This is a genomic window from Microbacterium sp. USHLN186, from assembly GCF_037145155.1.
Taxonomy (GTDB): Bacteria; Actinomycetota; Actinomycetes; order Actinomycetales; family Microbacteriaceae; genus Microbacterium.
The window spans coordinates 1-55,784 of sequence record NZ_JBBCYA010000007.1; the positions used below are offsets into that span (position 1 = coordinate 1).

Consider the following 55,784-nt stretch of genomic DNA (forward strand, 5'->3'; position numbering starts at 1 on the left):
GATAACCCCGCCCAACTCGACGCACACGCCACCATGCACCCCGACACCGCCCGCACCCTCGCCGGACACACCACCGGCTGGACCCGCCTCTTCCTCGACCCCACCGGCCTGGTCACCCACACCGACACCTACACCCCCACCGAACCCATGCGCCGCTTCCTGCGCGCCCGCGACCAGCACTGCCGCTTCCCCGGCTGCCGCACACCCCTGCACCACTGCGACACCGACCACACCCACGACTGGGCCCTCGGCGGACCCACCAGCACCGACAACCTCGCCCACCTCTGCCCCACCCACCACGCCCTCAAACACCCCGACATCCCCACCCGACACCGCTGGCACGCCCGACAACTCCCCGACTGGACCCTCGAATGGACCAGCCCCACCGGACGCACCCACCACGACCGACCACCACGACGCGTCATGTTCACCCCCAGCCCACCGCACCCCGACCGCTGGACCACCCACGGCGAAACACCACCCTGGGAGACCGACGGCGGCTAGTGACTCAGCGGCAAGAGGACCGCAGGCTCACTCCCCCGGCAGGCTCAGCACCGTCTGCACGAAGAGGTCGGCGACGGCATCCGCATGGATGTCGAGTGCCACGTCCGACCGCGACCACTCGTCGTCCAGGCCGTGCAGCCGGTCCTCACCGGCGAACGGGCGGCGATCGACGATGGTCTGTCCCCGTCCGTATCCGCTGAGCTCGACACGCACGGGCAGGTTCTCGAAGCGCACCAGTTCGGGTGCGACGATCGCGCACACCGCGCCGGCGTCGCCGATCAGACCGGTGTACGTCAGCGATTCGTCCTCGCTCAGCGCCACCCGATGCCCCAGCAGCTGTCCGACGATCCGGCCGACGCGGTGCGAACCCGCGGCCAGCTCGTCTGCGCGGGCCTGCTGCACCGTCACGCGATTGAACACATCCAGCCCGTACATCACCGTCGGCGCTCCGGCATCGCGCACGATCGCCGCGGCTTCCGGGTCGTGCCACACGTTGAACTCCGCCACGGCGGTCGCGTTGCCGACGCTCGCCGAACCGCCCATGAACACGATGCGCTCGATGCGCTCGACCACCTCCGGATGCGTGCGCAGCAGCAGCGCGAGGTTGGTCTGCGGCGCCAGCGCGATCAGGGTCACCGGCGTCGGATGCTGCATGATCAACCGGCGCATCAGGGCCACGGCCGACTCGTCGGCCGCATTCCGGCCGCTCTCGGGCAGGACGATGCCGCCCAGCCCGTCTGCGCCGTGCACGTGCGAGGCCGCCCGCGCCGGCGCGATCAGCGGACGCGAGGCGCCGCCGGCGACCGGAACATCCGCTGCTCCCGCGAGATCCAGGACCCGCAGCGTGTTGTCGACGACCTGCTCCAGACCTGCGTTGCCGGCCACGCAGGTGACACCGATCACATCGATCTGCGGATGGGCGACGGCGAAGAGCAGGGCGAGCGCATCGTCAATGCCGGTGTCAACGTCCATGATCACGGGAATGGGCATGCAGAAGAGCATACGCAGGGAACGGCTAAAGGAATCCGCGTTGCGTTGTGCTGAGCGTCCAACAGCCGCGCGCACCCCGGCGCTAGGGTGGAATCCGTGACGGACACGCCTGACCTCTCGACCACGGCCGCCAAGATCGCGGACCTCCGCGCCCGCTTCGCCGACGCGGTCGTCGAGCCCGAGAAGATCGCCCAGCAGAAGCAGCACGCGAAGGGCAAGATGACCGCCCGCGAGCGCATCGAGCTGCTCGTCGACACCGGCAGCTTCGTGGAGTTCGACGAGTACGTGCGCCACCGCACCACCTCCTTCGGCATGGACCGCAACCGCCCGTACGGCGACTCGGTCGTGACGGGCGTCGCGACCATCCACGGACGCACGGTCGCGGTGTACTCGCAGGACTTCACCACGTTCGGCGGTTCGCTCGGCGAGGTCGCCGGCGACAAGATCATCAAGGTCATGCAGTTCGCCCTGCAGGGCGGCATGCCCATCATCGGCATCCTCGACTCCGGCGGCGCCCGCATCCAGGAGGGCGTGCTCGCCCTCAGCAAGTACGGCGAGATCTTCCGCCACAACACCCGCTCCTCGGGCGTCATCCCGCAGATCTCCATCATCATGGGACCCGCCGCCGGCGGCGCGGTATACGGTCCTGCACTGACCGACTTCGTGATCATGGTCGACAAGACCAGCCAGATGTTCGTCACCGGTCCTGATGTGATCAAGACCGTCACCGGCGAAGACGTCGGCATGGAGGAGCTCGGAGGTGCCTACACGCACAACACCCGATCCGGTGTCGCGCACTACCTCGCCGAAGACGAGGACGACGCCCTCGACTACGCGCGCACCCTGCTCAGTTTCCTTCCCGACAACAACATGGCGGAGATCCCCGCGTACGACACGCCGTTCGAGTGGGAGACGACGGATGCCGACCAGACGCTGAACCGCATCATCCCGGACTCCCCCAACCAGCCCTACGACATCCACACCGTCATCGAGCACATCGTCGATGAGGGCGACTTCCTCGAGGTGCAGCCTCTGTTCGCACCGAACATCGTCATCGGCTTCGGGCGCGTCGAGGGTCGCTCTGTCGGCATCATCGCGAACCAGCCGTCCCAGATGGCGGGCACACTGAACATCGAAGCCGGCGAGAAGGCCAGCCGCTTCGTGCGCTTCTGCGACTCGTTCTCGATCCCGATCGTCACCCTCGTCGACGTGCCCGGCTACCTGCCCGGCACCGACCAGGAGTGGACGGGCGTCATCCGCCGGGGCGCGAAGCTCATCTACGCCTACGCCGAGGCGACCGTCCCGCTGGTGACCGTGATCCTGCGCAAGGCCTACGGCGGCGCCTACATCGTGATGGGCTCCAAGCAGCTCGGTGCCGATGTGAACCTCGCCTGGCCGACGGCGGAGATCGCGGTGATGGGCGGACAGGGCGCGGTGAACATCCTCTACCGTGGTGAGATCAAGAAGGCCGAGGAGGCCGGCGAGGACGTCGCCGCGGTGCGCACCCGTCTCGCGAACGAGTACACCTACAGTGTCACCAGCCCGTTCCTCGCCGCTGAACGCGGCGAGATCGACGGCATCATCGAGCCAGCGAACACCCGCGTCGCGATCGCGAAGTCGCTGCGGGCGCTGCGCGGCAAGCGCGCCGAGCTGCCCCCCAAGAAGCATGGGAACATCCCGCTGTGACCGATTCCGACTGCGCCGACCGCACCGACCGCGCTCCCCGCACCGACCGCGCTCCCGAGATGCAGATCCTGCGTGGCGGGCCCACCGAGGAGGAGCTCGCGGCGCTGATCGCGGTCCTCACCGACGCCTATTCGCACGAGGCCGAGGAGGCCGTGGCCGAGGTGGCGCCGGTCTCGGCGTGGCAGCGCACGCAGCGTGGCATCCGCCAGCCCCTGCGTCGTGACATCCCGTGGGGGCGTTACGCGGGTTGATCCGCGAAGAAGCGCGGCGCGCGTGATGCTCGAGGGATGCGATTGCTTGTCCCCCGAAATACCTACAGACAGAGTGCGCGCGGCCCGGGAGACTGAGATCGACGCTTCGCGTTAGGCGGCTGCTCTGTCCCAGGGTAGGCAGACGCAATACCGCCCCCTGCGGACAGTTTTCGGGTAGCTGTTCCGCGCCAGGCGAGGGGCCGGCGACTACGCCGCCCCTCGCCTTTCTCATTGCGCCACGCGCATCATGTATCAGCACGCGGTCTACGCGGGATCTCATGCCACAGCTCCACCGCGTCGTCGTCGTTCGCCCCGCCCGCCGCGCGCCCCACCACTGTGACCGCATTCGTGTCGTCACGCGCGGCGCGGATGATCAGGCGGTGCGAGTGCGCCTCGGCGAGCACCTCGGCGAGCTCATCGCGGATCTCCTTCACTCGCTCCTCGTCGATGCCGTCCAGGCCGCCCTCATCGAACACCGTCACCGACGATCCGGCCCGCCGCGCCTGCGCGATCGCCTCGCGGACCGCGTCACTCATCAGGCTCGCGCCCCGCAGCTCGTCGCGCAGCGTGCCTTCGGCGAGCCGGGCCTCGAGGCGCTCCTGCTCGGTGAGTGCGCCGCGTGCCGCGACGGTGCGGCTGAGCACCGGACCCGCCACCGCGAGCGCTCGCTGCGCCCGCACGCGCCGCTCCCGCTGACGCACGAGCTGGGTGGCGTGCCAGGCCGACACCGCGCGCTGCACATCGGCGAGCCGCTCGGTGTCGCGCACCGCGCGATCCCAGAACAGCACGAGCAGCTGCGCCACGACCACCCAGGTCATCGAACCGACCAGGCCCAGCGTGAACGCCGCGCCCGGACCCATGAAGACCGAGGTGACGACGATGAGCGCGACCAGCATCGCCCAGCCGAACACCTGTCGCCGGCGCACGATGCACACCACCGCCAGCAGGCCGATCGCGCCGATGTACCAGGTGGCGAAGGGCGCGCCGCGCAGCGACGGCTCCAGCGCGACGCTCACCAGCGTGGGCACGATCAGGCTCGTGGCCAGCGCCAGCACCGCCGGCGCCACCCGCATCCGCACCTCCGCCCCGGCTCCCAGCACGGCCGTCAACGTCGCAGCGAGGTACAGCGCGATCGCCCCGACGATGAGCAGCGGTCCGTCCGGCTGCACCGTCCAGGCGATGCCGCGCGCGGCGAAGTACACCGCGAAGCCGAGCGCCAGCGCGGTCATGATGCTGCGCACCGACCGCCTCATGCCGGCTCCCATCCGAGCACGACCGTGGTGCCAGCGGCATCCGAGTAGATTTCGGAGGTACCTGCCACGGCCGCCATTCGAGCGACGATCGAGGCGCGGATGCCGAGGCGGTCCTCGCCGATGGCATCCGGATCGAACCCGGTTCCGGCATCGCGCACCGTCACGGTGAGTCGGTGCGCGTCGGTCGATTCGGCGATCACGTGCAGTCCGCGCCCGCCGGCGTGCGCGAGGGCATTGCCGATCGCCTGCCGCGCGGCGAGCACGATCGCGCGCGCCACCTTGCCGGGCAGTTCGGCGTTGGCCACCCCCCGCTCTTCGACGATGGCATCGACGCCGTGCTCGGAGAGCGTGCGTCGCAGCTCCGAGATGATCTGCGAGCGGGCCACCGGCTCGTCACTGCCCTCCTGAGCGATCGACGCCTCGGTGTTGGCCAGACGGGTGAGCGCTTCGCGTGCCATCGCGACCGCCAGCATCCGCGCCCGCTCGCTGTCGGCCCGCTCCGCGGCGATCAGCGCGGCCAGCACGCTGTCATGCATGAGCGCGGACATGGCCACGCGCTCCTCCTCCGCAGCCGACGCGGCCGCGGCGGAGGCGTAGCCCTCCACCGCTCGCGCGCGTGCCTCGTCCACGCCGGCCGCCACCTGGCGGAACATCCATGCCAACGCGATGATCACCATGCCCAGGATGATCGTGAACGACACGTCGAAGGCCGTGGTGATCCAGTAGCTCTGCTCGAACCCACCCTGCACCAGCCGGACGTAACCGTAGATGACCGGCAGAGCGAGGGCCCACAGGAACTGGGTGAACGGACGGAAGGCGAGCATCGCTGCCACGACGGCGATGTTCACCAGGAAGAAGATCCACGGCTGGTCCGCGGCCTCGCGCACCGTGCGGTCGACCACGATCGGCCACAGCACCAGCGCGATCGCGTAGGCGACCACAAAGGTGCCGGCGCCCTGCTTGATGCCCTTGCCGATCAGGCAGGCGACGATCATCCACAGCAGTGGGCCGAAGACGAGCACCATCATCCCCAGGCGCGCGCCATCGGCGCGGGCGAGTCCGCTCATCGCCGCCAGCAGCGCCTGCACGCCCAGTGCGGCCGATCCGATGGCGGCAACCGTCGACAGGATGCGCTCCATCCGCTGGCCGGTGAAGCGCTCCAGCCCCATCCCCACCTCGCCCTGTGAGGGGATGCTGCTCCACGCGTCGCGGATGCTGCTGGTGTCAGCCGCCACTCGGGACCCCGTCGGGCGCGACGATCCCGTCCTCCATCGCCCGACGCAGCAGGTCGACCTTGGTCGGTGCGGGACGCCCCACCTCGACGTACTTCACACGGATGCGCGTGATGTTCTCCTTGGCCGTCGAGTACGCCACACCCAACCGCTCCGCCACGGCCTTCAGCGGCAGCCCGGCGGCGTACAGGCGCAGCACCTCGCGCTCGCGCGTGGACAGCTGCGCGTCGGCGAACTCGCGGTCGCCTTCGACGGCGCTCGCCCACTCCACGTTGTTCAGCGCCTCGCCGCGCGCCACCGTGTGGATGGCGTCGAGCACGTCGTCGAGAGTCGAGGACTTGCTCACCACGCCGGCAGCACCGGCCACGAGCGCCTCACGGACGGATGCCGGACGATCGGCCACGCTGTGGATGACGACGCTCGCACCGTCGGCGACCAGCGTCTGCACGTTCTCGGTGACGGTGGTGCCGTCGCCGAGCGTGAGATCGAGCACGACCACGTCCACAGGCGGTTCGCCGGACGCGGCGCGCCAGGTCAGGTACTCCTTGACGGTGGCACCCGAGAAGACGACCTGCTGCTCACCCCCGCGCAGGCAGGCGGCTTCCAGGCCGAGACGCACGGATTCGTGGTCGTCGATGAGGGCGACGGTACTCATCCCGCCAGCCTAGCGAGTTCCGCCGCGCAAGCGCGGCCGGACGCGGCATGCGGTCATCGCAGCGTTCAGCGCGTGAGCAGCGCGACCGCCTCGACGTGGTGCGAGTGCGGGAACAGGTCGAACGCGCGCAGCGAGGCGACGTCCCAGCCGCGGGAGCGGAAGGTGCCGAGATCGCGCGCGAGGGCGACCGGATCGCACGCGACGTAGACCACGGCGTCCGGATGCAGTGCGTCGATGGCCTCCACCACCGCTCGCCCCGCGCCGGAGCGCGGCGGATCCAGCACCACCGCACCGGTGCGGGACTTCTGGTCCGCTCCCGCATCCTCGCCTGTTCCGGCGAGGAAGCGGTCCACGCGGGCGGTGACAGCGCGCACGTCCGCATCCGCCAGGTTCTGGCGTGCGTGCTCGGTGGCGCGACGATCCGACTCGACCGTGACGATGTCACGTGCTCCCTGGCCTGCCAGCGTCGCGGCGAACAGGCCGACGCCGCCGTAGAGGTCGAGGTGCACGGCATCCGGATCGACGTGCCCGGACAGCGCATCGCCGACGGCGCGGTGCAGCGTCTCCGCCGCGCGCGGATGCACCTGCCAGAAGCCGCCCGCGTCGAGCTGGAAGCGGCGCCCGGCCACGGTCTCGAACACGCTCTCGGTGCGCTGACGCCCGGCGGCCGGGCTGCGCCGGCCGCGCGCCCCCTCGGGCCGCGGCAGCACGCGAACTCGGCCATCGCCGGGTTCGACGAGATCCACTCGTCCGGGGCGCTGCGCCGGCAGGGCCAGCGCCGCCTCCGCCACGGCAGGGCGCGCCAGCGGCAGCGCGGCGACGTCGATGATGCGGTGGCTGCGGGCGGCGTAGGGACCGACGCGGCCGTCGGCGTCGACGTGCAGCGACACGCGGGTGCGCCATCCGGTGCCGTCGCCGTCGTCCACCGCCGCGACCTCCCCGGCGCGCAGGCCGGGACCGGCGAACTTGTCGAGCGCCTCCTGCAGCACCTGGGCCTTCAGCACGCGCTGATGGCCCAGCTCGATGTGACCCAGGTCCGCGCCGCCGACGCGGTTCTCCGGCACCCTCGAGACATCGGCCTCCGCCCAGACATGCGCACGGCGGTGCGGGGAGGCGTCCAGCACCTCGAGCGTCTCGGCCCGCCAGAAGCGCTTGGAGTCGGCGTCGGCGCTCGCGGGCTCGTCCAGCGCGACGCGCACCCGCTCCCCGGGGATCGCGTCGGGCACGAACACGACGCGCCCCTCGTGTCGGGCGATGAAGGTGCCGCCGTGGGCGATCCCGGTGATGTCGAGGTCGAGGGTGCGCACGGAGGTCATCCCTCCAGGATCCCACACCGGTTAGCGTGGAGGTATGCGCGTGTGCCTGGCATCCACCTCTCCCGCCCGACTGATGCTGCTGCGGCAGGCGGGCATCGAGCCGCTCATCATCGCGCCCGCGGTCGACGAGGACGCCGTCTCGGCCGCCGCCGCCGAGGAGCGCGGCGCCGCGCTCGCCCCCGAGGAGCTGGTGCTGCTGCTCGCGCGGGCGAAAGCCGCGGATGTCGCGGGCCGCATCACCGACGAGCATCCGGGCTTCGACGGGATCGTGATCGGCGGCGACTCCATGTTCGCCATCGGCGGCGAGGTGCACGGCAAGCCGTACACGCCGCACGCCGCCCGCGAGCGCTGGCAGCGGATGCGCGGCGCGACCGGCATCCTGCACTCCGGTCATTCGGTGTTCCGCGTCGCGCCCGGCACCGGGCCGGTGGAGGCGACGGCCGTCGCCGAGGCGGCGGTGAGCTTCGCCGACGACGTGACGGATGCCGAGCTCGAGGCGTACATCGCCAGCGGCGAGCCGCTGCACGTCGCCGGCGCGTTCACGGTCGACAGCCTCGGCGGCGCCTTCATCACGCGCGTGGAGGGCGATCCGTCCACGGTGGTGGGGATGTCGCTGTCGACACTGCGCCGTCTCGCCGGTGAGCTCGGCGTCGTGTGGACGGACTTGTGGTCTCGACCATAACGGTTCCGCCGATTTCTTGTGGAGAGTCGTCAAAACGATCGGCGACGACCTCGCTAGGCTGAAGCTCATGCCTGATATCGCCAAGGTGCTCATCGCGAACCGCGGCGAGATCGCCGTACGCATCGCCCGCGCCGCCCGGGACTCCGGGATCTCCTCCGTCGCCGTGTACGCCGACCAGGACCGTGACGCCCTGCACGCGCGACTCGCCGACGAGGCCTATGCGCTCGACGGCTCGACCAGCGCGACGACGTATCTGCAGATCGACAAGATCCTCTCGATCGCCCGCCGCGCGGGCGCAGACGCCGTGCACCCCGGGTACGGATTCCTCGCCGAGAACGCCGCCTTCGCCCGCGCGGTGATCGACGCCGGGATGACCTGGATCGGCCCCTCCCCCGAGGCCATCGAGGCCCTCGGCGATAAGGTGACCGCCCGTCACGTCGCCGAGAAGGTCGGCGCTCCGCTCGCCCCCGGTACCCCCGGACCGGTGGACGGCGCCGACGAGGTCATCGCCTTCGCGAAGGAGCACGGGCTGCCCATCGCCATCAAGGCCGCCTACGGCGGTGGCGGTCGCGGCCTGAAGGTCGCCCGCGAGCTCGACGAGGTCGCCGAGCAGTTCGAGTCCGCCACCCGCGAGGCCGTCGCGGCCTTCGGCCGGGGCGAGTGCTTCGTAGAGAAGTACCTCGACAAGCCTCGGCACGTCGAGACGCAGTGCCTGGCCGACGCCGAGGGCAACGTCGTCGTCATCTCCACGCGCGACTGCTCACTGCAACGCCGCCACCAGAAGCTCGTCGAGGAGGCCCCCGCACCGTTCCTCACCGACGCGCAGAACGAGCTGCTGTACTCGGCCTCGAAGGCGATCCTGCGCGAGGTCGGCTACGTGGGCGCGGGAACCTGCGAGTTCCTCATCGGCGCCGACGGCACCGTGTCGTTCCTCGAGGTGAACACGCGCCTTCAGGTGGAGCACCCGGTCTCCGAGGAGGTCACCGGCATCGACCTGGTGCGCGAGCAGTTCCGCATCGCCGCCGGCGGCACCCTGGACTACGACGACCCGGCGCCGCAGGGCCACTCGATCGAGTTCCGCATCAACGGCGAGGACCCGGGCCGCGGCTTCCTGCCCCAGCCCGGGCCGATCAACGTCTTCAAGACCTTCGGCGGCCCCGGCATCCGGCTCGACTCCGGCGTGACCGCCGGGGACTCCGTCTCGGGCGCCTTCGACTCGCTGCTGGCGAAGATCATCGTGACCGGCCGCGACCGCGCCGAGGCGCTGGAGCGCTCACGGCGCGCGCTGGAGGAGTTCGAGGTCGCGGGCATGCCCACCGTGCTGCCGTTCCACCGCCGCGTGGTCAACGAGCCCGCGTTCGTCGCGGCGGACGGCGACTTCGCGGTGCACACGCGCTGGATCGAGACGGAGTTCGTCAACGACATCCCGGCCTGGGATGGCGAGCTCGACGAGCCCGCCCCGGCGCCGGGACGGCATACGGTGGTCGTCGAGGTGGGCGGAAAGCGCCTCGAGGTGAGCCTGCCCGACCGGGTCACTGCGCCCGTCGCGGGCACCGCCGGCCGGCCCGCCGCGGTGCCGCCGTCGCGGCGCAGTCACGCCACGACCGCCAACTCCGGTGCGTCCGGTGACGCGGTGAAGTCGCCCATGCAGGCCACGATCGTCAAGGTCGCGGTGGAAGAGGGCCAGCAGGTCGTCAAGGGCGATCTGGTTGTCGTGCTCGAGGCGATGAAGATGGAGCAGCCGCTGCAGGCGCACAAGGACGGCGTGATCGGCAACATCGACGCAGCGCCCGGCAGCACGGTCTCGGCCGGGCATCAGCTGCTGACGATCAGCTGACCTCGCCTCTCCGCCGCCAGCGTACTCGGCCACTCAGCCCCTCCCCACCCCCAGAGAAGTCACCCACCCTCCCAGAGGGGTCAAGAAGTGCGGCATCCGGGCCCCGTCATGCGACGTTTTCCGACCCCTCTCGTCTGAGGAGCGCCTCTTTCCTGGGGGCGCCTCTCGAGAGGGGTCAAGAAGTGCGGCATGCCGCCCCTGCCATGCGACGTTTTCTGACCCCTCTCATCTGGGGAGCGCCGCACGAGCGGGGAGTGCCTCACGCGGGAGGAGCGCCCCACGGGCGAGGGTCAGGAGAGGGAGTGCACGGCGTGCATCGCGCGACTGGCGTCGGTGATGCTCGTCGTCAGCGACGGATACGCCGCGAACACCCGCGAGACCTGATCGACCGTCAGGCGCCGCTCGACCGCGATCGCCAGGGGGTAGATCAGCTCGGACGCGCGCGGCGCCACGATCACGCCGCCGATCACGGTGCCCGACCCGCGACGCGCGATGATCTTCACGAAGCCGTCCTTGATGCCCATCATCTTCGCCCGCGGGTTCGCCGCGAGCGGCAGCTTGTGCGCCACGCCCTGCGCCTCGCCGTTCGCGATGTCGCGCTCTGAGTAGCCGACGGTCGCGATCTCAGGCGCAGTGAAGATGTTCGCGGTGATGCGTCGCTGCTCGAGTGGGATGACGATGTCGCCCAGCGCGTGGAAGATCGCGGTGCGCCCCTGCATGGAGGCGACGGATGCCAACGGGAAGAAGTTCGTGCAGTCGCCGACCGCGTAGATGTTCGGCACTGAAGTGCGCGCCACGCGGTTCACCCGCACATGACCGGATTCGGTCAGCTCGACGCCCGCCTCGCGCAGTCCGATGTCGGCGGTGTTCGGGATCGACCCGACCGCCATCAGGCAGTGGCTTCCTTCGACGGTGCGTCCGTCGGCGAGCGTCACCAGCACGCCGTCCTCGGTGCGCTGCACGCTCTCCGCACGCGCCTTGGACAGCACCTGCATGCCGCCGCGGGTGAACACCTTCTCGAGCACCTTGGCGGCGTCCTCGTCCTCGCCCGGCAGCACCTGGTCGCGGCTGGAGACCAGCGTCACCTTCGCCCCGAGGTTCATGTAGGCCGAGGCGAACTCCGCCCCGGTGACACCGGAGCCGACGACGATGAGATGCTCGGGCAGCGCCTTCATCCCGTACAGCTGCGTCCAGGTGAGGATCCGCTCGCCGTCCGGCTGGGCCGAGGGCAGCTCACGCGGTGACGTGCCGACCGCGACGACGAGCGTGTCGGCCTCCACGCGATCGAAGTCGGTGCCACCGGGCCCGGTGGCCACGACGAGTGCGTTCGGGCCCTCGAGACGGCCGTGACCGGAGAGGATGCGCACCCCGGCCTCCAGCAGCGTGGCGCGCATGTCCTCGGACTGCTGACCGGCCAGCGCGAGCAGGCGCTTGTTGACCGCGGCGAGATTGATCGCCACCTCGGGCTTGAGCGGCCGGTCGTTCTGACCGCGCGCGTAGAACTGCACGCCGAGATCTGTGGCGCCGGCGATCGCGACGGCGGCGTCCGCGGTGGCGATGAGGCTCTTCGATGGCACCACGTCGGTCAGCACAGCCGAGCCGCCCACCCCGACCCGCTCCACGAGGGTCACATCCGCTCCCAGCTGGGCCGCGGCAAGAGCTGCCTCGTATCCGCCGGGGCCGCCACCGAGGACGGCCACACTCTGCCTGTTCGCGAAGGGAGTCTGAGACATGAACTCCATTCTCCCTCAATCCTGGCCGCGACCCCGCCACGTTCCTAGAGTGGAGTCATGCCTGACACCTTCCTGAACCCCCTCGACGACCCGCATGCCGACCCCTTCGCGATCGCCGCGCAGGCCGCCGACGACATCGCGCGCCTGAGCGGGGTCGACCAGCACGACATCGCCCTGACCCTCGGATCGGGCTGGGGCAAGGCGGCGGAGATCATCGGTGAGACCGTTGCGACGATCCCCGCCACCGAGGTCACCGGGTTCTCCCGTCCCGCCCTGGAAGGGCACGTCGGCACGCTGCGCAGCATCCGCACCCCCGCTGGGCGGCGCGTGCTGGTCATCGGCGCCCGCACCCATTACTACGAGAACCACGGCGTGCGTCGCGTGGTGCACTCTGTGCGCACGGCCGCGGCCACGGGGGCGGGCATCATGGTGCTCACCAACGGCGCCGGCGGCGTGCGCGAGTCGTGGCAGCCCGGCCAGCCGGTGCTGATCAGCGACCACATCAACCTCACCGCCGACTCCCCCCTCGAGGGGGCGACGTTCGTCGACCTCACCGACCTTTACTCCCGCCGCCTGCGTGAGATCGCCCGCTCGATCGACCCCACCCTCGACGAGGGCGTGTACACCCAGTTCCGCGGACCGCACTACGAGACACCGGCCGAGGTGCAGATGGCCAAGCGCATCGGCGGCGACATCGTCGGGATGTCCACGGCTCTCGAGGCCATCGCGGCACGGGAGGCGGGGATGGAGATCCTCGGGCTCTCGCTCATCACCAACCTCGCCGCCGGCATCCAGCAGACGCCGCTGAGCCACGCCGAGGTCATCGAAGCCGGCCGTGCCGCCGGACCGGTCATCTCCGCCCTGCTGGCCCGCGTGATCGAGGCGCTGTGAACGAGCGGCTGACCCAGGCCCGCGCCTGGCTGCGACAGGATCCGGATGCCGAGACCCGCGACGAGCTGGCCGGCATCATCACCCGGGCGGCGGGCGGCGACCCCGCGGCGCTCGCCGACCTCGACGACCGGTTCGGGACGCGTCTGGCCTTCGGCACGGCCGGGCTGCGCGGCCGGCTCGGCGCGGGCAGCAACCGGATGAACCGCGTGCTGGTCGCGCAGGCAGCGGCCGGCTTCGCCGGCTACCTGCTGCAGCGCAGCTGGTCGCCGGAACGCGCCGATCGCCGTCCGACGGTCGTGATCGGCTACGACGGACGCCGCAACTCGCGCCGCTTCGCGCTCGACTCCGCCGAGATCCTCGCGGGTGCGGGCCTGCGCGCGGTGCTGCTGCCGCGGCTGCTGCCCACACCCGTGCTGGCCTTCGCGGTGCGCCATCTCGACGCCGACGCCGGGATCATGGTGACCGCCAGCCACAACCCTCCCGACGACAACGGCTACAAGGTGTACCTCGGCGGCGCCGACGGCGGTTCGCAGATCGTCGCGCCGGCGGATGCCGAGATCGCCGCGCACATCGAGCGCGTCGCGGATGCCGGCGACGTGGGCCTGCTGCCGCGCTCGAGCGACTACGAGATCGCCGCAGAAGAGGTCGTGCAGGCGTACATCGCCGCGACAGCCGCGCTCGCACCCGCGCCGTTCGGCGTGCAGGAGATGCGCTGGGTGTACACCGCCATGCACGGCGTGGGCTGGGAGACGTTCTCGCGCGTGGTGAAGGCGGCCGGCTATCCAGCGCCGCGCACGGTCGACGCGCAGCGCGATCCCGACCCGGGCTTCCGCACCGTGTCGTTCCCCAATCCCGAGGAGCCCGGCGCGATGGACCTCGCCTACGCCCGTGCGCGGGAGGCAGACGCGGAGTTCATCCTCGCCAGCGATCCCGACGCCGACCGGCTGGCCGTCGCGATCCCGGATGCCGGCGCCGAGGGCGGCTGGCGCCGCCTCACCGGCAACGAGGTGGGCCTGCTGCTGGGCCGACGGGCGGCGGTCGCCGCGCACGGCACACCGGGCGCGTCGCTCGCGTGCTCGCTGGTGTCCTCACCCGGGCTGGGCGCGGTGGCCGAGAAGCACGGTCTGGACTTTCACGAGACGCTGACCGGCTTCAAGTGGATCTCCCGCGCCCCCGGCATGGTGTTCGGATTCGAGGAGGCGCTGGGCTACCTGGTCAACCCGGAGACGGTGCACGACAAGGACGGCATATCTGCGGCCGTGGCGATGCTGGGCCTGGCCGCCGAGGCCCGCGTGCGCGGCACGGACATCGCCGGGCTGCTCGACGAGCTGGGTGCGGAGATCGGCCACTTCGCCAGCGGCCAGGTGTCCGTGCGCGTGGAGGACCTCTCGCTCATCTCCGACACCATGTCGTCGCTGCGCTCCCAGCCGCCGGCGTCCTTCGGCGCGCGCGCGGTCGCCTCGGCCGAGGATCTCGCACAGGCGGGACAGGGTGCGCCGGCCGGTGACGTGCTGCGCTACCGCCTCGCCGACGGCTCGCGCGTCATCGTGCGGCCCAGCGGAACCGAGCCGAAGCTGAAGGTGTACATCGACGCTCGCGCCGACACCTCCGACGCCGCGGTGGCCGCGGTGTCGGAGCTGGAGGCGGCTGTGCGTGAGCTGCTCGCCGAGCGGCGCTGAGCATGCTGCGCCGCCGGCTCACGGTCGAGGTGCACAACGGCGTGCACGCTCGGCCCGTCGCCGAGCTGGTGCGGCTCGCTCAGGCGCACGGCGCACCCGTGCGCCTGAGCACCGCGGCCGGCGCCACCGTGGAGCTCAGCAGCGTGCTGGCCGTCATGGACCTCGCGATCGAGGCCGGCGAGAGCGTCACGGTCGAGGTCGAGGACGCCCCTGGCGCGGCCGGCCTGCTCGATGCGATCTCGGAGGTGCTGGCGCCGCTCAGCCGTCGATGACGGCGACCAGCTCGTCCAGGAACGCATCGAAGTCGCTGCCGCGGCGCACGATCCGCTGCACGCTGTCGCGCTCGCTGAACACCTCGACGAGCTGCTCGAACACGGTCTGGAAGGCGTCGCGGTCGCTCTCGCTGAACGCGGCGAGCGCGACGACCTGCACCCGCCCGCTCCCCCAGGCGATCGAGCCGTCGGCGATCCCGATCGCGATGGCCGTGCGCACAGCGGTCATCTGCAGTGCGTGCGGCACGGCCAGCGCGTCGGTGAACGCCGTCGACGACATCCGCTCGCGCAGGATCGTGTTCTCGACGTAGTCCTCGTCGATGAGCCCGGATGCCGTCAGCGTCGCCCCCAGCCGTCGGATGATCCGCTCCTCGCCGATGTCGGGCAGCGGGACGACGAACGCCTCCGGCGAGAAGTAGCGCCGCAGCTCCTCGCGCAGGCGGGCGAGCCGACGTGAGCGGCGGATGCGGGCGGCCGCCTGCTGCACCCGCTCCACATCCGCCTCGGCGAGGAACGGCTGGATGCGGATGATCCGCTCATCGGCGCCGGCGACCGGCACCGTGCTGAGCACGAGGTCGGTGTCGAGGTCCGCGCCGTCCGGATCGACGCTGGTCTCCACCCGGGTCACCTCGATCAGCCGGCCCAGCGAGCGGTCCACGCTCGAGCGCAGCAGCTCCTGCAGCTCCTGGTAGCCGGGGCAGATGATGGTGGCGGTGAGGATGGCATCCGCGGCCCGGCTGCGCTCCAGCCGCCCGCCGACGTGCATCGCGATGTACGCGATCTCATCCTCCTGCAGGGGCACGCCCAGGCGCTCGTGCAGTCCGCTGGCGATCGACACGGCGACCTCGAAGATCATCGGATACGAGGACTTCAGCGAGCGCGTGAGCGGGTTGCGGGTCCACGCCTGCTCCTGTGAGCGGTGCAGCAGATTCTGCACGTGCAGGCTGAGGCGCAGGATGAACGCGTCCTCGACCAGGTCGACCTGGTAGTCGTGGGCGGCCTGGCGCACCTCGGCGCGCACCGCCTGCGCGACGGCATCGTCGACGGCGTCCTCGGCCCGCGAGCGGGCCTGCTCGCCCGGGGCGACCACCCTGGTCAGCACGAGCGTGGCGAGGTGCTCGCGGTCGCCGGCGCCGAGGGAAACGCCGAAGTGGTGCTCGGCGAGCCGCGCGATGGCGGCGCCCACGACCGCGACCGGCTCGTCGGCCGGCTCGCTGCCGGACTCCAGCGCACGGCCCATGGCCACTCGGTCCGCCGCGATCGTGATGTGCAGCAGCACGTCGCTGATCGCGAGCTCGTTGACGTAGTAGCCCAGCGCACCGAGCTCGCGCACCAGCTCGGCCTTGAACGGCCCCACCGCGCGTGCCGGCACCGCGGCCGGCGCCAGGGCGCGCTGCAGCACGTCCGCCCGCAGCGGACCGGCATCCATCTCGTCCTGAGCGAGCCGGCTCAGCAGTCGCCGCAGGGCCGGCTCATCACCGCGCAGCCGCACCCGGTCGCGATCGCGCTCCAGCCGCACGCCGCCGCCCTCGAGCAGCGCCCGCACCCGGGAGAGGTCGTTCTCGAGCGTCGTCTCGCTGATGTGCAGCGCAAGCGCGGTGTCGTACACGTCGATGCCGTCGCTCTCGTCGATCAGCGTGCGCAGCAGCCGGTGCAGCCGGGCTCGCGGGGTGCCGGGATCGATCTCGCTGAGCAGGTCGACCGCGTGCGCGGCGGCACGATAGCCCGCCGGACCGGACTCGATCGCGTCGCCGTCCAGCGCGCGCGCGTTGAGCCCTGCGACGTAGGAGCGGATGCTGCGCGGGGTGACCCCCAGCTGATCGGCCAGGCTCGCAGCCGTCGCCCAGGCGTCCTGTCGGAGCAGGATGGCGAGCAGCTGGTTCTGGCGCTGACGCGACATCCCTCCGCCTTCCTCATCGACGACACGTGCGCCTCCATGATGCCAGCCGCCGGACGGCTCGGCGCGGAAGCGGATGTTCCGCCCGGGCGGAAGGAAGCCTGCTGGAGGGGCAGGAGCAGTCCCCGCGACACTGGGTGGCAGGAAAGGGACATCGATGCGGATTCTCGTGGTGTGCGGCGCCGGCGCGTCGAGCACGTTCGTCGCTCAGCGGCTCGAGCGAGCCGCGAACGGCGCAGGTCTGGCTTGGTCCGTCCAGGCCGGCACGGAGCGTGCTGCATTGGATGCCGGCGGCCTCGACCTCGTCCTGGTCGGCGCGCACCTGGCTCCGCGCGCCGACGGCATCGGCACCGCGCTGCACGGACGCACGCCCGTGCTCGTGCTGCCCGCCGATGCTCCCGCCGACCTCGACGGCAGCCGCACGCTGCGCTTCGTCCGCGACGCGATCGCCGCGCCGCACGACCGGAAGGAACACCCATGACCGCCTGCTCGCGCACCGTCCGCGTCGGCTCCTCGCACGGCCTGCACGCCCGCCCGGCCAAGCTGTTCGCCCAGGCCGCGAAGGGTGCCGGCATCCCGGTCACGATCGCGAAGGACTCCGGCAAGGCCGTCAACGCCGCCAGCATCCTCGCCGTGATCGCCCTGGGCATCGACTTCGGCGACCACGTGGTGATCACCGCCGACGGCGAGAACGCCGAGACCGTGCTCGACGAGCTGACCGAGCTGCTCACCACCGACCACGACGAGGCGGCATGACCCTGCTGCGCGGTGTCGGCATCGGCCAGGGCGTGGCCGCGGGTCCCGTGGTGCGCATGGCCGAGCCCCTGCCCGCGCCGGAGAAGTCCCGCAGCACCGCCGGTGTCGACGCGGAGCGGCAGCGGACGCGCGCGGCGGTGGCGGCCGTGGCCGCCGAGCTGCAGCAACGCGCGCATGCCGCCGGCGGCGCGGCGCAGGAGGTGCTCGAGGCGCAGGCGATGATCGCCGAGGATCCCAGCCTCGAGGAGGAGATCGACACCCGCCTCGACGAGGGTTGCACCGCCGAATGGGCGGTGCACGACGCCTTCGCCGGCTTCCGCGCGACCCTCGAGGCGGTCGGCGGCTACCTCGGCGAGCGCGCCGCCGACCTCGACGACATCGCGCAGCGGGTGCGCGCCCACCTGGAGGGTGTGCCGGCGCCGGGGGTGCCCGACCCCGGGCATCCGTTCGTGCTCGTCGCGCGCGACCTCGCCCCCGCCGACACCGCCCTGCTGCGCCTGGACCAGGTGCTCGCCCTGGTGACCACCGACGGCGGCCCGACCTCCCACACGGCCATCCTCGCGCGCGAGAAGGGCATCGTCGCGATCGTGGGCGCCGCGCAGGCGGCGTCGCTCCAGGACGGACAGACGGTCGTGGTCGACGCCGCAGCGGGCGCCGTCGACGACGAGCCCTCCCCCGAGCGCCTTGCCGCGGTGGCGGAGCGCCTGGCCGTCCGTGCCGCCGAGGACGCGGCTCCGCCCGCACCGGGAGCGCTCGCGGACGGCACGCCGGTCCCCCTGTTGGCGAACCTCGGCAAGCCCTCCGACGCCGCGGACGCGCTGGCTCGCGGCGCCGAGGGCGTCGGGCTGTTCCGCACCGAGTTCCTCTTCCTCTCCGCCGCGCAGGCGCCGACCATCGCGCAGCAGCGCGCGGCCTACACCGAGCTGCTGCAGTCGTTCGAGGGCAGGAAGGTGGTCGTGCGGATGCTGGATGCCGGCGCCGACAAGCCGCTGGCCTTCCTCAACGACGCGCACGAGGAGAACCCCGCCCTGGGCCTGCGCGGCCTGCGCGCGCTGCGTGCCAGCGAGGACATCCTGCGCGAGCAGCTCACCGCGCTCGCCGAGGCGGATGCCGCCACCGCGGCGGAGCTCTGGGTGATGGCGCCCATGGTCACGACGGTCGAGGAGACCGCGTACTTCACCGCGCTCGCCCGCGAGTTCGGTCTGCAGACCGCCGGCGTGATGGTCGAGGTGCCCGCGAGCGCCCTGCTCGCCGACCGGGTGCTCGCGCACGCGGATTTCGCCTCGATCGGAACCAACGACCTCACCCAGTACACGATGGCCGCCGACCGGCTGCTCGGCTCGGTCGCCGGGTTCCAGGATCCGTGGCATCCCGCGGTGCTGCGGCTCGTACGCGAGGTCGGCGAGGCCGGGGCGCGCACGGGCCGGCCGGTGGGCATCTGCGGCGAGGCCGCTGCCGACCCGCTGCTGGCGGTCGTGCTCGTCGGCCTGGGCGCGACGAGTCTGTCGATGGCGCCCGCCGCGCTCGCGGATGTGCGACGCAGCCTCGCGCAGCACACCGTGGATGACGCCCGGCGCATCGCCCTGGCGGCCCTGCAGGCGGACGATGCGGCCGGCGCACGCGCCGCCGCGCAGACCGCCGCCACCTCTCCTTCGCAGTAACCCGACACCCTCACCAGAAAGAGACGACATCATGACGACGACGTCACCCGCCGTGACCTCGAGCGGCGCACGCGTGCGCGTGCAGAGGTTCGGCACCTTCCTCTCCGGCATGATCATGCCGAACATCGCAGCATTCATCGCCTGGGGCATCATCACCGCGCTCTTCATCGATCAGGGCTGGGTGGGCCGCGACGGTCCCGTCGAGGCGTGGCAGTGGGCCGCCTCGCCCATCCTCGGCGGCGGTGAATACGACGGCACGACCTACACCGGTCTCGTCGGCCCGATCATCAGCTACCTGCTGCCGCTGCTGATCGCCTTCACCGGCGGCCGGATGGTGCACGGTCACCGCGGCGGTGTCGTCGGCGCGGTCGCCGCATTCGGCGTCATCGTCGGTGCAGAGGGAACGGTGATGTTCCTCGGCGCCATGATCGCCGGCCCGCTCACCGCCCTCATCCTGAAGTACGTCGAGCGCCCCTGGCAGGGGCGCATCAAGCCCGGCTTCGAGATGCTGGTCGACAACTTCTCCGCCGGCTTCGTGGCGTTCTTCGCCGCGCTCGCGTCCTTCTTCTGGCTGGCGCCGCTGATGAAGTGGATCACCGACCTGCTCGGCGGCGCAGTGGGCTGGCTGGTCGAGACGCACCTGCTGCCGCTGGCGAGCATCATCGTCGAACCGGCGAAGGTGCTCTTCCTCAACAACGCCATCAACCACGGCGTGTTCACGCCGCTGGGCACCGAGCAGTCGGCCCAGACCGGCAAGAGCCTGCTCTTCCTCATCGAGGCGAACCCCGGCCCCGGCCTCGGCCTGCTGATGGCCATCACGGTCTTCGGCGTGGGTGCCGCACGCGCGACGGCCCCCGGCGCCGCGATCATCCAGTTCCTCGGCGGCATCCACGAGGTCTACTTCCCCTACGTCCTGGCGAAGCCGCTGCTGATCCTGGGACTGATCGCCGGCGGTGCGACCGGCGTGCTGACCAACGTGATCTTCCAGTCCGGTCTCGTCGCTCCCGCCGCCCCCGGCTCCATCTTCGCGGTGCTGTTCCAGATCGCGCCGGGAAGTCACCTCGGCGTGCTGCTGTCGGTGCTGCTCGCGGCCGCCGTGACCTTCGTCGTGTGCATGCCCATCCTGCTCGCCAGCCGGCGTCGGGATCTCGCCGCGGAGGCGGCAGGCGGCGACCGCCTGGCCGCCGCCATCGCGCAGACCGAGGCCAACAAGGGCAAGTCGTCCGACGCGCTGAGCGGGCTCGCCGCGCGTGCCCAGGCCGGCCGGACGACGACGGTCACCGCCCCGATCCGCAGCATCGTGTTCGCCTGCGACGCGGGGATGGGCTCTTCCGCGATGGGCGCGAGCGTGCTGCGCAACAAGCTGAAGAAGGCCGGGGTGGAGGGCGTGACGGTCACCAACCAGGCCATCGCGAACCTCGACGGCAGCGCCGACCTGGTCATCACCCAGCAGCAGCTCACCGACCGGGCCAAGGGACAGTCCCCCGATTCCGTCCACGTCTCGGTCGACAACTTCATGAACTCGCCGAAGTACGACGAGGTCGTCGAGATGGTCCGCTCCGAGGCGGCCCCCAGTAAGGAGGAAGAATGAGCGTTCTCACCCCGGACCGCGTGCGCATCCATCCCGGCGGCGCCACCCGCGACGAGGCTCTGAAGGAGGCGGCGGATGTGCTGGTCGCGGCGGGCGCGGTGACCGCCGACTACCTGCCCGCCATGCACGAGCGCGAGCAGGCGGTGTCGACCTACATGGGCAACGGCCTGGCCATCCCGCACGGCACCAACGATGCGAAGGACGCGGTGCTCGGCTCCGCGCTCAGTGTCGTCCGCTACGACGGCGGCGTGGACTGGGACGGCGAGCAGGCCACGTTCGTGATCGGCATCGCCGGGAAGGACGGCGAGCACCTGGAGATCCTCTCGCAGATCGCCATCCTCTTCTCCGATGAGGACGACGTCGCCCGCCTGAACGCCGCGACAACCCCTGCGGAGCTGTACGAGATGCTGGCGGCGGTGAACGAGGCATGAAGGCCGTCCACTTCGGCGCCGGCAACATCGGGCGCGGTTTCGTGGGCCTGCTGCTGCACGAGGGCGGCTACGAGGTGGTCTTCTCCGACGTCGCGCGCCCGCTGGTCGACGCGATCAACGCCGCCGACAGCTACACCGTGCACGAGGTGGGCGAGGGAGGTCAGGACACCGTCGTCACCGGATTCCGCGCGATCGACAGTGCCGCCGACCCGGAAGGTCTGATCGCCGAGATCGCGGATGCCGACGTGGTGACCACCGCTGTCGGTCCGGCCATCCTGCGCTTCGTGGCGCCTCCGCTGCTGGAGGGGCTGCGCCGGCGCGATGCGGCGAGCGCTCCGCTGCAGATCATGGCGTGCGAGAACGCGATCGGGGCGACCGACCTGCTGCGCGAGGAGGTCACAGCGCGTGCCGGCGCCGAATGGCCGGCGCTCGCCGGCCGCGCGGTGTTCGCGAACACGGCCGTGGACCGCATCGTGCCGGGTCAGCCGCTCGGCGGCGGCATCGACGTCACCGTCGAGCCGTTCTACGAGTGGGCGATCGAGCGCCGCCCGTTCGGTGAGAACCCGCCGCACATCCCCGGCGCGCATTTCGTGGACGATCTGGCGCCCTACATCGAGCGCAAGCTGTTCACCGTGAACACCGGGCACGCGGCGACCGCGTACCTGGGCGCGCAGGCCGGGATCGAGCGCATCTCCGACGCGCTCGCGGACGAGACGATCGCACGGCAGGTCGCGGCCGCGCTCGAGGAGACGTCGGCGGTGCTGGCCGCCAAGCACGGGCTGGACCCGCGTGAGCTCGCCGAGTACCGCAGGACGATCCTGCACCGCTTCGCCAACCCCGCCCTGCCCGACACCGTGTGGCGGGTGGGGCGCCAGCCGCTGCGCAAGCTGTCCCGGCATGAGCGCTTCATCGGCCCGGCGGCCGAGGCGGCCGAGAGCGGCCTGTCCACCGCGGCGCTGCTCGAGGCGGTGGCCGCGGCGCTCGCCTTCGAGGATCCCGAGGACGAGCAGTCCGTCCAGCTGCAGCGGCGGCTGCGCACGGAGGCGCCGGACGCACTCGCAGCGGAGGTGACCGGTCTGGACGCCGCGCACCCGCTGCTGCCGGCCGTGCGGGCGGTGTTCGCCGCCCGCACCGAGGCGGTGCGCTGAACTCGGCGCGCTCAGCCCCTGGCCCGATCAGCCCCTGGCGCGATCAGGCGCCGCCCGGGCCGGCGGCATCCGGATCCGCGCGGCGGCCCAGGGTCAGCGCGCAGGAGTGCGCGGTGACGAACGGCTGCAGCTGCGCGAGCTCCAGCGGGCCGTCGACCTGACCGAGGGTGTCGCGCACCAGACGCGCGTGCATGCCGCACACGGTGGCCTGATCCTCGGCGATGAGCGCGTGATAGGCGCACGGCGCCAGGTCGAAGCGCAGGCCGTCCTCATCGAGCACCGGCTTGAGGCCGGCATCGTCGAGGTGCTCGTACAGCACGTCCAGCTGCGCGGTCTCGGCATCCGTCCCGCTCTGCGCCGCACCGGTCACCGCGCGCAGCAGCTGCCCACGACGCTGCGCGCCGGCCACACGACGGCGTGCCGCGGATGTCTGGAGCTGCGCGTCGACGGGGTGGTAGGCGATCGGCGGTCGCCCGCGCGTGCCGACCTGCAGCCGTTCAGCGCGAACCAGGCCCTCGTCGGCGAGCACGCGCAGATGATCGCGCACGGTGTTCACCGGCATCTCGCAGGCCTCGGCGAGCTCGGCGACGCGTAGGCCGGGGCGGCGCTGCACCGTGCGTAGCAGGCGCAGCCGGTTCGGCTGGGTCAGACCGCGGAAATCATCGACTCGGCGAGGCACACCTCCAGGCTAGGCTTCCCGACCTCACCCGATGCCGAATAGAACCGGTGAAAATGCCCTCAGTCGTGCACGGCGACGGCGCACACTCGAGGGGACGCACATACGAAAGGACCGTCATGAAGCTGTCGCCCGAGTCCGAGGCCGTCGTCGCCGCCACCGCCGCCGTGGTCGCCGAGCACGCCGAGCAGATCACGAGAGTGTTCTACCCGGCGATGTTCGCCGCGCACCCCGAGCTGCTGCGCGTGTTCAACCGCGCCAATCAGGCGATCGGCGAGCAGCCCAAGGCGCTGGCCGCCTCGGTCGTGGCCTTCGCCGTGCAGCTGATCGACCCCGACGCTCCGGACTTCACCCCGGTCCTGCGCCGCATCGCGCACAAGCACGTCTCGCTGGGCATCAAGGCACGCGAGTACACGATCGTAGGCCGGCACCTGCTCGACGCGGTGGGCACCGTGCTCGGCGAGGCGGTCACCGCCGAGGTCCGCGCCGCATGGGACGAGGTGTACTGGCTGTTCGCCACCGCGCTGATCGCCGAGGAGGCGCGCCTGTACGCGCTCGCCGGCACCGATCCGGAGAGCCCGTGGCGCGGCTACCGGGTGGTGGAGCGCATCGAGGAGTCCGGCGACATCTTCTCGCTGCTGCTGGCTCCGGTGAACGGCATCGTGCCGTCGCACCACACCGGGCAGTACGTCGCCATCGCCGTTGACCTGCCCGACGGCAGCCGTCAGCCCCGGCAGTACACCATCTCGTCCGGACCGCGCGGCGACTCGATCCGGGTGACGATCAAGCGCGTGCACGGCGTGGGCGGCGCCCCGGATGGGCAGGTGTCGACCTGGCTCTGGCGCAACGCGCAGCCGGGCACCGTGCTGGATGTGTCGCAGCCCGCCGGCGATGTGGTGCTGGACGAGGAGGACAGCCCGCTGGTCCTCGTCTCCGCCGGAATCGGGATCACCCCCGTCGCCGCCATCATGGAGGACCTCTCCCGGCGCCAGCCGGCTCGCACCGTGCGGCTGTTCCACGCGGATCGCGCGCACGACACGCACGCGCTGTACGCGTCGCTGCGTCGCCAGGTGCTCGCGATGCCCGACGCCCGGGCGCAGAACTGGTACGAGCGCGGCGCCGCCGCAGCGCCGACGCTGCACCCCGCGCAGGACGGCTTCATGGACCTGCGCGAGGTCGACCTGCCCGCGGACGCCGCCGTGTTCATGTGCGGCCCGCTGCCGTTCATGCAGGCCATGCGGCGCACCCTGATCGGCCGCGGCGTGCCCGCCGAGCGCATTCACTACGAGGTGTTCGGTCCCGACCTGTGGGCGCAGAACCCGCAGGCCGCCTGAGGTCAGCGGGCGAAGCCCTCGGCGATCATCTCGACGAGCTCCTCGCGCTCCTCGACCGGCAGGAATGCCGCCGAGGCCGCGTTGAACTGGAACGTCTCGAGGTCGTCGAGGTCGTAGTCGAACGCGTCGACGAGCAGCGCGAGCTCGCGGGTCAGCGAGGTGGCGCTCATGGTGCGGTTGTCCACGTTCACCGTCACCGAGAAGCCCAGCTGGTAGAGCAGGTCGAACGGGTGGTCCGCGAGCTGGTCGCCCCACTGCGCGATCGCGCCGGTCTGCAGGTTCGAGGACGGCGAGAGCTCAAGCGGGATCTCCCGGTCGCGCACCCAGCGCGCGAGGTCGCCGAACTGCACCTGCACCTCGTCGCCCTCGCGCTCGATGACCTGCAGGTCCTCGGCAATGCGCACGCCGTGCCCCAGACGCAGTGCGCGACCGTCGATGAGCGCGGAGCGGATGGATGCCGCTCCCGCGGCCTCCCCCGCATGCACGGTGACCGGGAGGAACTCCCCGGCCAGGTAGTCGAAGGCGGCGCGGTGCCGCGCGGGAGGGAAGCCCTCCTCGGGACCGGCGATGTCGAAGCCGACCACCCCGCGCTCGCGATGGCGCACGGCGAGCTGGGCGATCTCATCCACCCGATCCGACTGGCGCATCGCCGAGAGGATCTGCGCGACGCGGATGCTGCCGCCGGCGGCATCCGCGTCGTCCTCGCCCTGCTCGATTCCGCGCTGCACGGCGCGCACCGCGTCGTCGGGGCTCAGCCCGCCGGCGAGATGCTGCTCGGGCGCCCAGCGCACCTCGCCGTAGATCACGCCGTCAGCAGCGAGGTCGGCGACGAACTCCCGCGCCACGCGCGTGAGCGCCTGCTCGCTCTGCAGCACCGAGGTGACCAGGTCGAAGCTCATCAGGTACTCGGTGAGCGAACCGGCCTCGCTCTGCCGGCGGAACCAGCGCCGCATCGACTTCTCGTCGCGCTCGGGCGCGGTGACCCCGGCGGCGTCGGCCAGCTCGAGGATGGTCGCCGGGCGCACCGCGCCGTCGAGGTGGTCGTGCAGCGACACCTTGGGCAGAGCGCGCAGGGAGAGACCCTGCACCTTGCGGTCGCCGTCGTGGTCGATGGTCATGCGATCCTCCCGGATGCGTCTCAGGCGGTGATGCGCTCGCGCACGATCGGGAGCCGGATGCCGTCTCCCGCGTGCGAGTCGCGGTCACCGATCTCGTAGGCGCCCTCGAGCGCTGCCAGCGCACGTGCGAAGCGGGCGTCGTCGTCGGCGGACAGCGTGAACAGCGGCTGACCCGCGGTGACGGATTCGCCCGGCTTCACGGCGAGGTCGATGCCGGCGGCGAAGACGACCGGGTCCTCGGCGCGGGCGCGTCCGGCCCCCAGGCGCCACGCGGCGATCCCGAACGGCAGCGCGTCCATCCGGGTGACGACGCCGTCCCGCTCGGCGGTGACGACGTGCGTCTCGCGCGGCGCGGGAAGCGCGGCGTCCGGATCGCCGTCCTGGGCGCGGATCATAGCCTTCCAGCGGTCCATGGCGCGCCCGTCGTCGAGGGCTGCTGCCACGTCGGCATCCGGCTGCCCGGCCAGGGCGAGCATCTCGCGTGCGAGCGCGACGGTGAGCTCGCGCACGTCCGCCGGGCCGCCGCCGGCGAGGATCTCCACCGACTCGCGCACCTCGTTGGCATTGCCGATCGCACGGCCCAGCGGCGCGTTCATGTCGGTCAGCAGCGCCGTGGTCGACACGCCGGAGTCGGTGCCGAGCTCGACCATGGTGCGAGCGAGATCCCGGGCGCGGTCGATGTCCTGCATGAAGGCGCCGTTGCCGAACTTCACGTCCAGCACCAGTGCGTCGGTGCCCTCAGCGATCTTCTTCGACATGATGCTGGAGGCGATCAGCGGGATCGCCTCCACTGTGCCGGTCACGTCGCGCAGCGCGTAGAGCTTCTTATCGGCGGGCGCGAGTCCGGAGCCGGCGGCGCAGATGACCGCGCCGACCTCGCCCTGCAGCTGGGCGAACATCTCCTCGTTGGTCAGCGCCGCACGCCAGCCGGGGATCGACTCGAGCTTGTCGAGGGTGCCGCCGGTGTGCCCGAGACCGCGACCGCTGAGCTGCGGGACGGCGGCGCCGAACACGGCCACCAGCGGAGCCAGTGGCAGCGTGATCTTGTCGCCCACGCCGCCGGTGGAGTGCTTGTCGACGGTGGGCTTGCCGAGGGCGGTGAAGCTCATCCGCTCCCCGGACGCGATCATCGCGTCGGTGAGCACACGGATCTCGTCACGCTGCATCCCGCGCTGAAACACCGCCATCGCGAACGACGCCATCTGCGCGTCGGAGACGTAGCCGCGGGTGTAGGCGTCGACCATCCACCGCAGCGCCGGCTCCGGCACCGCGCCGCCGTCGCGCTTGGCGCGGATCACGTCGATCGCGTCGAACGGTTCGCCGGCTCCCTGCGGCCTGTCCTGAGCTTGTCGAAGGGTCATCGTCCGCCTCCATCCGGTACCTGAGCCCGTCGAAGGTCGCGGGGACCGAAGGCGTCCGGCAGCACCTCGTCGATCGTGCGGATGCCGGACACCGTCTCGAGCAGCATCTCCGCGCTGGAGTGCTCGAACAGCAGCTGACGGCAGCGCCCGCACGGCATGATCGTCTCGCCGTCGTTGTTCACGCACACAAAGGCGACCAGGCGTCCCCCGCCGGACATGTGCAGGTCGCCGACCAGCGCGCACTCCGCGCACAGGCCCACGCCGTACGAGGCGTTCTCGACGTTACATCCCGCCACGATGCGTCCGTCGTCGACGAGCGCGGCGGCGCCCACCCGGTAGCGCGAGTACGGCGCGTACGCCTTCTGCATCGCCTCGGCGGCGACCTGTCTCAGCTCGTCCCAGTCGATGTCGGTCACGTCTTCTCCTCAGACTCGATGTCTACGACTTGATGTACGGCTCGCCGTCGGCCGCCGGCGGACGCGAGCGCCCCACCAGGCCGGCGACCGCGAAGATCGTCACGATGTACGGCAGCATGAGCATGAACTGGCTGGGCACCGGCGAGCCGATGACGCTGAGCACGCTCTGCAGGTTGCTCGCGAAGCCGAACAGCAGCGCCGCCAGCGTGGCACGGATCGGGTCCCACTTGCCGAAGATCACCGCCGCCAGCGCGATGAAGCCGGCGCCCGCGGTCATCTCCGGGTTGAAGCGCGGCACCGAGACCAGCGTGAAGAACGCACCACCCATGCCGGCGACGGCTCCCGCGATGAGCACGTTCATGTATCGCGTGCGCGCGACGTTGATGCCCACCGTGTCGGCCGCCTGCGGGTGCTCGCCGACCGCGCGCAGGCGCAGACCCCAGCGGGTGCGGTACATGCCGTACCAGACGACGAACACGATGACGTACATCAGGTACACCACGATGGTCTGACGGAACAGGATCGGGCCGAGCACGGGGATGTCGCTGAGCAGCGGGATCGGCAGATCGCGGAACGGCTGGACGGTGTTCAGCGCCGCCTGATTGGGGGCGAGCACCTGACGGAACAGGAAGGTGGTCACGCCGATCACCAGGACGTTGAGCACCACGCCGACGATCACCTGATCCACGTAGTAGGTGATGGCGAACACGCCGAGGATCACAGCTACCAGCACGCCGGCCAGCATCGCGGCGACCAGGCCCGCCCAGGGCGTGCCGACGGCGGAGGCGACGATGGCGGCGGTGAACGCACCGGCCAGCAGCTGCGCCTCGATGGCGATGTTCACCACGCCGGCACGCTCGCCGATCACGCCGCCCAGGGCGCCGAAGATCAGCGGGGTGGCCAGCGCGAGACCGCCGCTGAGCAGTCCGATCATCGGCAGGGTTCCCGAGCTGCCCGCGGCGGCCCACGCGAGGAATCCGAAGATCAGCGCGATGACGTACAGCGCGATCAGCCACATCGGCACGCGCCGATGCGCGCGGGTGAGCAGCACGGATGCGACGCTGATCGCCGCGCCGATGACGACGCACACCCACGCCGTCGCGGTTCCCGGAACGACCAGGGAGGGCAGCTCGAAGATCTCGCTGCCCGCGGTGAAGCGGAACGTCGCATCGCCCGGACGCGGGATCAGCAGCGGCAGCAGCGCCACCAGCACCGTCAGCACGCTGAGGATGATCGGCGTCTTCCACGACACCACGCTCACGTGGCGCAGCTCGGCCTGCACGCTCTGCGGGCTCTGCCCCGCCTGTACGGTCTGAGTGCTCATGCCGACACCTCCTTGCCCTCGGAGCGCTTCGCTCGTCGCTCGGCCGCGCGCCGATCACGCCGGCTCGGGCGGCCCGGCTGCGGCAGGCCGAACATGGCGCGCACCAGCGGCGGTGCCGCGATGAACAGCACGATCAGCGACTGCACGACGAGCACGATCTCGATCGGCACGCCCTGCGAGGCCTGCATGGTGAAACCACCGGTCTTGAACGCGCCGAACAGCAGCCCGGCGAACAGGATGCCCAGCGGCCGGGAGCGTCCCAGCAGGGCGACTGTGATCGCGTCGAAGCCGATGCCGGCGTCGATGCCGCCGCTGAAGCCCTTCGGCTCGGTGCCGAGCACCTGGCTCACGCCCGCCAGACCGACCAGCGCGCCCGCGATGAGCATCACGTTGAGATAGGTGCGACCGACCGAGATGCCGGCCGTGCGCGCGGCATCCGGGTTCTCCCCCACCGCACGGAACCGGAACCCGAGGCCGGAGCGCTCCAGCAGCCACCACGTGATGGCGACCGCCACGAGGGCCAGCAGGAATCCCAGGTGCAGCTTGTAGCTGGGTCCGAGGATCAGCGGCATGACGGCGGACTCCGCCATCGGCGCGGTCTTCGGGTTGCTCGAGCCGGGGGCCTGCAGCACGCCCTGGGTGGCGAGCATCCACGCCAGCAGGTACACGGCGATGTTGTTCAGCATGATCGTGGTGATCACCTCGTGCGCGCCCGTGCGCGCCTTGAGGACACCGGCGATGCCCGCCCACAGCGCGCCGGCGACGATGCCGGCGATGAGGGCGACGATCAGGTGCAGCGGGAAGGGCAGATCCCACGCCGTGGCGACGTACCCGGCGGCCGCGGCGGCCATCAGCATCTGGCCCTGACCGCCGATGTTGAACAGGCCCGCGCGGAAGGCCAGTCCCACGCCGAGGCCGGCGGCGATCAGCGGCGTGGCGAACTTCAGCGTCTCGGTGAGCGGACGGATGCCGATCGCGAACGAGTCGGCGTTGAAGTTGTAGATGGAGCCGCGGAACAGCGCCGCGTAGGCGCCGCCGACGGCCTGACCGATCGCGCTCAGCGTGTCGCCGGGGGCGGCGAAGAAGTAGCCGGCCGCGGCCTGCACATCCGGATCGGTCAGGGCGATCATCAGCGAGCCCACGATGACGGCGGCCACGACCGCGAACACGGTGGTCAGCGCACTGCCGGTCGCGATCTGCATGAGTGCGGCGCGCCAGCGCTGAGGCCGCTGCGGCTTCTGCGGCTGGATCGCCTTCTCGGAGTCGGGGATCTGCGTCTGCGCGACGGTCATGCCTGCGCTCCTTCGCTCGGGACGCCGGCGGTGACCTCGCGGGCGGCATCCTCCGCGCTGGCACCGGCCATCATCAGGCCCAGCTGATCGCGGGGGGTGTCGCCGGGGACGATGCCGACCACGCGGCCCCGGTACATCACGAGGATGCGATCGGCGAGGGCGGCGACCTCGTCGAGCTCGGTGGAGATGACGATCACCGGCACGCCGGCGTCGCGCGTCTCGATGATGCGCTTGTGGATGAACTCGATCGAGCCCACGTCGACGCCGCGGGTGGGCTGGGCGGCGACGAACAGCGACAGGTCGCGGCTGAGCTCGCGTGCCAGCACCACCTTCTGCTGGTTGCCGCCGGAGAGCCGGCCGGCCGCCTGCGCGGGCCCCTGGGTGCGGATGTCGAACTCCGCGATCTTCTCCTTGGCGAACTCCGTCAGCCGGCGCAGCTGCAGGGCGCCGTTGCGAACGAAGGGCGCGCCGTTGGAGCGGTCGAGCATGAGGTTCTCGGCGATGGAGAACTCCTTGACGAGCCCGTCCACACCGCGATCCTCGGGCACGAAACCGACGCCGGCGTCGAGGATGTGCCGCACGCTGCGCCCGAGCAGCTGCTTGCCGTTCAGGCGGACGCTGCCCTGCACCCGCTCCTGCAGACCGAGCAGCGCCTCGGTGAGCTCGGTCTGGCCGTTGCCCTGCACCCCGGCGATCGCGAGCACCTCGCCGCCGCGCACCGTGAAGGAGGCGTCGTCGACGAGCACGGTGCCCAGGGCGTCGGTGACCGTGAGACCCTCGACCACGAGCGCGTCGTCGGTGTGCCGGGGAGCGTCCTTGTGCACGGTGAGCTCCACCGCGCGGCCCACCATGAGCGAGGCCAGCTCGGCATTCGACGCGGTCGGCGACGCCTCGCCGACGACCTTGCCGAGCCGGATGACGGTGATGCGGTCGGCGACCTCGCGCACCTCGCGCAGCTTGTGCGTGATGAACACGATCGAGGTGCCCCGCTCCTTGAGCTGGCGCATGGTCGCCATCAGCTCGTCGGTCTCCTGCGGGGTGAGCACGGCGGTGGGCTCGTCGAAGACCAGCACCCGCGCCTCCCGGGAGAGGGCCTTGATGATCTCCACGCGCTGCTGCACACCCACCGGCAGGTCCTCGACGAGCGCGTCGGGGTCGACGTCGAAGCCGAAGCGGTCGGAGATCTCGCGCACCTTCGCGCGAGCCGCCGCGATATCGAGGCGGCCGCCGAACGTCGTCTGCTCGTGCCCGAGCATCACGTTCTCGGCCACGGTGAACACCGGGATGAGCATGAAGTGCTGATGCACCATGCCGATTCCCGCCGCCATCGCGTCTCCGGGGCCGGAGAAGTGCTGCACGCGCCCGTCGAGGAGGATCTGCCCCTCGTCGGCCTGGTAGAGGCCGTACAGCACGTTCATCAGCGTGGACTTGCCCGCGCCGTTCTCACCGAGGAGGCAGTGGATCTCCCCCGCCTGCACCTCGAGGTCGATGTGGTCGTTGGCCGTCAGTGCGCCGAACCTCTTCGTTATGCCGCGCAGCTCGAGCTTCATGTGTCCGATCCTATTCGTGACGTGTCCTCGCACCGGGGATCGCCCGGGCAGACGACATCGGGGAGGCCGGCACGACCGGCCTCCCCGATGCAGTACCTCTTACTTGTCGAGGTAGGAGGTGACGGTGATGGTGCCGTCGATGATCTCCTGCTTGATCTCGTCGACCTTCTTCACCAGCTCCGCATCGACCTTGCTCTCGAACTCGTGCAGCGGCGCGATGCCGACGCCCTCGTTCTCGAGAGTGCCGATGTAGGCCTCGCCGCTGAAGTCGCCATCAGCGCTGGACATGACGGCCTCGTAGGTCGACAGGTCCATGGCCTTGAGCACCGACGTGAGCACGAAGTCAGCGGTGGTCGGGTCGGTCTCGAACAGGTCGGCGTCCGCGCCGATCAGCGCGATGTCCTTGCCCGAGTCCTTGATCGCCTGCAGACCCGACTGGTAGATCGGACCACCGACCGGGAAGAGCACGTCGACGCCCTGGTCGATGATGTTCTTCGCGACGGTCTTCGCGCTCTGGTTGGCCTCGAAGCCGCCGGTGAACGAGCCGGTCTTGCCATCCCAGCCGACCACGGCGACGGACTTGCCGTTCTGTTCGTTGTAGTGGTCCACGCCCTGCTTGAAGCCGTCCATGAAGATCGTCACGGTCGGGAACTCCATGCCACCGAAGGTGCCGACCTTGCCGGTCTTCGAGTAGCCCGCCGACAGGTAGCCGGCCAGGAACGCCGCCTCGGCGGTGTTGTACAGCAGCGGCTTGACGTTGTCGGGCTTGTTGTCGCCGCCGGCGTCGTCGACGAGGATGAAGTCCGTCTCGGCGTTCGCCTCGGCGGCGTCGACCGTCGCCTGCGACAGCGCGAAGCCGACGGCGACGATGGCGTCGCAGCCCTCGGAGACCATGTTGTCGATGTTCGGAGCGTACTCGGTCTCGGCGTTCGACTCCGCCTCACGGAAGGTGGCGCCGAGCTCATCGGCGGCCTTCTTGGTGCCCTCGTAGGACAGCTGGTTGAAGGACTTGTCGTCGAAGCCGCCGGCATCCGAGACGATGCACGCGGAGAAGTCGGACTTGTCGCCGTTGCCGCCGTTGGCGCCGGGCTTGTCAGCGGGCGCCTGACCGCACGCGGCCAGGCTCAGGACGACGCCGGCGGCGACGGTCGCGCCGAGCAGCTTCTTGGTGATGGAGATGGACACTCATGCCTCCCGGGTGATCTCCGCGGACGTCGCGGATCGATCGAGGTTACCGAGTGTTACGCGCGCGGCGCACGTCATGCTCAGATGTGCTGGCGAAAGGTTACAAACCTGCAATGATGACCGCCGCTCCTGCTTGGCCATCTGCAACAGCGGCCTCAGAGCACGTCGCCGCGGCCGGTGAGCTTCAGCGACTCGACGACGCCCTTCACGCGCTGCGCGTGCTCGACGGTCGTCACCAGCAGGGCGTCGTCGGTGTCGACCACGACGATGTCCTGCACCCCCACCAGGCTGATCACGCGGGAGGTCTGGCTGACCAGGATGCCGCTCGCGGCATCCGACAGCACCCGCGCGCGCGGCCCCAGCACCGCCAGATCGTTCTTGCGCCCGTTGGTGATCAGCTTCGTCAGCGAGGCGAAGTCGCCCACGTCATCCCAGTCGAAGTGCCCTGGCACGACCGCGAGGCGACCGCGTTCGGCGGCGGGCTCGGCGACGGCGTAGTCGATCGCGATCTTCTTCAGGGTCGGCCAGATGCGATCGACGGCGGGGCCGCGCCGGTCACGGTCGTCCCACGCCTCGGCCAGCTCCATGAGCCCGGCATGCAGCGCGGGTTCGTTGATGCGCAGTTCGTCGAGCAGGACGCTCGCCTTCGCGATGAACATGCCGGCGTTCCACAGGTGGGCACGGTCGGCGACGTAGGCCTTCGCCGTCTCGAGGTCGGGCTTCTCCACGAAGCGGGCGACCAGGGCCGCCTCGCGCGCCCCCTCGACGACGAGCTCGGGACCCTTCTCGATGTAGCCGAAGCCGACCGCGGGCTCGGTCGGGGTGATGCCGATCGTGCAGATGTATCCCTCGCGCGCCACCTCCACGGCGTCGCGCACCGCGAACTCGAACACCCGCGTGCCGCGGATGACGTGGTCGGCGCTGAACGAGCCGATGATCACATCGGGGTCGCGGCGGTGCAGGATGGCCGCGGCGAGACCGATCGCCGCGGCCGACTCGCGCGGCTCGGACTCGAGGAAGACGTTGGCGTCCGGGATGCCGGGCAGCTGCCCCTCCACGGCGGCGCGATGCGCGCGACCGGTGACCACGGCGATCCGGTCGGGACCGGCCAGGGGCTCGAGCCGGTCCCAGGTGTCGCGCAGCAGCGAGTGCCCCGAGCCGGTGAGGTCGTGCAGGAACTTCGGCGCGTCCGCGCGCGACAGCGGCCACAGTCTGCTGCCGATGCCACCGGCCGGGATCACCGCGTAGAAGTCGTCGATAAGCGCCATGGCTCAAACCTAGCCGTGACCTCGGACGCGCTGAGTGGATAAGGGTCGCCTTCGTCGCCTCGCCCGTCCGGACGGGAATAGGATGGGTGAGGTCGGGCCTGCCCGGATGCATGCGCGACGTCTCATCGATCAGGGAGGACGACGTGTCCACGAGCACACGCTTGACACCGTCGATTTCGGAGACCACATCCAGGGCTCCGCGCGGCACACTGTATCGAGGTCGAGAAGGCATGTGGTCGTGGGTGCTGCACCGCATCACCGGCGTCGCGATCTTCTTCTTCCTCCTGGTGCACGTGCTCGACACGGCACTGATCCGCGTCTCCCCCGAGGCGTACGACGCGGTGATCGGTACCTACAAGAACCCGATCATGGCGTTCGGAGAGGTCGTGCTCGTCGCGGGCATCGCCTTCCATGCCATGAACGGTCTGCGCATCATCGTCGTCGACTTCTGGTCGAAGGGCGCGCAGTACCAGCGCCAGCTGTTCTGGATCGTGCTCGGCGTGTGGGCCGTGATCATGGCGGGCTTCGTGCCGCGTCATCTCGCCCTGGCATTCGCCGGATACGGAGGGGGCAACTGATGTCCGCGCAGACCCTCGCACCTGCCCGCCGTCAGCGCGGGATCAACCTCGAGAAGTGGGGCTGGGTGTTCATGCGCGCCTCCGGCGTGCTGCTGGTGGTGCTCATCTTCGGGCACCTGTTCGTGAACCTCATGGTCGGCGAGGGCATCCACGCCGTCGACTTCGCCTTCGTCGCCGGCAAGTACGCCACCCCGTTCTGGCAGTGGTGGGACGTGCTGATGCTCTGGCTGGCGCTGATCCACGGCTCCAACGGCATGCGCACCATCGTGAACGACTACGTGACGCACGAGAAGGTGCGAAAGGCGCTGGTCGTGGTCCTCGGCCTCGCCGCCGCGCTGCTCATCCTCCTCGGCACCCTGGTCGTCTTCACCTTCGACCCCTGCAACGGTGTCCTCGAGGACGGCGCGATGTGGCAGACCTGCCAGGCCCTGAGCAACTGACGAAGAAGGCAAAACACACAGTGACTACGCAGACCACCGATTCCGTCGTCCGCGACGGTGTGCACCACCACCAGTTCGACATCGTCATCGTGGGCGCCGGCGGCGCCGGCATGCGCGCCGCCATCGAGGCGGGACCCGGAGCGAAGACGGCGGTCATCTCGAAGCTCTACCCCACCCGCTCGCACACCGGGGCGGCGCAGGGCGGCATGGCCGCGGCGCTCTCCAACGTCGAGGAGGACAACTGGGAGTGGCACACCTACGACACCGTCAAGGGCGGTGACTACCTCGTGGACCAGGATGCCGCCGAGATCCTCGCCAAGGAGGCCATCGACGCGGTCATCGACCTCGAGAACATGGGTCTGCCCTTCAACCGCACCCCCGACGGCAAGATCGACCAGCGCCGCTTCGGCGGCCACACCGCCGAGCACGGCAAGACGCCGGTGCGCCGCGCCTGCTATGCCGCCGACCGCACGGGTCACATGATCCTGCAGACGCTGTTCCAGAACTGCGTGAAGCTGGGCATCAACTTCTTCAACGAGTTCTACGTGCTCGACCTGATCACTGTGCAGGATGCCGCGGGCGGCACTCAGGTGGCCGGCGTTGTCGCGTACGACCTCGCCACCGGCGAGCTGCACGTGTTCCACGCCAAGGCCGTCATCTTCGCCACCGGCGGTTTCGGGAAGATCTTCAAGACCACCTCCAACGCGCACACCCTGACCGGTGACGGCGTGGGCATCGTGTGGCGCAAGGGCCTGCCGCTGGAGGATCTGGAGTTCTTCCAGTTCCACCCCACCGGGCTCGCCGGCCTCGGCATCCTGCTCACCGAGGGCGCGCGCGGCGAGGGCGCGATCCTGCGCAACGCCTCGGGCGAGCGGTTCATGGAGCGCTACGCCCCCACCATCAAGGACCTCGCCCCGCGCGACATCGTCGCGCGCAGCATGGTGCAGGAGGTGCTGGAAGGGCGCGGTGCGGGGCCGCACAAGGACTACGTGCTGCTGGACTGCACCCACCTGGGCGCGGAGGTGCTCGAGACCAAGCTCCCCGACATCACCGAGTTCGCCCGCACCTACCTCGGCGTCGACCCGGTCGTCGAGCCGGTTCCGGTCATGCCGACCGCGCACTACGCGATGGGCGGCATCCCCACCAACAACGACGCCGAGGTGCTCGCCGACAACACCACCGTGGTGCCCGGCCTCTACGCCGCAGGCGAGTGCGCGTGCGTGTCGGTGCACGGCTCGAACCGCCTGGGCACCAACTCGCTGCTGGACATCAACGTGTTCGGCAAGCGCGCCGGCCGCAACGCGGTCGAGTACGTCAAGACCGCCGAGTTCGTGCCGATGCCCGATGACCCCGCGGCCTTCGTGCGCGACATGATCGAGGGCCTGCGCAACAACCAGGGCACCGAGCGCATCGCAGTGCTGCGCAAGAAGCTGCAGGATGAGATGGACAAGGGCGCGCAGGTGTTCCGCACCGACGAGTCGCTCACCCACGTCCTCGGCGTCATCGAGGAGCTGCGCGAGCGCTACCGCAACATCCACGTCGACGACAAGGGCCAGCGGTTCAACACCGACCTGCTCGAGGCCGTGGAGCTCGGCTTCCTGCTCGACATCGCCGAGGTCGTCGTCTACGCCGCGCGCAACCGCAAGGAGAGCCGCGGCGGTCACATGCGCGACGACTACCCGAAGCGCGATGACGAGAACTACATGCAGCACACGATGGCCTACCTGGTCGGCGACGCGCACTCATCCGACGCGACCGACCACATCCGGCTCGACTGGAAGCCCGTCGTGATCACCAACTACCAGCCCATGGAGAGGAAGTACTGATCATGTCCGAGGTCGTCGAGGCACCCGCAGAAGCCGCCGCCAGCGACTCGGGAGTCCAGTCCTTCCTGGTCACCTTCAACGTCCGCCGTTTCGACCCTGAGGTGGACGAGGAGCCGCGCTGGGTCGACTACGACGTCGAGCTGTACCCGACCGATCGCGTGCTCGACGCGCTGCACAAGATCAAGTGGGAGGTCGACGGCTCGCTGTCGTTCCGCCGCTCGTGCGCGCACGGGATCTGCGGCTCGGATGCCATGCGCATCAACGGCCGCAATCGGCTGGCCTGCAAGACGCTGATCAAGGACCTCGACATCTCGAAGCCGATCTACGTCGAGGCCATCAAGGGACTGCCGCTGGAGAAGGACCTCATCGTCGACATGGAGCCGTTCTTCGCCTCCTACCGCGAGGTGCAGCCCTTCCTCATCGCCAACTCCGTCCCGGAGAAGGGCAAGGAGCGCGTGCAGTCGATCGCCGACCGCGCGATCTTCGACGACACCACCAAGTGCATCCTGTGCGCCGCGTGCACCTCGTCCTGCCCCATCTTCTGGACCGACGGGCAGTACTTCGGGCCGGCTGCGATCGTCAACGCGCACCGCTTCATCTTCGACTCGCGCGACGACGCCGGCGACGTGCGCCTCGACATCCTCAACGACAAGGAGGGCGTGTGGCGCTGCCGCACGACCTTCAACTGCACCGAGGCGTGCCCGCGCGGCATCGAGGTCACCAAGGCGATCGCCGAGGTCAAGCAGGCCGTGCTGCGCGGGGGAGCCCGCTGAGCCACCGCGCCTGACATGCCACGAGGGGTCCGGTGTCCGGGCCCCTCGTTAGTCTTGAACCATGCCCCATCTGCGTATCGCCTCCGTCAACGTCAACGGCGTCCGCGCCGCCGTGCGCAACGGCATGCACTCCTGGCTGGACGCCGCCGACGTCGACATCCTCACTCTGCAGGAGGTGCGCGCCGACGACGAGCATCTGACCGCTGCATTCCCCGGCTGGCATATCGTGCACGAGAAGGCCACGGCGAAGGGCCGAGCCGGTGTCGCGGTGCTCAGCCGCACGCCGGCGCTCGCCTCGCGCACCGCGCTCGGCGCCGTCGACTTCGATTCCGCCGGCCGCTGGATCGAGGCGGATTTCCTGCTGGACGGAGCACCGCTCACCGTCGTCAGTGCCTACGTGCACTCCGGAGAGGCCAACAGCCCCAAGCAGGAGGAGAAGTGGAAGTTCCTCGACGCGATGAGCGTGCGGATGGCCCAGCTGGGCGCGGACGACGCGCACGCGCTCGTCACGGGTGATCTCAACGTCGGTCACCGCCCGCTCGACATCCTGAACTGGAAGGGCAACGTGAAGAAGTCCGGGTTCCTCGCGCGCGAGCGCGCCTACTTCGACCGCATCCTCGGCGCGGCCGGTGAGAGCGTGGTCGGTCAGGAGGGCGTCGGCAGGGGCATGGTGGGCCAGCTCAGCGACACCCGTCCGTTCGCGTCCGAGGGCGGCGGGCTGGGCCTCGGCTGGGTCGATGTGGGCCGCGCGCACCACGGCGAGGTGGACGGTCCGTACACCTGGTGGTCGATGCGGGGGAAGGCGTTCGACAACGACAGCGGCTGGCGCATCGACTACCATCTCGCGACCGCACCGCTCGCCCAGCGCGCCACCGGTTACACCATCGCGCGCGCCGCCAGCTATGCCGAGCGGTGGAGCGACCACGCCCCGGTGATCGTCGACTACACGTACTGACGGGCGACCGACGCGAGCCGCATAGGATTGAACGGTGACTCGACAGCGCCTCTACTCCGGAATGCAGCCCTCCGCCGACTCCCTCCACGCCGGCAACTACATCGGGGCACTGCTGCAGTGGCGTGACATGCAGAGCACGTACGACGCGTTCTTCTCGGTCGTCGACCTGCATGCGATCACGGTGCCGCAGAATCCGGCGGAGCTGCGCGAGAAGACGCGGCGGACCGCCGCGCAGTACATCGCCGCTGGCATCGAGCCCTCCAAGTCCACTCTCTACGTGCAGTCGCACGTGCGCGCGCACGCCGAGCTGGCGTGGATCCTCAGCACGATCACCGGTTTCGGTGAGGCCGGGCGCATGACGCAGTTCAAGGACAAGTCCTCCCGCTACGGCCAGGACTCCACCTCGGTGGGCCTGTTCACCTATCCGGTGCTGATGGCCGCCGACATCCTGCTCTACCAGAGCGAGCTCGTGCCCGTGGGCGACGATCAGAAGCAGCACGTGGAGCTCACCCGCGACCTCGCCGAGCGGTTCAACACCCGCTTCGGCACGACCTTCACGGTGCCCGAGCCCGTGATCCAGAAGGACACCGCACGCATCTACGACCTGCAGAACCCGGCGTCGAAGATGTCGAAGTCGGCGGAGAGCGAGGCGGGCGTGCTGTGGCTGCTCGACGACCCGGCGAAGTCGGCGAAGAAGATCATGCGCGCTGTGACCGACACCGAGGGATCGGTGCGCTTCGACCGCGGCGCCAAGCCCGGGGTGTCGAACCTGATGACCATCTACTCCGCTCTGGCGGGACGCGATCTCGCCTCGATCGAGGACGAGTACGCGGGCCGCGGCTACGGCGACTTCAAGAAGGACCTCGCCGAGCTGGTCGTCGCGGAGTTCGGCCCGGTGCGCGAGCGCGCCAACGCGCTGCTCGACGACCCGGCCGAGCTGGATCGGCTGCTCGCGGTGAACGCGGCGAAGGCGGATGCCGTCGCGGATGCCACCCTCGCCGACGTGTACGACCGCATCGGTCTGCTGCGGCGCGCCTGAGGAGCACTGTGAGCGATTCGTTCCCGCCTCCCGTCCCGCCGACGTCGTCGGCATCGACCCCCGCTCCCCCGCCGCCCGGGTCGGCGTACGCGGCCCCGTCCGGGGCGTACACCGTGCCGGTCGGCGGCTATCAGTCCCCCGCCGGCGCCTACCAGGTACCGCCGGAGGCGCCTGCTCGCTCGCGCGCGACGGGTGCGGTCGCGCTCGTGGCCTCGCTGATCGCCGCGGTGATCGCATCGATCATCGCCGGCATCCTGGCGCTGCGCATCGGTCTCGCGGTCTCCGTCGACGACCTCGTCGACGCGTCCGGCACTCTCGTTCTCGCCGCCCTGTCGCCGGTGCGCATAGAGACGCTGTGGGCGGAGATCATGTTCTGGCTGGGCACCGCGCTGGGCGTTCTGGCGCTGATCGCGGGGATCATCGCCATCGCCCGCCGACGCGGGCGCGGGCTGGGCATCGCGGCCGTCGTGATCGCGGCGCTGGGACCGGGCTTCTTCTTCCTCGCGGTGAGCATCATGTACGGCATCGGCAACGGGATCGCCACCGACCCGCTGTTCTGAACCGCGCCGGATCGCCTCTCAGCGGACGTGGTGCTTCTGCTGCGCGGCCAGCAGGCCCTCGTCGACGAGCTGCTCGACCGCGTCGGCGATGTCGGAGAGGAAGATGGGCAGCGTCTTCACCTCGGTCGACCCGAACGGCGCGAGCACCCAATCCGCCGGATCCTGTCGGCCCGGGGGGCGGCCGATGCCGGCGCGCACGCGCAGGAAGTCGGGTGTGGTGAGCGTGCGCGCGATGTCGCGCACGCCGTTGTGGCCGCCGTGGCCGCCACCGCTCTTCATGCGGATGCTGTCGAACGGGATGTCGAGCTCGTCGTGCACGACGATCACGTTCTCGGAGGCGACGGAGTAGAAGCGCGCCAGGGCGGCGACGGGCGTTCCCGACGTGTTCATGAAGGAGTTCGGCTTGGCGAGCACGATCCGGTCGCCGCCGGGACGCAGACGGGTCTCGACCACGCGCGCACCCGCCTTGTGCTCGCGGAACCGCTCCCCGCGCCGCTCGGCGAGCTCATCCACCGCCATCTGTCCGATGTTGTGCCGAGTCGCGGCGTAGCGGGGCCCGGGGTTGCCGAGGCCCACGATCAGCCAGGTCGTTGTCATGCGGTCTTCCTCTCGCGCGTGCGATCAGCGGCGGCGGATACGACGGAGGGGACGCGATGTGCTCGCGTCCCCTCGTCTTGCATCTCTGCGGGTGTGCTCAGCGGATCACTCCGCTGCGGCCTCCCCGGCGGGCTGGGCGGCGGCACCCTCGGCCTCGTCGGAGACCTCTGCGGCAGGCAGCGACACGGCCACCAGCAGCAGGTCGGCCTCGTCGGCCAGCGTGGCACCCTGGGGCAGGGTCACGTCACCGGCGGTGATGTGGGCGCCCTCCTCGAGGCCCTCGACGCTCACCTCGACGTTCTGCGGGATGTCGGTCGCGTCGACCTCGAGCTTGATGGTGGCGACATCGACGGTGACGATGGTGCCCGAGAAGGACTCGCCGGTGACGACGACGGGGACCTCGACGACGACCTTCTCGCCCTTCTTCACGACCAGCAGGTCGATGTGCTCGATGATCTGGCGGACCGGGTCACGCTGCACATCCTTGACCAGCACGAGCTGCGAGGCGCCCTCGATGTCGAGGTCGAGCAGCGCGTTGGCACGGCGGATGATCAGCGAGACCTGGTGGCCGGGCAGTGCGACGTGCACGGGGTCGGTGCCGTGGCCGTAGACGACCGCGGGGATCTTGCCGTCGGCGCGCAGGCGGCGGGCGAAGCCCTTACCGAAGTTCGTGCGGACCTCTGCGTGGACCTTGTTCTCGTCAGACATGGGTGGTTCTCCTTCAGGCACGCGGGACGGGGCCGCGCGATGGTCATGGTCTCGGCACCTCGGATGCGGACACGAGGCGCAGACCGGGGCATCCGGCCGCAGGGCCGCCCCACCACCGGGCTCACGTCGCCGCGTCGATCACGGATGCAGCGCATGCGCGCACCCCTCGCCGAGGAACTCCCCTCATCGTACCGGAAACCTCGATAGGCTGTTCACATGCTCGATGCCGCCTTCCTCTCGCACGTCATCCTCTGGGTCATCGGCGCGATCGCCCTCGGCGGCATCGTGTCCTCGTTCGCCGCGATGTTCGCGATGGGCCGTTCCGGCTACCGCAAGGACTGACGCACCGGCGGATGAGCCCGCCGTCACGAAGGAACGACCTCCGCGCGGCAGCGCTAGCCTGGGATCACCCACTCACCATCGAGGAGATTCCTGTGCCCGCAGCATCAGCCAACATCGGAGTCGTCGGACTCGCCGTCATGGGTTCGAACCTGGCTCGCAACCTCGCCAGCCGCGAGGGGAACACGGTCGCCGTGCTCAACCGCTCGCGCGCGAAGACCGATGAGCTGATCGCGCTGCATCCCGAGGCCGGCTTCGTGCCGACGTTCTCGTACGAGGAGTTCGCGGCGAGCCTGCAGAAGCCGCGCACGGCCATCATCATGGTGAAGGCCGGCCTCGGCACGGATGCCGTGATCGACGAGCTGGTGCGGGTGTTCGAGCCGGGCGACATCATTGTGGACGGCGGCAACGCCTACTTCCCCGACACCATCCGCCGCGAGAAGGCGGTCCGCGAGACCGGCATCAACTTCGTCGGCGCCGGCATCTCCGGCGGCGAGGAGGGCGCACTGCTCGGACCGAGCATCATGCCCGGCGGCTCGGCCGAGTCGTGGGTCACGCTCGGCCCGATCCTCAAGTCGATCGCCGCGGTCGCGGAGGGCGAGCCCTGCGTCACCCACGTCGGCGAGGGCGGTGCCGGCCACTTCGTGAAGATGGTGCACAACGGCATCGAGTACGCCGACATGCAGCTGATCGCCGAGGCGTACGACCTCATCCGCCGCGGCACCGGACGCACGCCCGCCGAGATCGCCGACATCTTCGCCGAGTGGAACACCGGCGAGCTGGAGTCCTACCTCATCGAGATCACCGCCGAGGTGCTGCGCCAGATCGACGCCGAGACCGGCCGGCCGCTGGTGGACGTCATCGTCGACCAGGCCGGCGCGAAGGGCACCGGCGCGTGGACCGTGCAGACGGCCCTCGCCCTCGGGGTGCCGGTCTCTGGTATCGCGGAGGCGACCTTCGCGCGCTCGCTCTCCTCGCACCCCGAGCAGCGTGCGGTGGCGGCGCATCTGCCCGGTCCTTCGACAGGCTCAGGAACCCATTCGACAGGCTCAGGAACCCAGGAGTTCGTCGTCGACGACGAGGCCGCGTTCATCGAGGACGTCCGCCTGGCGCTGTACGCCTCGAAGATCGTCGCCTACTCGCAGGGGTTCGACGAGATCCGCGCCGGTGCCACCGAGTACGGCTGGACGATCGACCTCGGCGCGGTCGCGAAGATCTGGCGCGCCGGTTGCATCATCCGCGCGCAGTTCCTCAACCGCATCGCCGACGCCTACGCCGAGGACCCCGACCTGCCGGTGCTGATGACGGCGCCCTACTTCGCCGACGCGCTCGCGCGTGGCCAGGCGTCATGGCGCCGGGTGGTCATCGCGGCCGCGCAGTCCGGCATCCCGGCTCCGGCGTTCTCGTCCTCGCTGTCGTACTACGACGGCATCCGCGCCGAGCGCCTCCCGGCGGCACTCGTGCAGGCCCAGCGCGACTTCTTCGGCGCGCACACCTACCGGCGCATCGACAAGGAGGGCACCTTCCACACGCTGTGGTCGGGAGATCGCTCCGAGGTGCCCGCGGTCGACACGCACTGATCCGGAGTTCGCCGCGTCGCACAGGAGACGCATAGCGAACGCACTGCCTTCTCGGTGCGGCGGGTCGCACAATGGAGCCATGAGCTCCGAGCACCCCGACCTGCGTCGCCCCGACGGCGCGCCGCTGCGCATCCTCGCGGTCGACGATGAGCCGATGCTCACCGACCTGCTCGCCATGGCGCTGCGCATGGAGGGCTGGGAGGTGCGCACCGCGGCATCCGGGTTGGAGGCCCTGCAGGTCGCGCGGGATTTCGAGCCCGACGCCCTCGTGCTCGACGTGATGATGCCCGACCTCGACGGCATGAGCGTGCTGCGCCGGCTGCGCGAGTCGGGGAACCTCGTCCCCGTCGTCTTCCTCACCGCCAAGGACGCCGTCTCCGACCGGATCGCCGGACTCACCGCGGGCGGAGACGACTACGTGACCAAGCCCTTCAGTCTCGAGGAGGTCATCGCGCGGCTGCGCGCCGTCATCCGCCGCTCCGGGCAGGGCCAGGCCGAGGAGGAGCAGTCGATCCTGCGGGTGGCCGATCTGTCGCTCAACGAGGACAGCCACGAGGTGATGCGCGGCGACGACGAGATCGAGCTGACCGCGACGGAGTTCGAGCTGCTGCGCTTCCTGATGCGCAACGAGCGCCGGGTGCTGTCGAAGGCACAGATCCTCGACCGGGTGTGGAGCTACGACTTCGGCGGCAAATCGTCGGTCGTCGAGCTGTACATCTCCTACCTCCGCAAGAAGATCGACGCCGGACGCGTCCCGCTGCTGCACACCGTGCGCGGTGTCGGATACATGATCAAGGCGCCCCAGTAGAGCACATGCGCCCCCACCCCCTCAGCCTGCAGGCGCGCCTGATGGCCGCCGTGATCGGCTTCGTCTCGCTCATCCTCGTCGTCGTCGCGATCATCACCAGCGCCACCCTGGGCAAGACGCTCGAGGACCGCGTGCAGGATCAGCTCGACGGCATGGCGGGCGTGACCACGGCGCTGGTCACCGATCGCGCGCGCGTGGCCGCCCTGCACGGCGAGGCCCTCACGGCCGAGTACGCCATGAACGGCCGCTATGTGCCCGGCACGAGCCTGCTGCTCGTTGTCTCCCCGCCCGACGCCCCGCCTTCGGGGATCATCGTCACCCAGGACGCGCGGCGCGCCCTGCCCGCTCGCGATCTGCTCACCCTCACCGCGGCGATGCGCGGATCGGGGGATGCCACGGTCACCCTCTCTGGCTCCGGGTCGTACCGCGTGACCGCCGATCGCACCGAGAACGGCGTCCTCGTGATCACCGGACTCTCGCGCGCAGAGGTGCAGCACACGATGACCTCGCTGTTCACGGTCATCGCGCTGGCCACGCTCGGCGGCCTCATCCTGCTCGCCCTCACCACCGCTCTGACGATCAGCATGGGGCTGCGTCCGCTGCGCGCGGTCGCAGCGACGGCGTCACGGGTGGCCGGACAGCCCCTCGACCGGGGTGAAGTGAGCATCACCGAGCGGGTGCCGGACTACGAGGCCGACCCGCGCACCGAGGTCGGCCGAGTGGGCGTCGCGCTGAACACGCTGCTGGACCACGTGGACTCCTCCCTCGCCGCGCGCCAGCGCAACGAGGAGCGGATGCGACGCTTCGTCGCCGACGCGAGCCATGAGCTGCGCACTCCGCTCGCGTCCATCCGCGGTTACTCCGAGCTCTCACTGCGCGCGCTGACCCATGGCCACGACGCCGCGACGGTCGAGAACACCACCGCCGCACTCGAGCGCATCCAGGCGCAGTCGGTGCGCATGACGCGGCTGGTCGAGGACCTCCTGCTGCTGGCACGACTCGACGAGGGCGCCGAACTCGTGCACGGCGACGTCGACCTGTCGCAGCTGGCGGTCGAGGCCCTGGCCGACGCGCAGCCCACCGGGCCGGAACACCGCTGGGAGCTGGTGGCGCCGGAGGAGCCGGTGGCGGTGGTGGGCGACGTGGGGCGGCTGCACCAGGTGGTCGGCAACCTGCTCGCCAACGCCCGCGCCCACACACCCGCGGGCACCACGATCACCCTCTCGGTCTCGGCCACCGCCGTCGGCGCCGAGCTGCGCGTGCACGACGACGGGCCGGGCATCGATCCGCAGGTGCGCGACGAGCTGTTCGCCCGCTTCGCCCGCGGCGACGTCTCGCGCGCCCGGCAGACCGGCGGCACGGGCCTCGGGCTGGCCATCGCGAAGGCCATCGTCGAGGGGCACGGCGGCACGATCACGGTCGACAGCGCTCCCGGCGACACCACGTTCACGGTGCGGCTGCCGCGGCGGACCTAGTAGCCGGCGAACGCGTCGGTGGTCACCCCGCGCGCCCGCTGCAGCGCGGGTGCCAGATCGGCGATCAGGCGGGGCGGGCCGGAGATGAACGCGTGCCGCTCGGCGAGGTCGGGCACCACCCCCTGCAATCCGGCGGCGTCGAGGCGGATGCCCTGCGCCCACGTCCAGTGCGCGGGCAGGTCCACCGGCTCGTCGCGCGTGAAGACCACCGTGTGCACCCCGGTCGCCTCGAGCTCGTCGCGGAAGGCGAGCTCGGCGGCCTCGGATGCCACGTACACGAGCACGACGTCACGCTGCGCACCCGTCGCCTGCAGCTGACGCAGCTGAGAGACGAAGGGCGTCACCCCGATCCCCGCCGCGACCATGAGCACCGGCGCGCCGCCGCGCGGCAGGACGAAATCGCCCCAGGTGCCGGTGACCGCGAGCTCGGCGCCCGGCTCGGCGGCTTTGAGCGCGCGCTTGTAGCTGGAGGGGTGCTTCTGATCGCCGTCCTTGTACGCGATGCGGAGGGTCGGCAGGTCGGCGGGCGCGGAGAGGATGCTGAACTCGCGCCGAGTGCCGCGTGGATCGGGGTTGCGGTGCGGCACCTCCAGCTCGAGGTACTGCCCGGCAGTGAAGCGCAGCCGGCTCTTGGTGCGGAAGGTGAGCTCCTGCGCGGTGGGCGTGACGAACCGGCGCCCGGTGAGCACGAGGCGCACCGAGCTGCGCACGGCGAAGGCGAACGCGAGCAGGTTGCCGATCAGCAGCGCGCGCTCCTGGCCCAGCGTGAACAGCGAGCCCACGGCGATGGGCCAGCCGGCCAGCATGCCGACCAGGACGGCGACGCTGAACTGCTGCCAGCGACGCGGCGGCGTGGTCAGCGGCTCGGACAGCATGAACGCGCCGAGGAAGAGGTACGGCGACTGCGTGAGGGCGAAGACGACGGCATCCCCCAGCGCCACATCGATCCCGAACCCGAACAGCTGCGCCTGCACCACCTGGCGCAGCACCGAGACCACGACCGCGACGAGCAGGAAGGCCAGCACGATCTGCACCTTCTCCGTCCGCCAGAGCACGACGAGACCGAACACGGCCACGAAGAGCGCCAGCCAGGGGGTGCCCACCCACCACGATGAGAACGTCCCCCAGCCGAGCAGGGTGACCACCGCCGCGCCGAACGCCGCCGGGTTGAGGATGTGCCGGCCGTGCCACGCGATCACGTACTTCGACAGGCTCGCCAGCATCCCGGCGAGGGCGATGCCGGCGAGTCCCGGCGGGACGGTCGAGGGCTGCAGGACGAACAGCAGGATGAGCGCGGTGACCAGTGAGGACTCGATGCGCCACGGGCGGCGCAGCACCCGCTGCGCGGCGGCGTCGACGAGGGAGATCACCACGGCGAGCACGGCGAACGAGGCCAGGATCTCACCCGCGCTGGGGCCGACGAGTCCGGCGAGCGAGAGTCCGAGCGCGATCACCCCCAGCACCGCGAGGGCGAACAGCACGAGCCGGTACATCGAGATGGCGCCGAGCACGGCCAGCACGCGCTGCCGCATCGCCAGGAAGGCAGTGATCACAGTTCCATTCTCCGGGACGCGGCGCACGGCGCGCGTCACCGGGTGAACAGCTCGCCGGGGAACCCGGGCGAGCGCTCGATCCTGCCGTCGGTGGCCATGCGCACCCAGTGCACGCCCCACTGATCGGCCAAGCCCGCGCCGCCGTCGAAGAACAGCGCGGTGGCGGCGGCATCCGCATGCATCGCATCGGCGGCGAGCGCCCACGTCGCCGCCCACGTGCGCACCGGCAGCCCCGTGCGGCCGTCGAGCACGTGGTGCATGCCGTCCGCCCAGGCGCGGCGGTTGCCGGCCGATGCGCAAAGCGCCGCGTCGGCGACCGGCACGACTCCGACCGCCATGGCCGGATCGTAGGGGTGCTCGAGGGCGACGCGGATGGCGCCGCCGCGCACTCGCAGATCGCCGCTCGCATCGACGGTGACCGGTCCGGGAAGCGGAGCGAGCGCCTCGAGCACGCGGTCGACCAGGCGGCCCTTGCCCACCGCGCCGACGTCGATCAGCGCCGGACCTGCCAGCGTGAGCGCGGCATCGTCCCAGCGCAGCATCCGCTCCCAGTGGGCAGGCGCAGGCACCGGCCGCCCGGCGCGCAGCGACAGCCCGCTGTCGTAGCCGAGTGCCTCCAGCGCCGTGCCGATCAGCGGCGTGACGGCGCCCTCCGTCGCGCGACCGAGCTCGGCGTACACCGAGAGCATCGCGGCGGCGTCCGGCGGCGCGGCCACGCGACCGCCCTCGCGCAATGACGACACCAGCGAGTCCCGGCGGAAGCGCGACCAGGCCGCGTCGAACGCCGCGATGAGCTCGGTCACGGCACGGCGTCGCTCCGCGGGCACCGCGTGGGCGGTCGCGACCTCCCAGCGCGTGCCGATCGCCTCGAACCGCCAGATGTGCACGGCTAGCGCGCCGCCGCAGCAGCCTCTTCGCGGATCTTCCCGACCGCCTCGTCGAAGCCCTCGCTGGTCAGCGAGGAGCCGGCGACGCGGTCGACGTCCAGGCCCTCGAGGGGCCGGCCCACGACGACGTCGGCGATGCCGACGATGAACTGGCCCTGGAAGTTGCGGGTCTCCGGGGCCTGCGGGTCACTGCTGACCGCCACCTGGGTCACCACGTCGTCCGCGACCGTGAGCGTCACCGACAGCTTCTCGACGGTCTCGGGTGTGCGGTACGAGCCCTCGGCGGTGTAGGTCCCGTCGGCGTACGGCCCGTCGGGACCGGCCGACGGTCCGCCGGGCGCGTCGGCCTCCGCGGCGCCGGAGCACCCGGCCAGCAGCAGGGCCCCCGCGACGCCGAACAGCGCGGCTCCGGCGCGGGCGGTGGGATGAGCGGTCATGCTGCCAGCATCCGGCATCCGGCTATGCGCGGCTCTCAGGCATCCCCACCGAACATGCTCGTGACCGAGCCGTCCTCGAAGACCTGCTTGATCGCCGTGGCCAGCAGCGGCGCGATCGGCAGGATGGTGAGACCGTCCCAGCGGCGCGACTCGGTGAGCGGGATGGTGTCGGTCACGACGACCTGATCGATCGCGTCGTCCTGCAGTCGCTGGGAGGCCGGATCGCTGAAGACCGCGTGCGTCGCGGCGACGATGACCTTGCGCGCACCGGCGCCCTTCAGCGCCTGCGCCGCCTTGACGATGGTGCCGCCGGTGTCGATCATGTCGTCCACGAGCAGGCAGGTGCGCCCGTCCACGGCGCCGACGATCTCGTGCACCGAGACCTGGTTCGCCAGCTTGGGGTCGCGGCGCTTGTGGATGATCGCGAGCGGTGCGCCCAGGCTGTCGGACCACGTGTCGGCCACGCGCACCCGTCCCATGTCGGGCGAGACGATGGTGAGGGTCTCGCGGTCCTCGTCGGTCAGCGTGCCCTGGAAGTGCTCGAGCAGCACCGGCTTGGCGAACAGGTGGTCGACGGGTCCGTCGAAGAAGCCCTGGATCTGCGCGGCGTGCAGGTCCACGCTCATCACGCGGTCGGCGCCGGCGGTCTTGAGCATGTCGGCGACCAGGCGCGCCGAGATCGGCTCGCGACCGCGGCCCTTCTTATCCTGGCGGGAGTACGGGTAGTACGGCGCGACGACCGTGATGCGCTTGGCCGAGGCGCGCTTGGCGGCATCCAGCATGATGAGCGTCTCCATCAGCCACTCGTTCACCGGCTCGCCGAAGGACTGCACGATGAACAGGTCGCAGCCGCGGATGGAGACCTCGAAGCGCGCGTAGATCTCGCCGGAGGCGAAGGTGCGGTGCTCGACCGGAGCGACCTCCTGGCCGAGTGCGGCGGCGACCGCGGCGGTGAGCTCGGGGTGCGAGCGCCCGCCCGCGACGACGAGCCGCTTCTTCGTCTTCGCGGTCAGACCGGGTGCGACACCGTTCTCGCGATCGAGTACGGCCTTCTTCTTCTTGTTGCCCATGCGACCTACTCCGCCGATCGTTCGCGGGCCGCCGCGTCCGCTGCGCCCGTGCCTGCTCTGTTCTTCTCGACCCACCCGTCGATGTTGCGCTGGGGGGCGACGCTCATGGCCAGGGCGCCCGCGGGCACGTCCTTGCGGACGACAGCGCCGGCACCGGTCTTCGCACCGGCTCCCAGCCTAACGGGCGCGACGAGCACGGTGTGCGACCCGGTGTGCACCTCGTCACCGACGATCGTGCGGTGCTTGTTGACGTCGTCGTAGTTCGCGGTGATCGTGCTGGCGCCGAGGTTCACACCGCGGCCGATCGTGGCGTCGCCGACGTACGACAGGTGCGGCACCTTGCTGCCCTCGCCGATCTCGGCGTTCTTCGTCTCAACATAGGCGCCGATCTTGCCGCCGGGGCCCAGCACGGTGCCCGGCCGCAGGAACGAGAACGGGCCGACCGTGGCGCCCGCGCCGATCACGGCGAGGTTCGCGTCGGTGCGCTTGACGACGGCGTCCGCGCCGACCTCGCAGTCCACCAGTGTGGTGTCGGGGCCGACGATGGCGCCTTCGGCGATGACCGTGGCGCGCAGGATCTGCGTGTTCGGCAGGATCGTCACATCCGGCGCGAGCTTCGCGTCGTCGTCGATCCAGGTGGTCGCCGGGTCGACGATCGTGACGCCCTCGCGCTGCCAGCGGCGCACGATGCGCTGGTTGAGCACGCGCCCTGCCTCGGCGAGCTGAGCGCGATCGTTGACGCCGAAGGTGGATGCCACATCGCTGGCGAGCTCCGCGGCCACCGGCTCCTGCGCGCGACGCAGCAGGCCGATCACGTCGGTGAGGTACATCTCGCCCTGCGCGTTGTCCTGGTCGACCTGCGCGAGGAACGTGCGCAGCGCCGGGGCACGGAAGACGTACACGCCGGCGTTGATCTCGGTGACGGCCGCCTCCGCGGGGCTCGCGTCCTTCTGCTCGACGATGCGCTCCACCCCGCCGTCGGCGTCGCGGATGACGCGGCCGTAGCCGGTCGGATCGTCCAGGTGTGCGCTGAGCAGCGTCGCGGCCGCGGCCGCCGCCCGGTGCCCGGCGACCAGCGCCTCGAGGATGTCGGCCTGCAGCAGCGGCACGTCGCCGGAGAGCACGAGCACGTCGCCGTCGAAGTCGCCGGGCAGGGCGTCCAGCGCGACCTGCACCGCGCGTCCGGTGCCGGGGATGTCGTCCTGATCGACGATGACGGCATCCGGGTACTGCTCGGCGAGCGCGGCGACGACCTGGTCGCGCTCGTGACGCACCACCACCTCGATGTGCTGCGCGCCGAGCGTGCGCGCGGTGGTGAGCACGTGGCCGACCAGCGGTCGGCCGCCGATCTCGTGCAGCACCTTGGGGCGCCGCGACTTCATGCGGGTGCCCTGACCGGCGGCGAGGACGATGATGGCGAGAGCGTTCTGCGTCATGCTCCGCCGCCAGGACTCGAACCTGAACCTCACAGCTCCAAAGGCTGTCGTGCTGCCATTACACCACGGCGGACCGCGTCGGCAGCGGGCCGGCGCTCGTCCAAGTCTGCCACGCCCCGCCCGCGCACTCGCACGTGCGCACGCGATAATGAAGGTATGAGCGAGGTGGATGAGGTCGACCGGATCGTCGGCGCCTGGAACACCCAGCGCCCCGACCTCGATTTCTCGCCCCTCGAGGTGCTCTCGCGCATGGACCGCCTCTCGCGTCACCTCGACCGCGCCCGCCGCGAGGTGTTCCACCGCAGCGACATCGAGCCGTGGGAGTGGGACGTGCTCTCCGCGCTGCGTCGCGCGGGCGCGCCCTTCCAGCTCTCGCCCAAGCAGCTGCTGCAGCAGACGCTGGTCTCCAGCGGCACGATGACCAATCGCATCGACCGCCTCGTCGCCCGTGGCTTCGTGCGCCGCGAGGGCGACCCGCAGGACGGCCGCAGCGTGCTGGTCACGCTCACCGACGACGGCCGGGTGCGCGTGGACGCGGCGATCACCCGCCTGGTCGACGCCGAGGCCGTGCTGCTGCAGGCGCTGCCCCGCTCCGACCGGGATCGACTGGCGGGGCTGCTGCGCAAGCTGAGCCTGAGCTTCGACGCATGATCGGGGTTCCGCGGTGGCGATGACCTCCCCCCTGCCGGTGCGCGACGGGGTGGGCGCGACGCGCCTGCACGTGCCGCTGAGCGGTCGGTGGCCCACGATCGGCGCCTACATGGCCGAGCGCTTCTTCCACCTGGATCCGGAACGCCTGCTGGGTCGCTTCGATCGCGGCGAGATCGTCGCCCGCGATGGATCGGCGCTGAGCCGGCACACGCCGCTGGGCGCGCACGAGTTCGTCTGGTACTACCGCGAGCCGCCCGTGGAGCGCGACATCCCGTTCGAGATCGAGGTGCTGCACCAGGACCGCGACCTGGTCGTCGCCGACAAACCCCACTTCCTGCCGACGACGCCGGGTGGCAAGTACCTGCAGAACTCCGCCCTCGTGCGGCTGCGCAACCGGCTCGGCATCCCCGAGCTCACCCCCATCCATCGCCTCGACCGCGCGACCGCCGGGTTGCTGATGTTCTCGGTGCGGCCGCAGACGCGCGGCGCGTATCAGCTGCTGTTCGAGCGGCGCCAGGTCGAGAAGGTCTACGAGGCGGTGTCCGCGCTGCCGGAGGGCTGGGATCCCGCCGCGCCGGCGCTGGCGCGCCGAGCGTTCCCCGTGGTGTTCCGCAATCACATCGAGAAGCTGCGCGGTCATGTGTGCGTGCGCACCGACCCTGAGCGCGAGCCGAACTCCGAGACCCTCATCGAGCTGATCGGGAGCGATGAGCGCGTGCTGCACACGCTGCTGCGCCCGCATTCCGGGCGCATGCACCAGCTGCGCGTGCACCTGGCGGCCCTCGGCGCCGGCATCCTGCACGACGGGTTCTATCCCGAGCTGCTGCCCGAGGCCCCCGACGACTTCACCCGGCCGCTGCAGCTGCTCGCGCGCGAGCTGCACTTCACCGACCCGCTCAGCGGTGCGGCGCGCGCGTTCCGCACGCGCCGCACCCTGGCGTACGCCCCTAGCGGCGCATGATCTGCCGGGCCAGTCGGGTGCCCAGCAGCTGCACGAGGTGCACGAACACGACGATCAGCACGATGGCCGCCCACATCACCACCGGCTCGAACTTGCGGAAGCCGTAGATCTGCGCGAACGCACCCAGGCCCCCGCCGCCGATGAGGCCCGCCATGGCGGTCATGTCGATGAGCGCGACGACGATGAAGGTGTAGCCGAGGATGAGCGGGCCCAGCGATTCCGGGATCGCCACGGTGAACAGGATGCGCCAGGGCCCGGCACCCATCGCGCGCGCGGCTTCGATCACGCCGGGCGGCACCGAGATGAGATGCTGCTCGACGATGCGCCCGATGGCGAACGCCGCCGCGATGCCGATCGCGAAGGCGCCCGCGGTCGTGCCGATGCCGATGCCGATCACCGCGCGCGTGACCGGCTGCAGCACCGCGATGAAGATCACGAACGGGATCGGCCGGAAGAAGTTCACCAGCAGCTCGAGCAGGGCGTTCACCACGCGATTGTGCATGAGCCCGCCTGGGCGGGTGACGTACAGCCCGATGCCGATGAAGGTGCCCAAGATGCCGGCGAGCACCAGGGCGTAGGTGGTCATGTACAGCGTCTCGAGGGCGGCGTCCCAGAACTCCGGCCACAGCTCGTTGAGGCGATCCATCAGCGGGCTCCTTCCGCGGCGATCTCGGTCACCGTGGCGTGTGCGCGGATGCGCTGCAGCGCCGCGTCGATCACGGCGTCGGCGCCGCGGATCGCCAGGGTGAGGTGTCCGAAGGCGCGCCCGCGGATGTCGTTGATTCCGCCGTAGACGAGCTCGAACCCGAGCCCGGCCTCGGCGAGGTCGAGGAAGACCTGCGCCTGCGAGGAGTCGCCGTCGCGGAACGAGAAGGTCACCAGGCGCCCCGCGTGGCGCTCGCGCAGCGCCGCGCTCTCGGCCGGGGAGGGGATGCCCTTGATCACGGTGCCGACGAAGCGCCGGGACGCGGGGTTCTGCGGGTCCGAGAAGACCTGGAACACGTCGCCCTGCTCGATCACGCGCCCGTTCTCCATGACCGCCACGCGGGTGGCGATGGACTGGATGACGTCCATCTCGTGGGTGATCACCACGATCGTCACGCCCTGCTCCTCATTGACCCGGCGCAGCAGGTCCAGCACCTCGTGGGTGGTCTGCGGGTCCAGTGCGCTGGTCGCCTCGTCGGCGAGCAGGATCGCGGGACGGGTGGCGAGGGCGCGCGCGATGCCGACGCGCTGCTTCTGCCCGCCGGAGAGCTGCTCTGGGTACGCGCGCGCCTTGTCAGCCAGGCCCACGAAGCGCAGCAGCTCGGCGACCCGCTCGTCGATGTCGGCCTTCGACCATCCCGCCAGCTTGAGCGGGTAGGCGACGTTGGCCCGGACGGTCTTGGCCGAGAACAGATTGAACTGCTGGAAGATCATCCCGATGCCGCCGCGCACCGCGCGCAGCCGCCGCTCGGGGAGGGTGGTGATGTCGACGCCGTCCACGACGATCGAGCCGCTGGTGGCGGGTTCGAGCGCGTTGATGAGACGCACGAGCGTGGACTTGCCGGCGCCGGAGTATCCGATGATGCCGAAGACGTCGCCCTGCTCGATCTCGAGGGTCACCGCGTCGACGGCCACTACCGGATCGGCGCCCTTGAGTGCGGGCGGGTACGTCTTCGTGACGTCGGTGAGGGTTACGAGGGGCATGGTGGTTCTTCCTGTGCACGGGAATCGGGCGGCGCGCAGACGCACCGCCCGATTCTCTCGCGGATCAGAGGGCGGCTGTGCTCAGCCGTTGGCCTCGGTGTCCTTCTCGACCTTCTTCAACGACGCCTCCAGGTCGGCGACCGGGGTCTGCAGCGGCACGATGGTGTTGCCGGATGCCTCGGCGAGGCCCTTCTGCACCTCCGGGTCGTTCTGGAAGATGTCCACGAGCTTCAGGTACGTCTCGTCGTCCTTGTCCTCCGCGCGGGCGGCGAAGATGTTGACGTAGGGCAGCGCGTTCGGGTCGGACGGGTCGTCCTGTGCGATCGCGTCCTCGAACTTGAGCCCGGCCTGTGTCACGAAGTCGTTGTTGATGATCGCTGCTGCGGCGTCGGGCAGCGAGGTCGGGATCAGCGCCGCCTCGAGCGCGGTGACCTTCACCTTCGACGCGTCCTCGTCGATGTCGGACAGGTCGGAGAAGATGGTGCCGCCGCTCTTGAGCTCGATGAGGCCTGCGGACTGCAGCACGAGCAGCGCGCGCGCCTGGTTCGAGGCGTCGTCGGGCACGATCACCGTCTCGCCCTTCTTGATGTCGTCGACGTCGTCGACCTTCTGCGAGTACAGCCCCAGGGGGTAGATGCCGGTCGAGCCGATCGGGACGAGATCGTCGCCCGCGGCGACGTTGTAGCCGGCCAGGTACACGATGTGCTGGAACTGGTTGAGGTCGAGCTCGCCCGCGGCGAGCGCCGGGTTGGGCTGCTCGTACGAGCCGAAGTCGACCAGCTCGACGGTGATGCCCTCCTTCTCGGCGGCTTCGATGAAGGCGGGCCACTGCGGGTCGCTTTTGCCGACGACGCCGATCCGCACCGTCTCGCTCTTGTCGGCGGGTGCGCTTCCCGCGCCTTCGGATGCCGGCGAGGCGGCGCAGCCGGACAGGGCGGCGAGGAGGGTCGCCGCGGCGGCGGCGGCGAGCACGGAGGTGAAGCGTCGGGACATGAGGGATCGGGTTCCTTCCTGGGGGGGACTTCGATACCGTATGCGGGTGCATGCGCCGCTCTCGAATCGTGTCGTCACACGGCGTCACAGCCGCTCGCCGTGGGAGTTCGCGGTGGTCGTCGCGCTCGCGGCCCTGCTGGCTGCGCTGCTGACCGGCTGCCGGACCGCGGCCGATGCCATGCCGTCGAGCGCCGCGCAGAACGAACCGGGGGTGCGGCTCCCGCCGGAGGGCGGGTTCGACTATCAGCTCGGGGGCGCGTACGACCCGCCGGCCGGCACGACCGTGATCGTCCGCGACAGCACTGCGTCGCCGCCGCCAGGAATGTATGCCGTCTGCTATCTCAACGGCTTCCAGTCACAGCCCGGCTCCGCCGGGAAGTGGCAGGGACTGCTGCTGGAGTACGAGGGTGCGCCCGTGGCAGATCCGGGCTGGCCGGACG

Annotated in this window: 55 protein-coding genes and 1 tRNA gene (1 of these 56 running past the window's edge); 29 read left to right on the forward strand and 27 right to left on the reverse strand. The window is 70.6% G+C overall.

Annotated elements, in window-relative coordinates; all coding sequences use genetic code 11:
• On the forward strand, nucleotides 1-504 hold a 504-nt coding region (locus WFG93_RS12835; RefSeq protein ID WP_336646731.1), incomplete at its 5' end, for an HNH endonuclease signature motif containing protein.
• 27 nt (nucleotides 505-531) lie between these two features.
• Here the strand turns inward: WFG93_RS12835 and WFG93_RS12840 are convergent.
• A complete protein-coding gene (locus tag WFG93_RS12840) occupies nucleotides 532-1,494 on the reverse strand; it encodes a nucleoside hydrolase (RefSeq protein ID WP_336646732.1) in 963 nt (320 codons plus the stop codon).
• A gap of 87 nt (nucleotides 1,495-1,581) precedes the next feature.
• Here WFG93_RS12840 and WFG93_RS12845 point away from each other — a divergent pair, with 87 nt between their 5' ends.
• Nucleotides 1,582-3,180 (forward strand): acyl-CoA carboxylase subunit beta, encoded by a 1,599-nt coding sequence (locus WFG93_RS12845; RefSeq protein ID WP_336646733.1) that lies wholly within the window; start codon nucleotides 1,582-1,584, stop codon nucleotides 3,178-3,180.
• Nucleotides 3,177-3,431, forward strand: coding sequence for an acyl-CoA carboxylase subunit epsilon (locus WFG93_RS12850; RefSeq protein ID WP_336646734.1), 255 nt, complete (start codon nucleotides 3,177-3,179; stop codon nucleotides 3,429-3,431). The genes WFG93_RS12845 and WFG93_RS12850 overlap by 4 nt, the downstream gene beginning before the upstream one ends.
• Before the next feature lie 245 nt (nucleotides 3,432-3,676).
• Here the strand turns inward: WFG93_RS12850 and WFG93_RS12855 are convergent, their stop codons facing one another.
• From WFG93_RS12855 to WFG93_RS12870, 4 genes are all read right to left on the reverse strand, one after another.
• Nucleotides 3,677-4,684 (reverse strand): hypothetical protein, encoded by a 1,008-nt coding sequence (locus WFG93_RS12855; protein WP_336646735.1) that lies wholly within the window; start codon nucleotides 4,682-4,684, stop codon nucleotides 3,677-3,679.
• Entirely contained in the window at nucleotides 4,681-5,919 is a 1,239-nt protein-coding gene (locus WFG93_RS12860; RefSeq protein WP_336646736.1) for a sensor histidine kinase, read from the reverse strand. Before WFG93_RS12860 ends, WFG93_RS12855 begins: the two co-directional genes overlap by 4 nt.
• Nucleotides 5,909-6,571: a response regulator transcription factor gene (locus WFG93_RS12865; protein ID WP_336646737.1), complete on the reverse strand. Its 663-nt coding sequence runs from the start codon at nucleotides 6,569-6,571 to the stop codon at nucleotides 5,909-5,911. Before WFG93_RS12865 ends, WFG93_RS12860 begins: the two co-directional genes overlap by 11 nt.
• A gap of 65 nt (nucleotides 6,572-6,636) precedes the next feature.
• Nucleotides 6,637-7,887: a class I SAM-dependent RNA methyltransferase gene (locus tag WFG93_RS12870; RefSeq protein ID WP_336646738.1), complete on the reverse strand. Its 1,251-nt coding sequence runs from the start codon at nucleotides 7,885-7,887 to the stop codon at nucleotides 6,637-6,639.
• A gap of 34 nt (nucleotides 7,888-7,921) precedes the next feature.
• On the opposite strand from WFG93_RS12870, the gene WFG93_RS12875 reads away from it, so the two are divergent.
• Both WFG93_RS12875 and WFG93_RS12880 read left to right on the forward strand, forming a co-directional pair.
• A complete protein-coding gene (locus WFG93_RS12875) occupies nucleotides 7,922-8,569 on the forward strand; it encodes a Maf family protein (protein ID WP_336646739.1) in 648 nt (215 codons plus the stop codon).
• 67 nt (nucleotides 8,570-8,636) lie between these two features.
• Entirely contained in the window at nucleotides 8,637-10,406 is a 1,770-nt protein-coding gene (locus tag WFG93_RS12880; protein ID WP_336646740.1) for an acetyl/propionyl/methylcrotonyl-CoA carboxylase subunit alpha, read from the forward strand.
• Between the two features lie 290 nt (nucleotides 10,407-10,696).
• Here WFG93_RS12880 and WFG93_RS12885 read toward each other — a convergent pair whose 3' ends face one another.
• On the reverse strand, nucleotides 10,697-12,148 hold the full coding sequence (locus WFG93_RS12885) for an NAD(P)H-quinone dehydrogenase (protein ID WP_336646741.1): 1,452 nt from the start codon (nucleotides 12,146-12,148) through the stop codon (nucleotides 10,697-10,699).
• A gap of 48 nt (nucleotides 12,149-12,196) precedes the next feature.
• On the opposite strand from WFG93_RS12885, the gene WFG93_RS12890 reads away from it, so the two are divergent.
• The 3 genes from WFG93_RS12890 to WFG93_RS12900 are packed head-to-tail and all read left to right on the forward strand — an operon-like array spanning nucleotide 12,197 to nucleotide 14,981.
• Nucleotides 12,197-13,030: a purine-nucleoside phosphorylase gene (locus WFG93_RS12890; protein WP_336646742.1), complete on the forward strand. Its 834-nt coding sequence runs from the start codon at nucleotides 12,197-12,199 to the stop codon at nucleotides 13,028-13,030.
• Complete coding sequence (locus WFG93_RS12895; RefSeq protein WP_336646743.1) at nucleotides 13,027-14,709, forward strand: phospho-sugar mutase; 1,683 nt, start codon at nucleotides 13,027-13,029, stop codon at nucleotides 14,707-14,709. Before WFG93_RS12890 ends, WFG93_RS12895 begins: the two co-directional genes overlap by 4 nt.
• A 2-nt stretch (nucleotides 14,710-14,711) precedes the next feature.
• Entirely contained in the window at nucleotides 14,712-14,981 is a 270-nt protein-coding gene (locus WFG93_RS12900) for an HPr family phosphocarrier protein (RefSeq protein ID WP_336646744.1), read from the forward strand.
• On the opposite strand, the gene WFG93_RS12905 is transcribed toward WFG93_RS12900, so the two are convergent.
• Entirely contained in the window at nucleotides 14,968-16,881 is a 1,914-nt protein-coding gene (locus WFG93_RS12905) for a BglG family transcription antiterminator (protein ID WP_336646745.1), read from the reverse strand. The two genes, WFG93_RS12900 and WFG93_RS12905, sit on opposite strands and share 14 nt — an antisense overlap.
• A 154-nt stretch (nucleotides 16,882-17,035) precedes the next feature.
• On the opposite strand from WFG93_RS12905, the gene WFG93_RS12910 reads away from it, so the two are divergent.
• From WFG93_RS12910 to WFG93_RS12935, 6 genes are read left to right on the forward strand one after another with little or no spacing between them, the layout of a single operon-like run.
• Complete coding sequence (locus WFG93_RS12910; RefSeq protein ID WP_336646746.1) at nucleotides 17,036-17,359, forward strand: PTS sugar transporter subunit IIB; 324 nt, start codon at nucleotides 17,036-17,038, stop codon at nucleotides 17,357-17,359.
• Complete coding sequence (locus WFG93_RS12915) at nucleotides 17,356-17,634, forward strand: HPr family phosphocarrier protein (protein ID WP_336646747.1); 279 nt, start codon at nucleotides 17,356-17,358, stop codon at nucleotides 17,632-17,634. The genes WFG93_RS12910 and WFG93_RS12915 overlap by 4 nt, the downstream gene beginning before the upstream one ends.
• Nucleotides 17,631-19,295, forward strand: coding sequence for a phosphoenolpyruvate--protein phosphotransferase (gene ptsP, locus WFG93_RS12920; protein ID WP_336646748.1), 1,665 nt, complete (start codon nucleotides 17,631-17,633; stop codon nucleotides 19,293-19,295). The genes WFG93_RS12915 and ptsP overlap by 4 nt, the downstream gene beginning before the upstream one ends.
• 31 nt (nucleotides 19,296-19,326) lie before the next feature.
• Nucleotides 19,327-20,886: a PTS mannitol transporter subunit IICB gene (locus WFG93_RS12925; RefSeq protein ID WP_336646749.1), complete on the forward strand. Its 1,560-nt coding sequence runs from the start codon at nucleotides 19,327-19,329 to the stop codon at nucleotides 20,884-20,886.
• Nucleotides 20,883-21,317: a PTS sugar transporter subunit IIA gene (locus WFG93_RS12930; RefSeq protein WP_336646750.1), complete on the forward strand. Its 435-nt coding sequence runs from the start codon at nucleotides 20,883-20,885 to the stop codon at nucleotides 21,315-21,317. The genes WFG93_RS12925 and WFG93_RS12930 overlap by 4 nt, the downstream gene beginning before the upstream one ends.
• Nucleotides 21,314-22,465 carry a mannitol-1-phosphate 5-dehydrogenase gene (locus tag WFG93_RS12935; protein ID WP_336646751.1) on the forward strand — a complete coding sequence of 384 codons (1,152 nt, stop codon included), beginning with the start codon at nucleotides 21,314-21,316 and terminating at the stop codon, nucleotides 22,463-22,465. The genes WFG93_RS12930 and WFG93_RS12935 overlap by 4 nt, the downstream gene beginning before the upstream one ends.
• Before the next feature lie 43 nt (nucleotides 22,466-22,508).
• Here the strand turns inward: WFG93_RS12935 and WFG93_RS12940 are convergent, their stop codons facing one another.
• Nucleotides 22,509-23,144: a helix-turn-helix domain-containing protein gene (locus WFG93_RS12940; RefSeq protein ID WP_336646752.1), complete on the reverse strand. Its 636-nt coding sequence runs from the start codon at nucleotides 23,142-23,144 to the stop codon at nucleotides 22,509-22,511.
• Between the two features lie 116 nt (nucleotides 23,145-23,260).
• Between WFG93_RS12940 and WFG93_RS12945 the strand changes: the two genes are divergently transcribed.
• The gene (locus WFG93_RS12945) at nucleotides 23,261-24,475 is read left to right on the forward strand and encodes a globin domain-containing protein (RefSeq protein ID WP_336646753.1); all 1,215 of its coding nucleotides are present in this window, start codon (nucleotides 23,261-23,263) and stop codon (nucleotides 24,473-24,475) included.
• 2 nt (nucleotides 24,476-24,477) lie between these two features.
• Here the strand turns inward: WFG93_RS12945 and WFG93_RS12950 are convergent, their stop codons facing one another.
• The 8 genes from WFG93_RS12950 to WFG93_RS12985 form a co-directional block, all read right to left on the reverse strand.
• Nucleotides 24,478-25,593, reverse strand: a complete 1,116-nt coding sequence (locus tag WFG93_RS12950) for an adenosine deaminase (RefSeq protein WP_336646754.1) — start codon at nucleotides 25,591-25,593, stop codon at nucleotides 24,478-24,480.
• A 20-nt stretch (nucleotides 25,594-25,613) separates the two neighbouring features.
• Nucleotides 25,614-26,954 (reverse strand): thymidine phosphorylase, encoded by a 1,341-nt coding sequence (locus WFG93_RS12955; RefSeq protein WP_336646755.1) that lies wholly within the window; start codon nucleotides 26,952-26,954, stop codon nucleotides 25,614-25,616.
• Nucleotides 26,951-27,370 (reverse strand): cytidine deaminase, encoded by a 420-nt coding sequence (locus WFG93_RS12960; protein ID WP_336646756.1) that lies wholly within the window; start codon nucleotides 27,368-27,370, stop codon nucleotides 26,951-26,953. The genes WFG93_RS12955 and WFG93_RS12960 overlap by 4 nt, the downstream gene beginning before the upstream one ends.
• Before the next feature lie 22 nt (nucleotides 27,371-27,392).
• Entirely contained in the window at nucleotides 27,393-28,694 is a 1,302-nt protein-coding gene (locus tag WFG93_RS12965) for an ABC transporter permease (RefSeq protein ID WP_336646757.1), read from the reverse strand.
• Complete coding sequence (locus WFG93_RS12970; RefSeq protein WP_336646758.1) at nucleotides 28,691-29,986, reverse strand: ABC transporter permease; 1,296 nt, start codon at nucleotides 29,984-29,986, stop codon at nucleotides 28,691-28,693. The genes WFG93_RS12965 and WFG93_RS12970 overlap by 4 nt, the downstream gene beginning before the upstream one ends.
• A complete protein-coding gene (locus WFG93_RS12975; RefSeq protein ID WP_336646759.1) occupies nucleotides 29,983-31,536 on the reverse strand; it encodes an ABC transporter ATP-binding protein in 1,554 nt (517 codons plus the stop codon). The genes WFG93_RS12970 and WFG93_RS12975 overlap by 4 nt, the downstream gene beginning before the upstream one ends.
• A 99-nt stretch (nucleotides 31,537-31,635) precedes the next feature.
• Nucleotides 31,636-32,721, reverse strand: coding sequence for a BMP family lipoprotein (locus WFG93_RS12980; protein WP_336646760.1), 1,086 nt, complete (start codon nucleotides 32,719-32,721; stop codon nucleotides 31,636-31,638).
• Between the two features lie 155 nt (nucleotides 32,722-32,876).
• Nucleotides 32,877-33,989, reverse strand: a complete 1,113-nt coding sequence (locus WFG93_RS12985; RefSeq protein ID WP_336646761.1) for a mannose-1-phosphate guanylyltransferase — start codon at nucleotides 33,987-33,989, stop codon at nucleotides 32,877-32,879.
• Between the two features lie 110 nt (nucleotides 33,990-34,099).
• Here WFG93_RS12985 and sdhC point away from each other — a divergent pair, with 110 nt between their 5' ends.
• From sdhC to WFG93_RS13020, 7 genes are all read left to right on the forward strand, one after another.
• A complete protein-coding gene (sdhC, locus tag WFG93_RS12990) occupies nucleotides 34,100-34,567 on the forward strand; it encodes a succinate dehydrogenase, cytochrome b556 subunit (RefSeq protein WP_442928265.1) in 468 nt (155 codons plus the stop codon).
• The gene (locus WFG93_RS12995; RefSeq protein ID WP_336646763.1) at nucleotides 34,567-35,007 is read left to right on the forward strand and encodes a succinate dehydrogenase hydrophobic membrane anchor subunit; all 441 of its coding nucleotides are present in this window, start codon (nucleotides 34,567-34,569) and stop codon (nucleotides 35,005-35,007) included. Before sdhC ends, WFG93_RS12995 begins: the two co-directional genes overlap by 1 nt.
• Before the next feature lie 20 nt (nucleotides 35,008-35,027).
• Entirely contained in the window at nucleotides 35,028-36,833 is a 1,806-nt protein-coding gene (gene sdhA, locus WFG93_RS13000; RefSeq protein ID WP_336646764.1) for a succinate dehydrogenase flavoprotein subunit, read from the forward strand.
• Nucleotides 36,834-36,835: 2 nt separating this feature from the next.
• The gene (locus tag WFG93_RS13005; protein WP_336646765.1) at nucleotides 36,836-37,606 is read left to right on the forward strand and encodes a succinate dehydrogenase iron-sulfur subunit; all 771 of its coding nucleotides are present in this window, start codon (nucleotides 36,836-36,838) and stop codon (nucleotides 37,604-37,606) included.
• Between the two features lie 61 nt (nucleotides 37,607-37,667).
• Nucleotides 37,668-38,561: an exodeoxyribonuclease III gene (locus WFG93_RS13010; protein ID WP_336646766.1), complete on the forward strand. Its 894-nt coding sequence runs from the start codon at nucleotides 37,668-37,670 to the stop codon at nucleotides 38,559-38,561.
• A gap of 34 nt (nucleotides 38,562-38,595) precedes the next feature.
• On the forward strand, nucleotides 38,596-39,600 hold the full coding sequence (gene trpS / locus WFG93_RS13015) for a tryptophan--tRNA ligase (protein ID WP_336646767.1): 1,005 nt from the start codon (nucleotides 38,596-38,598) through the stop codon (nucleotides 39,598-39,600).
• Between the two features lie 8 nt (nucleotides 39,601-39,608).
• A complete protein-coding gene (locus WFG93_RS13020) occupies nucleotides 39,609-40,160 on the forward strand; it encodes a hypothetical protein (protein ID WP_336646768.1) in 552 nt (183 codons plus the stop codon).
• A gap of 18 nt (nucleotides 40,161-40,178) precedes the next feature.
• Here WFG93_RS13020 and pth read toward each other — a convergent pair whose 3' ends face one another.
• Nucleotides 40,179-40,757: an aminoacyl-tRNA hydrolase gene (gene pth, locus WFG93_RS13025; RefSeq protein WP_336646769.1), complete on the reverse strand. Its 579-nt coding sequence runs from the start codon at nucleotides 40,755-40,757 to the stop codon at nucleotides 40,179-40,181.
• 105 nt (nucleotides 40,758-40,862) lie between these two features.
• Nucleotides 40,863-41,465 (reverse strand): 50S ribosomal protein L25/general stress protein Ctc, encoded by a 603-nt coding sequence (locus WFG93_RS13030; protein ID WP_336646770.1) that lies wholly within the window; start codon nucleotides 41,463-41,465, stop codon nucleotides 40,863-40,865.
• Between the two features lie 216 nt (nucleotides 41,466-41,681).
• On the opposite strand from WFG93_RS13030, the gene WFG93_RS13035 reads away from it, so the two are divergent.
• The 4 genes from WFG93_RS13035 (at nucleotide 41,682) to WFG93_RS13050 (ending at nucleotide 45,667) form a co-directional block, all read left to right on the forward strand.
• A complete protein-coding gene (locus WFG93_RS13035; protein WP_336646771.1) occupies nucleotides 41,682-41,807 on the forward strand; it encodes a hypothetical protein in 126 nt (41 codons plus the stop codon).
• 92 nt (nucleotides 41,808-41,899) lie between these two features.
• Nucleotides 41,900-43,384 carry an NADP-dependent phosphogluconate dehydrogenase gene (gene gndA, locus WFG93_RS13040; RefSeq protein WP_336646772.1) on the forward strand — a complete coding sequence of 495 codons (1,485 nt, stop codon included), beginning with the start codon at nucleotides 41,900-41,902 and terminating at the stop codon, nucleotides 43,382-43,384.
• A gap of 79 nt (nucleotides 43,385-43,463) precedes the next feature.
• A complete protein-coding gene (locus tag WFG93_RS13045) occupies nucleotides 43,464-44,192 on the forward strand; it encodes a response regulator transcription factor (RefSeq protein ID WP_336646773.1) in 729 nt (242 codons plus the stop codon).
• A gap of 5 nt (nucleotides 44,193-44,197) precedes the next feature.
• Nucleotides 44,198-45,667 carry a sensor histidine kinase gene (locus tag WFG93_RS13050; RefSeq protein ID WP_336646774.1) on the forward strand — a complete coding sequence of 490 codons (1,470 nt, stop codon included), beginning with the start codon at nucleotides 44,198-44,200 and terminating at the stop codon, nucleotides 45,665-45,667.
• On the opposite strand, the gene WFG93_RS13055 is transcribed toward WFG93_RS13050, so the two are convergent.
• From WFG93_RS13055 to WFG93_RS13080, 6 genes are all read right to left on the reverse strand, one after another.
• Nucleotides 45,664-47,220 (reverse strand): FAD-dependent oxidoreductase, encoded by a 1,557-nt coding sequence (locus WFG93_RS13055; RefSeq protein ID WP_442928266.1) that lies wholly within the window; start codon nucleotides 47,218-47,220, stop codon nucleotides 45,664-45,666. The two genes, WFG93_RS13050 and WFG93_RS13055, sit on opposite strands and share 4 nt — an antisense overlap.
• 35 nt (nucleotides 47,221-47,255) lie before the next feature.
• Nucleotides 47,256-48,107: an FAD:protein FMN transferase gene (locus WFG93_RS13060; RefSeq protein WP_336646775.1), complete on the reverse strand. Its 852-nt coding sequence runs from the start codon at nucleotides 48,105-48,107 to the stop codon at nucleotides 47,256-47,258.
• 2 nt (nucleotides 48,108-48,109) lie between these two features.
• Complete coding sequence (locus WFG93_RS13065) at nucleotides 48,110-48,544, reverse strand: FMN-binding protein (protein WP_336646776.1); 435 nt, start codon at nucleotides 48,542-48,544, stop codon at nucleotides 48,110-48,112.
• A 35-nt stretch (nucleotides 48,545-48,579) separates the two neighbouring features.
• Nucleotides 48,580-49,614: a ribose-phosphate diphosphokinase gene (locus WFG93_RS13070; protein WP_336646777.1), complete on the reverse strand. Its 1,035-nt coding sequence runs from the start codon at nucleotides 49,612-49,614 to the stop codon at nucleotides 48,580-48,582.
• A gap of 5 nt (nucleotides 49,615-49,619) precedes the next feature.
• Nucleotides 49,620-51,050 carry a bifunctional UDP-N-acetylglucosamine diphosphorylase/glucosamine-1-phosphate N-acetyltransferase GlmU gene (glmU, locus tag WFG93_RS13075; RefSeq protein WP_336646778.1) on the reverse strand — a complete coding sequence of 477 codons (1,431 nt, stop codon included), beginning with the start codon at nucleotides 51,048-51,050 and terminating at the stop codon, nucleotides 49,620-49,622.
• A gap of 1 nt (nucleotide 51,051) precedes the next feature.
• A tRNA-Gln gene (locus tag WFG93_RS13080) sits at nucleotides 51,052-51,123 on the reverse strand.
• An 83-nt stretch (nucleotides 51,124-51,206) separates the two neighbouring features.
• Here WFG93_RS13080 and WFG93_RS13085 point away from each other — a divergent pair.
• Complete coding sequence (locus WFG93_RS13085) at nucleotides 51,207-51,701, forward strand: MarR family winged helix-turn-helix transcriptional regulator (RefSeq protein WP_336646779.1); 495 nt, start codon at nucleotides 51,207-51,209, stop codon at nucleotides 51,699-51,701.
• Nucleotides 51,702-51,720: 19 nt separating this feature from the next.
• On the forward strand, nucleotides 51,721-52,662 hold the full coding sequence (locus tag WFG93_RS13090; RefSeq protein WP_336646780.1) for a pseudouridine synthase: 942 nt from the start codon (nucleotides 51,721-51,723) through the stop codon (nucleotides 52,660-52,662).
• Here WFG93_RS13090 and WFG93_RS13095 read toward each other — a convergent pair.
• From WFG93_RS13095 to WFG93_RS13105, 3 genes are all read right to left on the reverse strand, one after another.
• A complete protein-coding gene (locus WFG93_RS13095; RefSeq protein WP_336646781.1) occupies nucleotides 52,649-53,308 on the reverse strand; it encodes a methionine ABC transporter permease in 660 nt (219 codons plus the stop codon). The genes WFG93_RS13090 and WFG93_RS13095 overlap by 14 nt on opposite strands.
• Nucleotides 53,308-54,351, reverse strand: coding sequence for a methionine ABC transporter ATP-binding protein (locus WFG93_RS13100; RefSeq protein ID WP_336646782.1), 1,044 nt, complete (start codon nucleotides 54,349-54,351; stop codon nucleotides 53,308-53,310). The genes WFG93_RS13095 and WFG93_RS13100 overlap by 1 nt, the downstream gene beginning before the upstream one ends.
• An 81-nt stretch (nucleotides 54,352-54,432) precedes the next feature.
• Nucleotides 54,433-55,344: a MetQ/NlpA family ABC transporter substrate-binding protein gene (locus WFG93_RS13105; RefSeq protein WP_336646783.1), complete on the reverse strand. Its 912-nt coding sequence runs from the start codon at nucleotides 55,342-55,344 to the stop codon at nucleotides 54,433-54,435.
• A gap of 46 nt (nucleotides 55,345-55,390) precedes the next feature.
• Here WFG93_RS13105 and WFG93_RS13110 point away from each other — a divergent pair, with 46 nt between their 5' ends.
• On the forward strand, nucleotides 55,391-55,784 hold the beginning of the coding sequence (locus WFG93_RS13110) for an endo alpha-1,4 polygalactosaminidase (RefSeq protein WP_336646784.1). Its footprint extends 476 nt past the window's final position; only the first 394 of its 870 coding nucleotides appear in the window; it begins with the start codon at nucleotides 55,391-55,393; its stop codon lies beyond the right edge, outside the window.

Bases quoted from the DNA above. Each gene is read 5' to 3' on its own strand.
- WFG93_RS12905 (WP_336646745.1), bottom strand. From the start codon at position 16,881: ATGTCGCGTCAGCGCCAGAACCAGCTGCTCGCCATCCTGCTCCGACAG.
- WFG93_RS12955 (WP_336646755.1), bottom strand. From the start codon at position 26,954: ATGACCCTTCGACAAGCTCAGGACAGGCCGCAGGGAGCCGGCGAACCG.
- WFG93_RS13085 (WP_336646779.1), top strand. From the start codon at position 51,207: ATGAGCGAGGTGGATGAGGTCGACCGGATCGTCGGCGCCTGGAACACC.
- WFG93_RS12900 (WP_336646744.1), top strand. From the start codon at position 14,712: ATGCTGCGCCGCCGGCTCACGGTCGAGGTGCACAACGGCGTGCACGCT.
- WFG93_RS12910 (WP_336646746.1), top strand. From the start codon at position 17,036: ATGCGGATTCTCGTGGTGTGCGGCGCCGGCGCGTCGAGCACGTTCGTC.
- WFG93_RS12995 (WP_336646763.1), top strand. From the start codon at position 34,567: ATGTCCGCGCAGACCCTCGCACCTGCCCGCCGTCAGCGCGGGATCAAC.
- WFG93_RS12890 (WP_336646742.1), top strand. From the start codon at position 12,197: ATGCCTGACACCTTCCTGAACCCCCTCGACGACCCGCATGCCGACCCC.
- WFG93_RS12930 (WP_336646750.1), top strand. From the start codon at position 20,883: ATGAGCGTTCTCACCCCGGACCGCGTGCGCATCCATCCCGGCGGCGCC.
- WFG93_RS13100 (WP_336646782.1), bottom strand. From the start codon at position 54,351: ATGCCCCTCGTAACCCTCACCGACGTCACGAAGACGTACCCGCCCGCA.
- WFG93_RS12975 (WP_336646759.1), bottom strand. From the start codon at position 31,536: ATGAAGCTCGAGCTGCGCGGCATAACGAAGAGGTTCGGCGCACTGACG.
- sdhC (WP_442928265.1), top strand. From the start codon at position 34,100: ATGCGCGACGTCTCATCGATCAGGGAGGACGACGTGTCCACGAGCACA.
- pth (WP_336646769.1), bottom strand. From the start codon at position 40,757: ATGACAACGACCTGGCTGATCGTGGGCCTCGGCAACCCCGGGCCCCGC.
- WFG93_RS13030 (WP_336646770.1), bottom strand. From the start codon at position 41,465: ATGTCTGACGAGAACAAGGTCCACGCAGAGGTCCGCACGAACTTCGGT.
- ptsP (WP_336646748.1), top strand. From the start codon at position 17,631: ATGACCCTGCTGCGCGGTGTCGGCATCGGCCAGGGCGTGGCCGCGGGT.
- WFG93_RS13105 (WP_336646783.1), bottom strand. From the start codon at position 55,344: ATGTCCCGACGCTTCACCTCCGTGCTCGCCGCCGCCGCCGCGGCGACC.
- WFG93_RS12840 (WP_336646732.1), bottom strand. From the start codon at position 1,494: ATGCCCATTCCCGTGATCATGGACGTTGACACCGGCATTGACGATGCG.
- WFG93_RS13035 (WP_336646771.1), top strand. From the start codon at position 41,682: ATGCTCGATGCCGCCTTCCTCTCGCACGTCATCCTCTGGGTCATCGGC.
- WFG93_RS12950 (WP_336646754.1), bottom strand. From the start codon at position 25,593: ATGACCATCGACCACGACGGCGACCGCAAGGTGCAGGGTCTCTCCCTG.
- WFG93_RS13005 (WP_336646765.1), top strand. From the start codon at position 36,836: ATGTCCGAGGTCGTCGAGGCACCCGCAGAAGCCGCCGCCAGCGACTCG.
- WFG93_RS12885 (WP_336646741.1), bottom strand. From the start codon at position 12,148: ATGGAGTTCATGTCTCAGACTCCCTTCGCGAACAGGCAGAGTGTGGCC.
- WFG93_RS12855 (WP_336646735.1), bottom strand. From the start codon at position 4,684: ATGAGGCGGTCGGTGCGCAGCATCATGACCGCGCTGGCGCTCGGCTTC.
- WFG93_RS12965 (WP_336646757.1), bottom strand. From the start codon at position 28,694: ATGAGCACTCAGACCGTACAGGCGGGGCAGAGCCCGCAGAGCGTGCAG.
- WFG93_RS12925 (WP_336646749.1), top strand. From the start codon at position 19,327: ATGACGACGACGTCACCCGCCGTGACCTCGAGCGGCGCACGCGTGCGC.
- WFG93_RS13045 (WP_336646773.1), top strand. From the start codon at position 43,464: ATGAGCTCCGAGCACCCCGACCTGCGTCGCCCCGACGGCGCGCCGCTG.
- WFG93_RS12970 (WP_336646758.1), bottom strand. From the start codon at position 29,986: ATGACCGTCGCGCAGACGCAGATCCCCGACTCCGAGAAGGCGATCCAG.
- WFG93_RS12880 (WP_336646740.1), top strand. From the start codon at position 8,637: ATGCCTGATATCGCCAAGGTGCTCATCGCGAACCGCGGCGAGATCGCC.
- WFG93_RS12870 (WP_336646738.1), bottom strand. From the start codon at position 7,887: ATGACCTCCGTGCGCACCCTCGACCTCGACATCACCGGGATCGCCCAC.
- WFG93_RS12865 (WP_336646737.1), bottom strand. From the start codon at position 6,571: ATGAGTACCGTCGCCCTCATCGACGACCACGAATCCGTGCGTCTCGGC.
- WFG93_RS13095 (WP_336646781.1), bottom strand. From the start codon at position 53,308: ATGGATCGCCTCAACGAGCTGTGGCCGGAGTTCTGGGACGCCGCCCTC.
- WFG93_RS12915 (WP_336646747.1), top strand. From the start codon at position 17,356: ATGACCGCCTGCTCGCGCACCGTCCGCGTCGGCTCCTCGCACGGCCTG.
- glmU (WP_336646778.1), bottom strand. From the start codon at position 51,050: ATGACGCAGAACGCTCTCGCCATCATCGTCCTCGCCGCCGGTCAGGGC.
- WFG93_RS13010 (WP_336646766.1), top strand. From the start codon at position 37,668: ATGCCCCATCTGCGTATCGCCTCCGTCAACGTCAACGGCGTCCGCGCC.
- WFG93_RS12875 (WP_336646739.1), top strand. From the start codon at position 7,922: ATGCGCGTGTGCCTGGCATCCACCTCTCCCGCCCGACTGATGCTGCTG.
- WFG93_RS13070 (WP_336646777.1), bottom strand. From the start codon at position 49,614: ATGGGCAACAAGAAGAAGAAGGCCGTACTCGATCGCGAGAACGGTGTC.
- WFG93_RS12945 (WP_336646753.1), top strand. From the start codon at position 23,261: ATGAAGCTGTCGCCCGAGTCCGAGGCCGTCGTCGCCGCCACCGCCGCC.
- WFG93_RS12935 (WP_336646751.1), top strand. From the start codon at position 21,314: ATGAAGGCCGTCCACTTCGGCGCCGGCAACATCGGGCGCGGTTTCGTG.
- WFG93_RS12985 (WP_336646761.1), bottom strand. From the start codon at position 33,989: ATGGCGCTTATCGACGACTTCTACGCGGTGATCCCGGCCGGTGGCATC.
- WFG93_RS13090 (WP_336646780.1), top strand. From the start codon at position 51,721: ATGACCTCCCCCCTGCCGGTGCGCGACGGGGTGGGCGCGACGCGCCTG.
- WFG93_RS13050 (WP_336646774.1), top strand. From the start codon at position 44,198: ATGCGCCCCCACCCCCTCAGCCTGCAGGCGCGCCTGATGGCCGCCGTG.
- WFG93_RS13065 (WP_336646776.1), bottom strand. From the start codon at position 48,544: ATGACCGCTCATCCCACCGCCCGCGCCGGAGCCGCGCTGTTCGGCGTC.